At 58.1% G+C, this 55,458-nt stretch carries 57 protein-coding genes and 3 tRNA genes (2 of these 60 running past the window's edge); 40 read left to right on the forward strand and 20 right to left on the reverse strand.

The features are described from left to right. The 16 genes from VJ698_RS16325 to VJ698_RS16400 all read left to right on the forward strand — a co-directional run. Window positions 1-167: the final stretch of a DegQ family serine endoprotease gene (locus tag VJ698_RS16325; protein ID WP_324103845.1), read on the forward strand. 1,318 nt of this gene lie to the left of the window's left edge; the window shows 167 of its 1,485 coding nt (coding positions 1,319-1,485); its start codon lies beyond the left edge, outside the window; it ends in the stop codon at window positions 165-167. Window positions 168-311: 144 nt separating this feature from the next. Further along, on the forward strand, window positions 312-566 hold the full coding sequence (locus tag VJ698_RS16330; protein WP_324103846.1) for a glutaredoxin family protein: 255 nt from the start codon (window positions 312-314) through the stop codon (window positions 564-566). A gap of 220 nt (window positions 567-786) precedes the next feature. After that, window positions 787-2,580, forward strand: coding sequence for a translation elongation factor 4 (gene lepA / locus VJ698_RS16335; RefSeq protein WP_324103847.1), 1,794 nt, complete (start codon window positions 787-789; stop codon window positions 2,578-2,580). Continuing rightward, window positions 2,577-3,488 carry a signal peptidase I gene (lepB, locus tag VJ698_RS16340; RefSeq protein WP_324103848.1) on the forward strand — a complete coding sequence of 304 codons (912 nt, stop codon included), beginning with the start codon at window positions 2,577-2,579 and terminating at the stop codon, window positions 3,486-3,488. The genes lepA and lepB overlap by 4 nt, the downstream gene beginning before the upstream one ends. Before the next feature lie 22 nt (window positions 3,489-3,510). Then, window positions 3,511-3,900, forward strand: coding sequence for a DUF4845 domain-containing protein (locus tag VJ698_RS16345; RefSeq protein ID WP_324103849.1), 390 nt, complete (start codon window positions 3,511-3,513; stop codon window positions 3,898-3,900). Between the two features lie 28 nt (window positions 3,901-3,928). Further along, a complete protein-coding gene (gene rnc, locus VJ698_RS16350) occupies window positions 3,929-4,927 on the forward strand; it encodes a ribonuclease III (protein ID WP_324103850.1) in 999 nt (332 codons plus the stop codon). Further along, window positions 4,924-5,826: a GTPase Era gene (gene era / locus VJ698_RS16355; protein ID WP_324103851.1), complete on the forward strand. Its 903-nt coding sequence runs from the start codon at window positions 4,924-4,926 to the stop codon at window positions 5,824-5,826. The genes rnc and era overlap by 4 nt, the downstream gene beginning before the upstream one ends. 55 nt (window positions 5,827-5,881) lie before the next feature. Continuing rightward, entirely contained in the window at window positions 5,882-6,736 is an 855-nt protein-coding gene (recO, locus tag VJ698_RS16360) for a DNA repair protein RecO (RefSeq protein ID WP_324103852.1), read from the forward strand. A 16-nt stretch (window positions 6,737-6,752) separates the two neighbouring features. Continuing rightward, the gene (gene pdxJ, locus VJ698_RS16365) at window positions 6,753-7,520 is read left to right on the forward strand and encodes a pyridoxine 5'-phosphate synthase (protein ID WP_324103853.1); all 768 of its coding nucleotides are present in this window, start codon (window positions 6,753-6,755) and stop codon (window positions 7,518-7,520) included. Beyond that, entirely contained in the window at window positions 7,517-7,909 is a 393-nt protein-coding gene (gene acpS, locus VJ698_RS16370; protein ID WP_324103854.1) for a holo-ACP synthase, read from the forward strand. The genes pdxJ and acpS overlap by 4 nt, the downstream gene beginning before the upstream one ends. Beyond that, complete coding sequence (nagZ, locus tag VJ698_RS16375) at window positions 7,906-8,958, forward strand: beta-N-acetylhexosaminidase (RefSeq protein ID WP_324103855.1); 1,053 nt, start codon at window positions 7,906-7,908, stop codon at window positions 8,956-8,958. The genes acpS and nagZ overlap by 4 nt, the downstream gene beginning before the upstream one ends. 15 nt (window positions 8,959-8,973) lie before the next feature. After that, window positions 8,974-10,830 carry an excinuclease ABC subunit UvrC gene (gene uvrC, locus VJ698_RS16380; protein ID WP_324103856.1) on the forward strand — a complete coding sequence of 619 codons (1,857 nt, stop codon included), beginning with the start codon at window positions 8,974-8,976 and terminating at the stop codon, window positions 10,828-10,830. Between the two features lie 84 nt (window positions 10,831-10,914). Beyond that, the gene (pgsA, locus tag VJ698_RS16385) at window positions 10,915-11,496 is read left to right on the forward strand and encodes a CDP-diacylglycerol--glycerol-3-phosphate 3-phosphatidyltransferase (protein ID WP_324103962.1); all 582 of its coding nucleotides are present in this window, start codon (window positions 10,915-10,917) and stop codon (window positions 11,494-11,496) included. Between the two features lie 61 nt (window positions 11,497-11,557). Further along, window positions 11,558-11,633: transfer RNA gene (locus tag VJ698_RS16390), tRNA-Gly, on the forward strand. 89 nt (window positions 11,634-11,722) lie between these two features. Beyond that, window positions 11,723-11,796, forward strand: a tRNA-Cys gene (locus tag VJ698_RS16395). Between the two features lie 62 nt (window positions 11,797-11,858). Next, window positions 11,859-11,951: transfer RNA gene (locus VJ698_RS16400), tRNA-Leu, on the forward strand. Between the two features lie 543 nt (window positions 11,952-12,494). On the opposite strand, the gene VJ698_RS16405 is transcribed toward VJ698_RS16400, so the two are convergent. Further along, on the reverse strand, window positions 12,495-12,974 hold the full coding sequence (locus tag VJ698_RS16405; protein ID WP_324103857.1) for a hypothetical protein: 480 nt from the start codon (window positions 12,972-12,974) through the stop codon (window positions 12,495-12,497). Between the two features lie 406 nt (window positions 12,975-13,380). Then, window positions 13,381-13,746, reverse strand: coding sequence for a hypothetical protein (locus VJ698_RS16410; RefSeq protein ID WP_324103858.1), 366 nt, complete (start codon window positions 13,744-13,746; stop codon window positions 13,381-13,383). Window positions 13,747-13,964: 218 nt separating this feature from the next. Here VJ698_RS16410 and gcvH point away from each other — a divergent pair, with 218 nt between their 5' ends. The 10 genes from gcvH (at window position 13,965) to VJ698_RS16460 (ending at window position 24,952) form a co-directional block, all read left to right on the forward strand. Then, window positions 13,965-14,345 carry a glycine cleavage system protein GcvH gene (gene gcvH / locus VJ698_RS16415; RefSeq protein ID WP_324103859.1) on the forward strand — a complete coding sequence of 127 codons (381 nt, stop codon included), beginning with the start codon at window positions 13,965-13,967 and terminating at the stop codon, window positions 14,343-14,345. Between the two features lie 79 nt (window positions 14,346-14,424). Further along, complete coding sequence (gene gcvP, locus VJ698_RS16420; protein ID WP_324103860.1) at window positions 14,425-17,286, forward strand: aminomethyl-transferring glycine dehydrogenase; 2,862 nt, start codon at window positions 14,425-14,427, stop codon at window positions 17,284-17,286. Window positions 17,287-17,392: 106 nt separating this feature from the next. Beyond that, window positions 17,393-18,772 carry an L-serine ammonia-lyase gene (locus tag VJ698_RS16425; RefSeq protein WP_324103861.1) on the forward strand — a complete coding sequence of 460 codons (1,380 nt, stop codon included), beginning with the start codon at window positions 17,393-17,395 and terminating at the stop codon, window positions 18,770-18,772. 70 nt (window positions 18,773-18,842) lie between these two features. Continuing rightward, a complete protein-coding gene (gcvT, locus tag VJ698_RS16430) occupies window positions 18,843-19,967 on the forward strand; it encodes a glycine cleavage system aminomethyltransferase GcvT (RefSeq protein WP_324103862.1) in 1,125 nt (374 codons plus the stop codon). A 509-nt stretch (window positions 19,968-20,476) separates the two neighbouring features. Then, the gene (locus tag VJ698_RS16435) at window positions 20,477-20,761 is read left to right on the forward strand and encodes a hypothetical protein (protein WP_324103863.1); all 285 of its coding nucleotides are present in this window, start codon (window positions 20,477-20,479) and stop codon (window positions 20,759-20,761) included. Window positions 20,762-21,010: 249 nt separating this feature from the next. Continuing rightward, window positions 21,011-21,433 carry a DUF1178 family protein gene (locus VJ698_RS16440; RefSeq protein WP_324103864.1) on the forward strand — a complete coding sequence of 141 codons (423 nt, stop codon included), beginning with the start codon at window positions 21,011-21,013 and terminating at the stop codon, window positions 21,431-21,433. Between the two features lie 202 nt (window positions 21,434-21,635). Further along, window positions 21,636-22,832 (forward strand): acyl-CoA dehydrogenase family protein, encoded by a 1,197-nt coding sequence (locus tag VJ698_RS16445; protein WP_324103865.1) that lies wholly within the window; start codon window positions 21,636-21,638, stop codon window positions 22,830-22,832. 7 nt (window positions 22,833-22,839) lie between these two features. Next, complete coding sequence (locus VJ698_RS16450; RefSeq protein WP_324103866.1) at window positions 22,840-23,979, forward strand: acyl-CoA dehydrogenase; 1,140 nt, start codon at window positions 22,840-22,842, stop codon at window positions 23,977-23,979. Between the two features lie 26 nt (window positions 23,980-24,005). After that, window positions 24,006-24,464, forward strand: coding sequence for a MaoC family dehydratase (locus VJ698_RS16455; RefSeq protein ID WP_324103867.1), 459 nt, complete (start codon window positions 24,006-24,008; stop codon window positions 24,462-24,464). Window positions 24,465-24,496: 32 nt separating this feature from the next. Beyond that, window positions 24,497-24,952, forward strand: a complete 456-nt coding sequence (locus VJ698_RS16460) for a MaoC family dehydratase (RefSeq protein WP_324103868.1) — start codon at window positions 24,497-24,499, stop codon at window positions 24,950-24,952. Between the two features lie 78 nt (window positions 24,953-25,030). Here the strand turns inward: VJ698_RS16460 and VJ698_RS16465 are convergent, their stop codons facing one another. From VJ698_RS16465 to VJ698_RS16480, 4 genes are all read right to left on the reverse strand, one after another. Then, window positions 25,031-25,723, reverse strand: a complete 693-nt coding sequence (locus VJ698_RS16465; protein WP_324103869.1) for a glutathione binding-like protein — start codon at window positions 25,721-25,723, stop codon at window positions 25,031-25,033. 99 nt (window positions 25,724-25,822) lie between these two features. Next, the gene (locus VJ698_RS16470) at window positions 25,823-26,881 is read right to left on the reverse strand and encodes a phosphotransferase family protein (protein ID WP_324103870.1); all 1,059 of its coding nucleotides are present in this window, start codon (window positions 26,879-26,881) and stop codon (window positions 25,823-25,825) included. Between the two features lie 182 nt (window positions 26,882-27,063). Further along, window positions 27,064-27,768, reverse strand: coding sequence for a histidine phosphatase family protein (locus VJ698_RS16475; RefSeq protein WP_324103871.1), 705 nt, complete (start codon window positions 27,766-27,768; stop codon window positions 27,064-27,066). Continuing rightward, a complete protein-coding gene (locus VJ698_RS16480) occupies window positions 27,765-28,544 on the reverse strand; it encodes an oxepin-CoA hydrolase, alternative type (RefSeq protein WP_324103872.1) in 780 nt (259 codons plus the stop codon). Before VJ698_RS16480 ends, VJ698_RS16475 begins: the two co-directional genes overlap by 4 nt. A 153-nt stretch (window positions 28,545-28,697) precedes the next feature. Here VJ698_RS16480 and VJ698_RS16485 point away from each other — a divergent pair, with 153 nt between their 5' ends. Continuing rightward, the gene (locus VJ698_RS16485; protein WP_324103873.1) at window positions 28,698-29,351 is read left to right on the forward strand and encodes a glutathione S-transferase; all 654 of its coding nucleotides are present in this window, start codon (window positions 28,698-28,700) and stop codon (window positions 29,349-29,351) included. 33 nt (window positions 29,352-29,384) lie between these two features. Here the strand turns inward: VJ698_RS16485 and VJ698_RS16490 are convergent, their stop codons facing one another. The 3 genes from VJ698_RS16490 to VJ698_RS16500 form a co-directional block, all read right to left on the reverse strand. Next, a complete protein-coding gene (locus VJ698_RS16490) occupies window positions 29,385-30,482 on the reverse strand; it encodes an HD-GYP domain-containing protein (protein WP_324103874.1) in 1,098 nt (365 codons plus the stop codon). 235 nt (window positions 30,483-30,717) lie between these two features. After that, window positions 30,718-31,905 carry a pyridoxal phosphate-dependent aminotransferase gene (locus tag VJ698_RS16495; RefSeq protein WP_324103875.1) on the reverse strand — a complete coding sequence of 396 codons (1,188 nt, stop codon included), beginning with the start codon at window positions 31,903-31,905 and terminating at the stop codon, window positions 30,718-30,720. 51 nt (window positions 31,906-31,956) lie between these two features. Continuing rightward, window positions 31,957-32,397 (reverse strand): putative toxin-antitoxin system toxin component, PIN family, encoded by a 441-nt coding sequence (locus tag VJ698_RS16500; protein WP_324103876.1) that lies wholly within the window; start codon window positions 32,395-32,397, stop codon window positions 31,957-31,959. A gap of 33 nt (window positions 32,398-32,430) precedes the next feature. Here VJ698_RS16500 and yaaA point away from each other — a divergent pair, with 33 nt between their 5' ends. Beyond that, window positions 32,431-33,207: a peroxide stress protein YaaA gene (yaaA, locus tag VJ698_RS16505; protein WP_324103877.1), complete on the forward strand. Its 777-nt coding sequence runs from the start codon at window positions 32,431-32,433 to the stop codon at window positions 33,205-33,207. An 82-nt stretch (window positions 33,208-33,289) separates the two neighbouring features. Here the strand turns inward: yaaA and VJ698_RS16510 are convergent, their stop codons facing one another. Continuing rightward, window positions 33,290-34,087, reverse strand: a complete 798-nt coding sequence (locus tag VJ698_RS16510) for an outer membrane protein assembly factor BamD (RefSeq protein WP_324103878.1) — start codon at window positions 34,085-34,087, stop codon at window positions 33,290-33,292. Between VJ698_RS16510 and VJ698_RS16515 the strand changes: the two genes are divergently transcribed. Both VJ698_RS16515 and pgeF read left to right on the forward strand, forming a co-directional pair. After that, window positions 34,086-35,168 (forward strand): RluA family pseudouridine synthase, encoded by a 1,083-nt coding sequence (locus tag VJ698_RS16515; RefSeq protein WP_414691178.1) that lies wholly within the window; start codon window positions 34,086-34,088, stop codon window positions 35,166-35,168. The genes VJ698_RS16510 and VJ698_RS16515 overlap by 2 nt on opposite strands. Window positions 35,169-35,184: 16 nt before the next feature. Continuing rightward, a complete protein-coding gene (gene pgeF, locus VJ698_RS16520; RefSeq protein WP_324103880.1) occupies window positions 35,185-35,973 on the forward strand; it encodes a peptidoglycan editing factor PgeF in 789 nt (262 codons plus the stop codon). Window positions 35,974-35,996: 23 nt separating this feature from the next. Here pgeF and VJ698_RS16525 read toward each other — a convergent pair whose 3' ends face one another. Beyond that, window positions 35,997-36,248 carry a hypothetical protein gene (locus VJ698_RS16525; RefSeq protein ID WP_324103881.1) on the reverse strand — a complete coding sequence of 84 codons (252 nt, stop codon included), beginning with the start codon at window positions 36,246-36,248 and terminating at the stop codon, window positions 35,997-35,999. Between the two features lie 68 nt (window positions 36,249-36,316). On the opposite strand from VJ698_RS16525, the gene phaC reads away from it, so the two are divergent. From phaC to VJ698_RS16550, 5 genes are all read left to right on the forward strand, one after another. After that, on the forward strand, window positions 36,317-38,032 hold the full coding sequence (gene phaC / locus VJ698_RS16530; protein WP_324103882.1) for a class I poly(R)-hydroxyalkanoic acid synthase: 1,716 nt from the start codon (window positions 36,317-36,319) through the stop codon (window positions 38,030-38,032). 283 nt (window positions 38,033-38,315) lie between these two features. Next, window positions 38,316-38,873: a polyhydroxyalkanoate synthesis repressor PhaR gene (gene phaR, locus VJ698_RS16535; RefSeq protein WP_324103883.1), complete on the forward strand. Its 558-nt coding sequence runs from the start codon at window positions 38,316-38,318 to the stop codon at window positions 38,871-38,873. Between the two features lie 106 nt (window positions 38,874-38,979). Continuing rightward, complete coding sequence (gene rimO, locus VJ698_RS16540) at window positions 38,980-40,362, forward strand: 30S ribosomal protein S12 methylthiotransferase RimO (protein WP_324103884.1); 1,383 nt, start codon at window positions 38,980-38,982, stop codon at window positions 40,360-40,362. Further along, window positions 40,363-40,836, forward strand: coding sequence for a hypothetical protein (locus VJ698_RS16545; RefSeq protein WP_324103885.1), 474 nt, complete (start codon window positions 40,363-40,365; stop codon window positions 40,834-40,836). Window positions 40,837-40,855: 19 nt separating this feature from the next. After that, a complete protein-coding gene (locus VJ698_RS16550; protein WP_324103886.1) occupies window positions 40,856-42,037 on the forward strand; it encodes a cystathionine beta-lyase in 1,182 nt (393 codons plus the stop codon). A 213-nt stretch (window positions 42,038-42,250) separates the two neighbouring features. On the opposite strand, the gene VJ698_RS16555 is transcribed toward VJ698_RS16550, so the two are convergent. From VJ698_RS16555 to mfd, 3 genes are all read right to left on the reverse strand, one after another. Continuing rightward, window positions 42,251-42,613, reverse strand: coding sequence for a hypothetical protein (locus VJ698_RS16555; protein WP_324103887.1), 363 nt, complete (start codon window positions 42,611-42,613; stop codon window positions 42,251-42,253). Window positions 42,614-42,645: 32 nt separating this feature from the next. After that, complete coding sequence (gene serB / locus VJ698_RS16560; protein WP_324103888.1) at window positions 42,646-43,488, reverse strand: phosphoserine phosphatase SerB; 843 nt, start codon at window positions 43,486-43,488, stop codon at window positions 42,646-42,648. Between the two features lie 61 nt (window positions 43,489-43,549). Beyond that, complete coding sequence (mfd, locus tag VJ698_RS16565) at window positions 43,550-46,996, reverse strand: transcription-repair coupling factor (protein ID WP_324103889.1); 3,447 nt, start codon at window positions 46,994-46,996, stop codon at window positions 43,550-43,552. A gap of 161 nt (window positions 46,997-47,157) precedes the next feature. Between mfd and ispD the strand changes: the two genes are divergently transcribed. Both ispD and ispF read left to right on the forward strand, forming a co-directional pair. Then, window positions 47,158-47,856: a 2-C-methyl-D-erythritol 4-phosphate cytidylyltransferase gene (gene ispD / locus VJ698_RS16570; protein ID WP_324103890.1), complete on the forward strand. Its 699-nt coding sequence runs from the start codon at window positions 47,158-47,160 to the stop codon at window positions 47,854-47,856. Further along, window positions 47,853-48,350, forward strand: coding sequence for a 2-C-methyl-D-erythritol 2,4-cyclodiphosphate synthase (gene ispF, locus VJ698_RS16575; RefSeq protein WP_324103891.1), 498 nt, complete (start codon window positions 47,853-47,855; stop codon window positions 48,348-48,350). The genes ispD and ispF overlap by 4 nt, the downstream gene beginning before the upstream one ends. An 18-nt stretch (window positions 48,351-48,368) precedes the next feature. Here the strand turns inward: ispF and VJ698_RS16580 are convergent, their stop codons facing one another. Next, window positions 48,369-48,569 carry a hypothetical protein gene (locus VJ698_RS16580; protein ID WP_324103892.1) on the reverse strand — a complete coding sequence of 67 codons (201 nt, stop codon included), beginning with the start codon at window positions 48,567-48,569 and terminating at the stop codon, window positions 48,369-48,371. Window positions 48,570-48,709: 140 nt separating this feature from the next. Next, a complete protein-coding gene (locus VJ698_RS16585; RefSeq protein ID WP_324103893.1) occupies window positions 48,710-49,867 on the reverse strand; it encodes an iron-containing alcohol dehydrogenase in 1,158 nt (385 codons plus the stop codon). Between the two features lie 270 nt (window positions 49,868-50,137). On the opposite strand from VJ698_RS16585, the gene VJ698_RS16590 reads away from it, so the two are divergent. Then, window positions 50,138-50,437, forward strand: coding sequence for an encapsulin-associated ferritin-like protein (locus VJ698_RS16590; protein ID WP_324103894.1), 300 nt, complete (start codon window positions 50,138-50,140; stop codon window positions 50,435-50,437). Window positions 50,438-50,510: 73 nt separating this feature from the next. Continuing rightward, entirely contained in the window at window positions 50,511-50,894 is a 384-nt protein-coding gene (locus tag VJ698_RS16595) for a DUF488 domain-containing protein (protein ID WP_324103895.1), read from the forward strand. Window positions 50,895-50,938: 44 nt separating this feature from the next. Here VJ698_RS16595 and VJ698_RS16600 read toward each other — a convergent pair whose 3' ends face one another. The 3 genes from VJ698_RS16600 to ompR all read right to left on the reverse strand — a co-directional run bounded on the left by VJ698_RS16600 (window position 50,939) and on the right by ompR (window position 54,406). After that, a complete protein-coding gene (locus VJ698_RS16600; protein ID WP_324103896.1) occupies window positions 50,939-52,105 on the reverse strand; it encodes a DUF4382 domain-containing protein in 1,167 nt (388 codons plus the stop codon). A gap of 170 nt (window positions 52,106-52,275) precedes the next feature. Beyond that, on the reverse strand, window positions 52,276-53,628 hold the full coding sequence (locus VJ698_RS16605; protein ID WP_324103897.1) for an ATP-binding protein: 1,353 nt from the start codon (window positions 53,626-53,628) through the stop codon (window positions 52,276-52,278). A 10-nt stretch (window positions 53,629-53,638) separates the two neighbouring features. Then, window positions 53,639-54,406: a two-component system response regulator OmpR gene (gene ompR / locus VJ698_RS16610; protein WP_324103898.1), complete on the reverse strand. Its 768-nt coding sequence runs from the start codon at window positions 54,404-54,406 to the stop codon at window positions 53,639-53,641. A 201-nt stretch (window positions 54,407-54,607) separates the two neighbouring features. On the opposite strand from ompR, the gene VJ698_RS16615 reads away from it, so the two are divergent. Next, window positions 54,608-54,973: a hypothetical protein gene (locus VJ698_RS16615; RefSeq protein WP_324103899.1), complete on the forward strand. Its 366-nt coding sequence runs from the start codon at window positions 54,608-54,610 to the stop codon at window positions 54,971-54,973. 153 nt (window positions 54,974-55,126) lie between these two features. Here VJ698_RS16615 and VJ698_RS16620 read toward each other — a convergent pair whose 3' ends face one another. Continuing rightward, window positions 55,127-55,458, reverse strand: the 3' end of a protein-coding gene (locus VJ698_RS16620; protein WP_324103900.1) for a Rossmann-like and DUF2520 domain-containing protein. Its footprint extends 514 nt past the window's final position; 332 of the gene's 846 nt are visible here — the last part of the coding sequence; its start codon lies off the right edge, out of view; the stop codon is at window positions 55,127-55,129.

Below are 55,458 nucleotides of genomic sequence, written 5' to 3' on the forward strand. Positions count from 1 at the left end.
GCCTGCGCGCCGGCGATGTCATCCTGCGCCTGAACAACAATGATGTGAAGGATGCGAAGCAGTTCAATTCACTTGTTTCCAAACTGGATCACAAGAAAATGGCGGTACTGCTCGTGCGTCGCGGCGATGCATCCCAATTCGTGCCGATCCGGCCGAACGGACAGTAAGCCGACGCCCCGGGAAGCCGCAATCTCCCATGATTGTGGCTTCGCGAACGATTATGTTCCGTCGGGAGCAAAATCTTTATCTGCATCGTTCGCGATACTATACTGATTGATTGACCTTGGATCCCGTCCGACCAGCAGCTAGTCATGGTGCATTTCACTCTCTACTCTCGTACCTACTGTCACCTTTGCGACGACATGCTTGAAGCCCTGCAGGCCTTGAGCGGCGAATACCCCTTTACCGTTGAAGTGATGGATGTGGACTCGGATGAGACGCTGGTCGCGCAATTCGACGAGCAGGTGCCGGTATTGTTTGGCCGAAAAGGAAATGCGGAATCGGTGCAGATTTGCAATTACTTCCTGGACGAAGGAAAAACCAGGGCGTTCCTGGCGAGCGCATAGGGCGAAGGAGGCAGTCTGCGAACCATGCTTTCGCCCCTCTGGAGATCGGCGACCAGGCTTGCGGCGATGCATTCCCCGTGTCAGGTGTAGACCGATTTATGGGCTTTCCCCCCTGAAATCCGGTAAAATGCCGGCTATCGAACAACCTTCAATCATAAGGCGCTCGCTTGGGGTAACTTTCCCCGCTCAGAGCGCCTTTTTTGTAGTCGCATCTTAGTTAATGGACAACATTCGCAATTTTTCCATCATCGCCCACATTGACCATGGGAAATCGACGCTCGCGGATCGCATCATCCAGCTGTGCGGCGGTTTGTCCGACCGCGAGATGGAAGCTCAAGTACTTGATTCCATGGATCTGGAGCGTGAGCGCGGCATCACTATCAAGGCACAGACGGCAGCGTTGTCGTACAAGGCTCGCGACGGTAAAACCTATAACCTCAATCTGATTGATACGCCCGGGCATGTGGACTTCAGCTACGAGGTCAGCCGTTCGCTCTCCGCGTGTGAAGGCGCATTGCTGGTTGTCGACGCATCTCAAGGCGTCGAGGCGCAAACTGTTGCCAACTGCTACACGGCGCTTGACCTCAACGTCGAGGTGGTGCCAGTCCTGAACAAGATCGACTTGCCTTCAGCCGATCCGGAAAATGCAATCGAGGAAATCGAGGACGTAATCGGCATTGACGCAAGCGATGCCGTACGCTGCTCCGCGAAGACTGGCATGGGTGTAGAAGATGTGCTCGAGGCACTGATCGCCAAGGTGCCAGCGCCGAAGGGGGAGCCCGATGCGCCGTTGCAAGCGTTGATTATCGACTCCTGGTTCGACAATTATGTCGGTGTCGTCATGCTGGTGCGGATCGTCAATGGGACACTGCGCCCCAAGGACAAGATCTCTCTCATGGCGACCGGTGCGCAATACCTGACGGAAAACATCGGTGTCTTTACACCCAAGTCCGAATCGCGTGAAATGCTTTCGGCCGGGCAGGTGGGATTCGTCATTGCCGGCATCAAGGAACTGAAAGCTGCGCGCGTGGGTGACACGATCACGCTCGCCAGTAAACCCGCGGCGCATCCGCTTCCTGGCTTCAAGGAAGTGCAGCCTCAGGTGTTTGCAGGTCTGTTCCCGGTCGAGGCCAACCAGTACGACGCGTTGCGTGACTCGCTGGAAAAACTCAAGCTCAACGATGCAGCACTTCAGTACGAACCGGAAGTGTCACAGGCACTCGGTTTTGGATTCCGTTGCGGTTTCCTGGGCTTGTTGCACATGGAAATCGTGCAGGAGCGGTTGGAACGCGAATTCGACATGGATCTCATTACGACCGCTCCGACGGTGGTCTATGAGGTCGTGCAGCGCGACGGAACGGTCATCATGGTCGATAACCCGTCCAAGATGCCCGACCCGTCCAAGATCGAGGAAATCCGCGAGCCGATCGTCACGGTCAATTTGTATATGCCGCAAGAGTATGTCGGCTCAGTCATCACGCTGTGTACGCAGAAACGCGGCGTCCAGATCAACATGGCATACCACGGCAAGCAGGTCATGCTTACCTATGAAATGCCGATGGCCGAGATCGTGCTCGACTTCTTTGACAAGCTCAAGTCAACATCGCGCGGCTATGCGTCGATGGATTACGAATTCAAGGAATACCGCGCGGCAGATGTCGTGAAGGTCGACATGCTGATCAACAGCGAGAAGGTCGACGCACTGGCGATCATTGTGCACCGTTCCACCAGTCAGTACCGCGGACGCGCCGTTGCCGCCAAAATGCGGGAACTGATTCCGCGGCAGATGTTCGACGTCGCGATCCAGGCAGCGATCGGCTCGAACATCATCGCACGTGAGAACGTGAAGGCCATGCGCAAGAATGTGCTTGCCAAGTGTTACGGTGGCGACATCACTCGCAAGCGCAAGCTGCTGGAAAAGCAGAAGGCGGGTAAGAAGCGCATGAAGCAGGTCGGTTCTGTTGAAGTGCCCCAAGAGGCATTCCTGGCAATTTTACAAGTGGAAGATAAATGAGTTTCCAAGCGATCCTCGGCAACTTTGCATTAATCCTGTTCATTTTGACGATTGGCACCGGCATCGTCTGGTTCCTCGATGTCTTCCACTTCGCCAAACAGCGGCGTGCAAGGGCAGATGCGGCCTTAGCCGAGTTCGACACGCGTCACGCGAAATTGCGTGCGGAAGGTATCAAGGCCGATGACAGCGGACGCGCCAAGCTGGAGGCGGAGATCCTCAAGCAACCTACATGGATTGAGTATTCGGGAAGCTTTTTTCCGGTCATCGCGCTCGTATTTTTCCTGCGGTCCTTTCTCTATGAGCCGTTCAAGATCCCGTCGAGTTCGATGGTTCCCACGCTCGTGATTGGCGACCTGATCCTGGTCAACAAATTTACCTACGGCATTCGCCTCCCGATCATCAACAAGAAGATCATCGAGGTCAACACTCCGCAGCGTGGCGATGTCATGGTTTTCAAATACCCGAAAGATCCGTCACTCGATTACATCAAGCGCGTCGTCGGTGTTCCGGGTGATAGAATAGTGTATAAAAACAAGCGTTTAACGATAAATGGTAAAGAACTTTCTTACCAGCCGTTACCAGATTATCTGGATGAAGAGCACCTGAGCTATTCGAAGCAGTATCTGGAAGACCTGACGGGGGTAAAGCATCGGATACTGAACGATGAGCGTGCTCCGGCCTATGTGCAGAACCCGGATCCGTTCCCCGGGCGCGAATTATGTACATATAACCTGGAAGGATTTGCCTGCACTGTCCCCTCTGGACATTACTTCATGATGGGGGATAATCGGGATAACAGTCTGGACAGCAGGTACTGGGGTTTCGTTCCGGATGAAAATATTGTCGGAAAAGCATTTTTTGTCTGGATGAATCTCGGCAATTTCCGGCGAATTGGCAGTTTTCAATAAATAACGATCAGGGAGATGAGGAATGGAGTTACGGGCGTTCGGTAAGCGCGGGCAGCATGGTCTTTCCTTGGTTGGGTTTTTGTTTGTCATCGTTATCGTGGCACTGCTTGCCGTCCTGGGATTGAAGGTCGTCCCTGCCGCTGTCGAATTCGTGGCGGTCAAAAAGGCGATTGTCAATGCCAAGGCCAACGGAACGACACCGCGGGAGATCCAGGAATCATTTGATAAACAGGCAACGACGGCTTACATTGATTCGATTACGAGCAAGGATCTGGACATCGTCAAGACGGCGGAGGGTTATGAAGTGAGCGTCGCATATCAGAAGAAGATCCCGCTTGTTGGCCCGGCGAGCCTGGTTCTTGATTTTGCTGCGAGCACTAGCAAGAACCCCGTAACCAAACCCGCTCAATGAATAGAGATTAGGCAAGCGACAGATCGAGATGGATTTCAAGATATTGCAAACAAGGCTGGGACACACGTTCAAGGATGCCGCTCTCCTGCAGCAGGCCTTGACGCATAGGAGTCATAGCAGTTTGCATAATGAACGGCTTGAATTCCTCGGCGATTCCGTGCTGAACTGCGTCGTGGCTTCGCTCCTGTTCGAGCGTTTCAGCAAGATTGATGAGGGTGATTTGTCGCGCCTGCGCGCCAACCTGGTCAAGCAGCAGTCGCTTTATGAGATTGCGCAGCGGCTCGAATTGTCGCAATTCCTGCGCCTAGGGGAAGGCGAGTTGAAGTCAGGTGGATTCCGGCGGCCTTCGATTCTTGCTGATACGCTGGAAGCACTGTTTGGCGCCATTTTCTTGGATGCCGGTTTTAATGCGGCACGCGATGTCATTCGTGCCTTGTACATTCCCATTCTCGAAACCGTTGACCCCAAGACGCTGGGCAAGGATGCCAAAACCCTGCTGCAAGAGTACTTGCAGGGGAAGAAGATAGCGTTGCCGCAATATAATGTCGTCGCGACACACGGCGCAGCTCATAACCAGGAGTTTGAGGTTGAATGCCTGGTACCCAAACTGGATATTCAGGTATTCGGAACCGGCGGAAGCCGGCGCGCCGGTGAGCAGGCCGCGGCGAAACTGGCGTTGGAAGCGGTGCAAAGCGCCTTGGCGAAGACTGCTTCGTCCGGCCGAAAAACGCGTCCCCGCGCATCGCAGCTGAAGCTTGCAGGTATCGCGACGATCCAACCGGATGCCCCGGTTGACAACCAGCCCGCCAAACCTTCCCGGCCTGCCGCCAGGACTGAGGGCAAGTCAGAGGCCAAGGTCGAAGCGCGACAGGATGCCAAGCAGAACAGACTGGACCTGAAAGACGATACCGGGGCTGAAGCTGGTGCGGATGACTTGTCCGATGGAATAGCGGCCGCAACAACAACAGAGCAACCGGCAAAACCGGATTCAACCACCGCCGCCTCTTCACATTCAAAGACAGCATGACATCGACTGATGCCTCTCCCGACTTCCGATGTGGTTATATCGCCATCGTCGGTCGGCCCAACGTCGGTAAATCGACATTGATGAACGCCTTGATTGGGGCGAAAGTCAGCATTACTTCGCGCAAGGCGCAGACCACGCGCCATCGTATTACCGGAATTCAAACTACCGGAACGGTGCAGTTCGTCTATGTGGACACGCCCGGTTTCCAGACGCGCCATTCGAACGCCTTGAACAAGACACTGAACCGGACAGTGACCAATACACTGACCGCCGCCGATGTCATCCTTTTCATCGTTGAAGCGGGCACCTTCGGGCCGGCCGACAAGCAGGTACTGGATGTGATTCCGGAGAACGTGCCATGCATTCTGGTCATCAACAAGTCCGACCGCATCAAGGACAAAGCGGTCATGATGCCCTTTGCACAGAAGATAGCGGCCGAACACGACTTTTCTTCTGTCGTTCCTGTGTCGGCCAAGCAGCATTTTCAGCTCGACATCCTTGAAGGCGAAATCGAAAAACATCTGCCAGTGAATTCTCCGATGTTCGATGAGGATGACATCACCGACCGGAGCGAAAAATTCCTCGCTGCCGAAATCGTGCGTGAAAAAGTGTTTCGCTTTGTCGGGGACGAACTTCCGTACACGAGTACGGTCGTCATCGAAAAGTTCGAGGAAGAGGGGAAGCTGCGCCGGATTTTTGCCGCCATTCTTGTCGACCGGAATAGCCACAAGGCAATGGTGATCGGCCAGAAGGGCGCCAAGCTCAAGGAAATCTCAACGCAGGCGCGCCTCGACATGGAAAAACTTTTCGGCGGCCCCGTCTATCTTGAGATCTGGGTCAAGGTCAAATCAGGCTGGGCGGACAACGAAGCCGGGCTGCGCGCATACGGTTACGAATAGCCTGCCTGTCGCTTGTGTTGCTGGCAGCGTGGTTTGAATGAAACCAGGTTCATACATGTCTCTTCCCACCACGCGAGAAAGCGATCCGCCGAAAGCAACGTCGGTTGGGACGCTTGCGCCGGACGTGCAAACTCTGCCATCGCCCGACATCGGTACAAAGGCGGTGCGTCCGGCATCGCGCAGTCGCGCCCCTGAAAAGGAGAATCGCGTGGCTAACCAGCCGGCATTCGTCCTGCACAGCTACCCTTACAAGGAAACCAGCCTGATCGTCGAAGTGTTTTCCCGCGACTATGGACGAGTAGCACTGATTGCGAAAGGCGCGAAGCGTCCGCACTCCAGGTTGCGTGGCGTGCTGCAGACGTTTCAGCCCCTATCCGTGAGCTGGAGCGGCAAGGCGGAAGTCCGGACGCTGACATCGGCCGAGTGGATCGGGGGACTTTTGCCCCTGGAAAAATCCGCATTGCTGTGCGGCTTTTATCTGAATGAGCTACTCGTGAAATTGCTGGCACGAGATGATCCGCATTCCGCCCTGTTTGATCACTATGTGGCCACGCTGAATCAGCTCGCGCATGACGAACCCGCGCCAATCGTGCTGCGCAAATTCGAGCGCGCATTACTGAAGGAAACTGGCGTAGGCGGCGACTTCACACAGTGTACGACAACGGGGCTCCCGGTTTCCGCGGAACAGATCTATGTCGTGGATCCGGAGCGAGGGCCGCGCCTGGCACATCCGGCAGATAATTCCCCTCGCGTCTCGGGCAAGACCTTGCTCGACATGGAACATGAAGATTATTCCGATAGCGCGACGCAACTGCAAAGCAAGTTCCTGATGCGCTTTTTGCTGTCGCACCATTTGGGCGGAGCGCCGCTCAATACGCGCCAGATTCTGATAGATTTGATGCAGTTATAAGCCAACATTTCCTGCCATGAGCCTCTTACATCCACATACCCCTGTCATTGATCTTGGCGTCAATATTGATCATGTTGCGACCCTCCGCAATGCGCGTGGAACGACGTATCCCGATCCTGTCCAGGCAGCGCTGCTGGCCGAGGAAGCCGGTGCCGATTGCATCACGTTGCACCTGCGCGAGGATCGGCGCCACATCAAGGATGCGGATGTCGAGGCGATCCGTCCTCAACTGCATACGCGGATGAATCTCGAATCCGCCGTCACCAGCGAGATGATTGAGTTTGCCTGCCGTATCAAACCGCAGGATGTTTGCCTCGTGCCGGAGCGGCGCAATGAAGTGACGACCGAGGGTGGCCTGGATGTCGTCAAGTATTTTTCCGAAGTACAGTCTGCCGTAAAACAACTGCAAGCGACGGGCATACGCGTGAGCCTGTTCATCGACCCTGATCCTGCGCAGATTCACGCTGCATCGGAAGCGGGCGCTCCTGTCATTGAAATACATACCGGGCGTTATGCCGATGCAAAGACCGAAGCCGAAGCTCGGCAGGAACTGGAGCGTGTGCAGGAAGGCGTGCTGGAAGGCATCAAGCACGGGCTGCAAGTCAATGCGGGGCATGGCCTGCATTACACCAATGTGCAGGCAATCGCGGCGATTCCTGAGATTGCGGAACTGAATATCGGCCATGCCATCGTCGCCCAGGCCATCTTTGTTGGATGGCAGAATGCCGTCAAGGAAATGAAGGCAATTATGACCGCGGCGCGGCTCGGTATTCACAAGAAATGATTTACGGCATAGGCACCGATATCATTCAGATCTCGCGGGTGGAGGCGGCACTCGCGCGCAACGGCGAACGCTTTGCTGAAAAGATCCTGGGGCCTGAAGAGCTGGACAAGTACCGGCGTCGCAAGGCCAAGGTCGAGGCGCGCGGCATTCGTTTCCTCGCGACGCGATTTGCTGCAAAGGAGGCATTTTCAAAGGCAATCGGCCTTGGCATGCGCATGCCAATGACGTGGCGGGCGATGCAGACACTGAATGCGCCGAGCGGAAAGCCGATCGCCGTCATGAGTGGTGCCTTGAAAGAATTTATGGAAAAGAACGGGCTGACCGCGCAGGTGTCGATTACGGATGAAGCCGAATACGCGGTCGCCTTCGTCATCGTGGAGAAGAAATGAATGCAATAGCAGCAAACGCCAACCTTGGCCCGGTCATGCTCGATGTCGTCGGCGCGACCTTGAGCAATGACGACATCCGGCGGATCCAGCATCCGCTGACGGGAGGGGTGATCCTGTTTGCTCGGAATTATCAGAGCCGGAAGCAATTGACAGCGCTGACCGATGCCATCCACGGCGCGCGGCCGGGTGTGCTCATCGCGGTCGATCATGAAGGTGGGCGCGTGCAGCGCTTCAAGACGGACGGCTTCACGAAACTGCCCGCCATGCGCAAGCTGGGGGAATTATGGGACCGGAACGTCCTGGAGGCGATCAAGGCTGCAACCGACGTTGGCTTTGTGCTCGCGGCCGAGTTGCGCGCCTGCGGCATCGATTTGTCATTTACCCCGGTGCTCGACCTGGACTACGGCGAATCGAGTGTAATCGGCGACCGTGCATTCCATCGCGACCCGCGCGTAGTCACAGTATTGGCGAAGAGCCTGAACCATGGACTCGCGTTGGCCGGCATGGCGAACTGCGGGAAGCATTTCCCGGGTCATGGCTTTGTGAAGGCAGATTCGCACATCGCCATTCCCGTGGATGAACGCGGTCTGACGGATATTCTCACCGAGGATGCCGCGCCCTATGACTGGTTCGGCATCGGATTATCGGCGGTGATGCCGGCACATGTGATTTACCCTAAGGTGGACAAAAACCCCGCAGGTTTTTCCAAAAAATGGCTGTCAATCCTGCGTCGCGACATGGGGTTCCAGGGAGTGATTTTCAGCGATGACCTGAGCATGGAGGGCGCGAGCGTTGCCGGAAGTGTCGTTGACGGCGCCAAGGCCGCGCTCGCAGCCGGATGCGATATGGTCCTGATCTGCAATTCGCCGGACAAGGCTGACGAACTCCTGGCAGGCTTGAAAATGAAGGCGAGTGCAGCATCAAAGGAATCGCAGGCTCGTATCGCGGCGCTGCTTCCGCAAACGCCGGTGCTTGACTGGGATGCATTGCAGGAAGATCTTCGATACCGCGCTGCAAAGCAGGGCGTGCAGTCATTGGCGGAAGCGTAAGGAAATCGTGATCCGATGTCCGACGATCTAACCTCCGATCCGCGCGCAGCCGTTTTGGAGACGGTCGCCAAATTGCCGCATCTTCCTGGCGTATATCGCTATTTCGATGCGGACAACAATCTGCTATATGTCGGCAAGGCGCGCGACCTCAAGAAGCGTGTCTCGAGCTACTTCCAGAAGACGCTGACCAGCCCGCGCACCGCGATGATGGTCGAGCGCATCGCGCGGATGGAAACGACGGTCACCCGCAGCGAGGCGGAGGCGCTGCTGCTGGAAAACAACCTCATCAAGACCCTGCAGCCGCGCTTCAACATCCTGTTCCGTGATGACAAATCGTATCCCTACCTGAAAATCACGGCGCAGGAAACGCCGCGCATGGCGTATTACCGCGGCGCGGTAGACAAGAAGAACCAGTACTTCGGTCCGTTCCCCAGTGCCTGGGCCGTCAAGGAGTCCATGCAGATCCTGCAGAAGGTGTTTCGCCTGCGGACCTGCGAAGACTCGGTTTTCGCAAACCGGACGCGCCCCTGCCTGCTGTACCAGATCCAGCGCTGCAGCGCGCCCTGCGTAAACGCAATCAGCAAGGAAGATTACGAACACGATGTGGAGAATGCCGCCAAGTTTCTGCGTGGACGGCAGACAGAAGTCCTTGAAGCGCTGGAAAAGAAAATGCAAGGCTTTGCCGCAGAGCTGAAATTCGAGCAGGCCGCCGCGGTGCGGAATCAAATCACTGCCTTGTCGCGCGTACTGCATCAGCAGAGCATGGAGACGGTTGGCGATGCCGACATCGACATCATTGCGGTGATCGTGCAAGGCGGGAGGGCGTGCGTCAACCTCGCCATGGTGCGGGGTGGCCGCCACCTAGGGGATCGCGCCTACTTTCCGACCCACGTCGACGATGCGATAGCGACGGCCGAAGGCCCGGTCGAAGTCGAGGTGCTGAAGGCATTCCTCGCGCAGCATTACATCGAGAAGTTCATTCCCGGCACCATCATTCTTAACATAGAGTTCGACGAGCCGGAACTCATGACGGCTCTGATGGAGCAGTGCGGCCATCGCGTCACGCTGGTGTTCCAGCCGCAGGGCCAGCGCCGCCAGTGGCTTGAGATGGCGCAGAAAGGTGCGGAAATTGCGCTCGCACGGCTGCTGTCCGAACAGGGCTCGCAGCAGGCGCGCACACGGGCACTGGTTGATGTGCTTGGACTGGACGTTGCCGATATCGACAGCCTACGCATCGAGTGCTTCGACATCAGTCATACGCAAGGTGAAGCGACCCAGGCGTCCTGTGTCGTGTTCCATCATCACGCCATGCAGAACGGCGAATACCGACGCTTCAATATCCATGACATTACGCCAGGCGATGATTACGCGGCGATGCGACAGGTGCTGACTCGGCGCTATGAGAAGGTTGCCAATGGCGAAGGCATGATGCCGGATATCGTACTGATCGACGGCGGCAAGGGGCAGGTCGAGATCGCCAGGCAGGTCTTCAGCGAGCTCGGCCTGGATATCGGCTTGCTTGTCGGCGTTGCCAAGGGCGAGGGGCGGAAGGTTGGTCTGGAGACATTGATATTTGCCGACGACAGGCCAGCGCTCGAACTCGGCAAGGAGTCGGCGGCCTTGATGCTGATTGCGCAAATCCGCGATGAAGCACATCGTTTTGCCATTACCGGCATGCGTGCAAAACGTGCCAAGGCACGGCAGACCTCGCGGCTGGAAGAGATCGAGGGCATTGGCGCGAAGCGGCGCCAGAAACTGCTCGCAAGGTTTGGTGGATTGCGAGGGGTTGCTGACGCCAGTGTGGAAGAGCTGGCATCGGTTGAAGGAATATCACGACAGCTCGCCGAGGAGATTTACAGGCAGTTGCATTGATCGCAGCAGTCGGGTGCGGTGAATTCGCAATTGCAGCGAAGGCAATTTCCACGCGATAATCAGGCTAATTCAAAGGCGCTGACTATGCCACTCAACATACCGATTCTGCTTACCTGGCTGCGCGTCGCACTCATCCCGCTGGTGGTGGGCGTGTTCTATCTTCCTGATGTCTGGCTGTCGCCCTATGCCAAAGGCGTCGCGGCAACCGTTGTTTTCATCGTTGCCGCTATTACCGACTGGTTCGACGGATTTCTGGCGCGCCGCTGGAATGAAACGTCCGCGTTTGGCGCCTTCCTCGATCCGGTTGCCGACAAGCTGATGGTGGCCGGCGCTCTCTTGGTACTCGTAGAGTTTTACGGCGTGAATGCCGTCCTTGCCTTCATTATCATCGGGCGCGAGATTGCAATCTCTGCCTTGCGCGAATGGATGGCGCAAATCGGTGCATCCAAGTCGGTCGCGGTGAGTTCCATTGGCAAGATCAAGACCACGGCGCAAATGATTGCGATCCCGATGCTGTTGTACCGGGAGGCTCTGTTCGGCATCGATACGAGGTTCTGGGGTGCGCGCCTGCTGGAGATTGCTGCAGTTTTGACGGTGTGGTCGATGTTTTATTATTTGCGCAAGGCGTGGCCGCTCATTAAGGAGAAGGCCGGTCGGACGGACTAGCGGGTATTCCCGAGGCTTGACAAAAAAACGCAGATCTCTATAATGCTTGTCTGTTGCCGATGCGGGAATAGCTCAGTTGGTAGAGCGCAACCTTGCCAAGGTTGAGGTCGAGGGTTCGAGACCCTTTTCCCGCTCCAGGTTCACCGAAGTGCCTTACTTTCGAGTTGAATCGTTGTGAGACCACGCACAGCATGGTTTCGAGTTTGTGGTTACAATACATGCCCATGGCGGGGTAGCAAAGTGGTTATGCAGCGGCCTGCAAAGCCGTCTACGCCGGTTCGATTCCGACCCCCGCCTCCAGTTTTCCAAAAAAGCGCCGCGTGCGCTTTTTTTGCTTGTGCGGTAGATTTATTCCGTACTGCGCCCGAGTGGTGAAATTGGTAGACACAGCGGACTTAAAATCCGCCGCTTACCCGAGAGGGGGCGTACCGGTTCGATTCCGGTCTCGGGCACCACGAACTTTTCTCCAATCTCCCTGATCTTGTCGCCGTTTCTCAAGAGTGCATAGCCTTCCGGGTATTCCGCGACCTACTACTGTTATATCACCCGAGTGTCTGGTCGGGACATCGCGATGCTGATCAGCGTTACCGAAGATGTAAGCGTGTCGGCCAGCCACCTCGATCAGTAACCCATTGCTTCCATCTCGAACGCGCCTTCCTCAATAGCGTTAAGAACGATGTCTTGGCGCGAAGCCCGCCGCTTACTGATCACGCGCTTCAGCGCACATTGAATGCGGCTGCCAAAACAAAGTAAATCCGGACACATGCTTTGCGGCCTCAAGTCGATGGGGAGTCTGCCGGCGAATTCAAAGTGGCCGAGACGATATTGGCGATGTGCTTGCCTGGACGGGGTTCTCGATCTGTTCATTTAGAAGCCGCGACAAGCCTGCTTGCGAGACCAGTTCATGCCAGTGGAACCAGGCAACGCAAGCTCGTACTATGGCCGGAAGAGGGGAGGCAGAAAACTGGTGCCTTCACTTAATGCAGGTGATACGAGATCTATGCCTTAAAAAATCGCCGCTCACGTCTCGATCCCGAGTCCTGGATTTTTTTTGACTCAAGAAGCGACTGCAGTGCGGGGGGTAGCCGTTGGCGCAGCTTCTTCACCTGGACGGGAGTTGGATCGAATCCCAGGGAGCCAATCGCCGATTTGAGAATTTCAGCTGCGGACCGCGGTGTGTCCGTGATAAGACCCAACCAATAATCGCTTGGCGTAGGCGGCAGCTCCGGAGCGGTGCTTGAGGTGCCTACTGTAGGCTTTCGCGGCCTTCCGCGCTTGGCGGGCGTGCGAGAGGAAGTTGTTTGTCCATATTTGCGTCGTCCCCGCGCAGGCGGTGTCGTTTCGAGATCAATAATGCTGTCCAGTTGCGCAAGTGTTTGCTCGAGAACTTCGATGCGCGACTGGTAGTAGGCTAATCCTTGCCTTGCGTGCGAGATTTCGGCTTCAATGGCCGATTTTGCGGATTCCAGCTTTGACATGGGAGCGCCATCATTGATTAACAGAGACAGGATGTTTTATTCATATTCATGCACTGATGCATCACCGCTACATGATTGTTTAAAAGTATGTCTGGTACTTTGATAATTCACAATTCGAGCATTTATAAGTTCTTGATATGGTTCGACGCGTGTGACACGGCGAGCATTATTCAGCAATATTGATGAGTTTTACCGGCTTGCCAGCACTGGCACCCATTCAATCTGATACGTCAATTTCAATTCATTCAAATTCTCGGTGTCGAGAAATGCGTCACATTTCCGACGAGTTGAAAATGAATGGGGCCGTCATATGTACACATAAAGGACGGACAGGCGGAATCCGCGGGCATCTGCAGGAGCAAGAATGGTGGCGAGAAGCTCGGTCCTGCTCCGGACCATGGACAATTCACCCTTGAATAACAATATCATCATTAATCGTTTTGAGGCGCACCATGAGTCTGGTCGTGGTCTTGGTGAGAGCACTGCGGATAGCTAAGCGCAGCGGCAGTAAGCCCATCAATGCCGCCGCTTGTGGCAACGAAACCGGATGTTTCGCGTCTATGTCGCCTAGACCTGCACGACTGTGGACATCTCGTCTTGCCGGCTCGTTACAGGAGTTTATGCAAGGCAATGCCAGACGTTTTCTGGCCGAAATGTCGTCATTTTCACGTTCGAAAGATAAATGACAACTTTTTTCAATCAAGAACAGGGGTTCCAGAAAATTTTTTTCAAATCGATGTTTTTGAGGAGCTATTGAATACATTAAAAACATAGAACCCTCTAAAATTTCGCCGAATGAACAGGGGGATTTCCCAGTCCTTGACGACACTTGTTTGGCGGATATACGAGAGGGAAACCTCTTTCAGCGACAGGAAGCAGCATGTGCGTGATGACGCTATCAAGACCGGCAACTGCTTCGCAAGTGCAATCAACAGTTCCACGCTTTTGCCAAAACGGCAGTTCGATTAATAACCTTCAGGAGATAAGAAAATGAGCAAGACCGTATTTACCCAAGACCATGAATGGTTGCGCATAGAAGACGACGGCTCCATCGTCGCCGGGATCACGGACTACGCGCAGGATCAGCTCGGCGACCTGGTGTACGTTCAGCTGCCGGAAGTCAACAAGGAATACGCAAAGGGCGACGAAGCAGCAGTGATCGAATCGGTCAAGACGGCTGGCGAAATCCTGATGCCGACCGCGGGCATCGTCAGCGAAATCAATAGTGCATTGGCAGATGAGCCGGGCAAGGTTAACGAAGATCCGATGGGTGCAGGCTGGTTCTTCAAGTTCAAGGCCAACAATCCTGGCGACCTGGACGGTCTGCTCGATGAAGCCGGCTACAAGGCCTATCTCGCCACGCTTGGCTGATTAATATCCGGCGCCAGCCGGGCATCAGGCCAAGCGGCACAACACCCAACACACATTAACTCAGTTTTGAGAGGTAACCATGATTCAGAAACGGGCTGCATTCGAGGATCTGCAGCAGCGCACAGACTTCATCGACAGGCATATCGGTCCGGGCGAAGACGACCGGAAAGCCATGCTGGCCGCGCTCGGCTTTGAATCCATGGATGCCTTTATCAGCAAGGTGGTGCCCGGCTCCATCCTGATGAACGAAGAGTTGAACCTTGGCGACGCGCGCACTGAAGCGGAAGTGCTGGATGAATTGCAGAAGATCGCGTCGAAAAACAAGGTGTTCAAGTCGTTTATTGGCATGGGCTATTACAACACGCACACGCCAACGGTCATCCTGCGCAACCTTCTGGAAAACCCTGCCTGGTACACCGCATATACGCCGTATCAGCCCGAGATTTCGCAAGGACGCCTGGAAGCCTTGCTGAACTTCCAGACCATGATCTCGGACCTGACCGGCCTGGAGATTGCCAATGCATCGCTCCTCGATGAGGCGACGGCGGCGGCGGAGGCAATGACTTTCTGCCAGCGTGTGTCGAAGAGCAAAAGCAAGGTCTTTTTCGTGTCGAAGGACTGCCTTCCGCAAACCATCGACGTCGTCCGCACACGCGCCGAGCCGATCGGTATCGAAGTGGTGGTGGGCGATCCTCGCACTGGTCTGGATCAACAGGACTGCTTTGGCGTTCTGCTGCAGTATCCGACCCTTGATGGCGAGATCAATGATTACGCGGAAACGGTCGCGAAGGTGCATGCAAAGAACGCACTCGTCGTTGTCGCAGCCGATTTGCTCGCGCTGACCGTGCTGACGCCTCCCGGCGAGTTCGGGGCGGATGTGGCGATCGGTTCCGCACAGCGCTTCGGTGTGCCGCTCGGTTATGGCGGCCCGCATGCTGCTTATTTCGCTACGCGCGACGCGAACAAGCGCCTGATGCCAGGGCGCGTGGTCGGTGTGTCCATCGACAGCCACGGCAACAAGGCGTATCGCCTGGCGCTGCAGACGCGCGAACAACATATCCGTCGCGAAAAGGCGACCAGCAACGTGTGTACAGCACAAGTCCTGCTTGCAAATATCGCCAGCATGTTCGCCGTGTACCACGGCCCGAAAGGGCTCAAGACGATCGCGCAGCGTGTGCATCGTCTGATGACGACGTTCGCAGAAGGCCTGCGCAAGATGGACTTCGACGTTCGTACACAGTCATTCTTTGACACCATCACGGTTCGCACTGGCGGTCGTACGCAGGAAATCCATACAGCTGCTCGCATGCACGCGATGAATCTGCGCGTGGTGGACAATGAAACCGTGGGCGTTTCCCTCGACGAGACGACCACGCGCGAAGACGTGGAAACTTTGTGGGCCGTCTTTGGCGGCGGCAAGGCGCTTCCGTCATTTGCTGCTTGCGAAGCAGAAGCCGCTGATCGCATTCCGCAGTCGCTCGCTCGCAGTAGCTCCTTCCTCACGCATCCGGTATTCAATAGCCATCATTCCGAGACACAGATGCTGCGCTACCTGCGCGCGCTCTCGGACAAGGACCTCGCGCTGGACCGTACCATGATCCCGCTCGGTTCCTGCACGATGAAGCTCAATGCGACGACAGAGATGATTCCGATCACCTGGAAGGAGTTCGGCAATATCCATCCGTTCGCGCCGATTGACCAGGCACAGGGCTATCAGCAGCTCACCACAGACCTCGAGCAGATGCTGGTGGCGTGCACAGGCTATGATGCCGTCTCGTTGCAGCCGAATGCCGGCTCGCAAGGCGAATATTCCGGCCTGCTGGCGATTCGCGGGTACCATAAGAGCCGCGGCGAAGGACACCGCAACATCTGCCTGATCCCCAGCTCTGCTCACGGCACTAACCCGGCAACCGCGCACATGGCGGGCATGCAGGTGGTGGTGGTGCAATGCGACGAGCGCGGCAATGTGGACGTGGCTGATCTCAAGGCGAAGGCAGATCAGCACGCGGCCAACCTGGCGGCAATGATGATCACTTATCCGTCGACACACGGTGTCTTTGAAGAGGCTGTCCGCGAAATCTGCGACATCGTGCATTCGCATGGCGGCCAGGTGTACATCGATGGCGCCAACATGAACGCGATGGTGGGGTTGTGCGCGCCAGGCAAGTTTGGCGGCGACGTATCACACCTAAATTTGCACAAGACCTTCTGCATTCCGCACGGCGGCGGCGGACCAGGCGTTGGCCCGATCGGCGTGAAGTCGCACCTGGCGCCGTTCATGCCTGGTCACCGCATGCTCGAAAATCATACCGGTGCGGTCTGCGCGGCCCCGTGGGGAAGCGCCAGCATTCTGCCGATCAGCTGGACCTATATCAAGCTGATGGGGCGGATCGGGCTGAAGCAGGCGAGCGAGTACGCCATCCTCAACGCCAACTACATCGCCACGCGTCTCGCGCCACACTTCCCTATCCTGTACGCGGGCGAGGGCGGACTCGTTGCGCACGAGTGCATCGTTGACCTGCGTCCGCTTAAAGAGACGGGTGTAACAGTGGACGACGTGGCGAAGCGCCTGATGGACTTCGGATTCCATGCACCGACCATGTCCTTCCCGGTTCCGGGCACCTTGATGATCGAGCCGACCGAAAGTGAGGCCAAGGACGAACTTGACCGCTTCTGCGAGGCGATGATCACAATCCGCGAGGAAATCCGTGCCATCGAGAACGGCAGCATCACGGCGGAGGAAAGTCCGCTGCATTTTGCGCCGCACACGGCCATGGATATTACTGGGGAGTGGAACCGCAAGTATTCGCGCGAGCAGGCAGTGTTCCCGGTCAGCTCCTTGCGCAGCAACAAATACTGGCCGCCCGTTGGACGTGTCGATAATGTCTACGGTGACCGTAACCTGGTTTGCTCCTGCCCGCCGGTTTCCGATTACGAATAAGGGTTGATTGCACCGCGTCGGCGTGTATGCGCCGGCGCGGTTTTTTCCCTGTCGGGGCAATTGTCAGGTTGCGGCGGCAGGGAACAGAAATGGCAGACGGAGATTTATGGCCATCAGCGTTTTTGAGTTGTTCAAGATTGGCATCGGGCCGTCGAGCTCCCATACGGTTGGGCCGATGCGCGCGGCACTGCAATTCGCCAGCGGCCTGAAGGATTCTGGAAAGCTCGCGCAGACTGCAACGATCAAGTCGGAGTTATTCGGTTCTCTCGGTGCAACCGGGAAAGGGCACGGCAGCGACAAGGCCGTGCTACTCGGCTTGCAGGGGGAGGCGCCGGATCTTGTGGATACCAATTCGGTGGATGCAAAGCTCGCTCGGATCCGGGGAACGGGCCGTATTATGCTGCTCGGCGAAAAAGAAATACCGTTCGTCGAAGGCGAGCACCTGTTGCTTCACAAGCGGCAGTCCTTGCCCTATCACCCTAACGGCATGCGGTTTACCGCATGCGACGCGAATGGCGCCGAGATCGCGAGCAAGGTGTATTACTCGGTCGGCGGTGGTTTCGTCGTGAACGAGGAAGCGGCGGGAGCGGGACGCATCGTACCTGACACCACCCCGCTGCACTATCCGTTCAGAAGCGCCGAGCAGTTGCTAGGTTTGTGCCGGCAGAACAATCTCTCAGTCAGTCAGCTGATGCTGGAAAACGAGAAAGCGTGGCGTCCGGAAGACGAAACGCGGCGCGGCCTGCTGAGGATCTGGCAGGTGATGCAGGAGTGCGTCAGGCGCGGATGCGAACGGGAAGGCACGCTGCCCGGCGGGCTGAAAGTACAACGACGCGCGGCCCAGCTTTTCCGCAAGCTGTCCAGCCAGCCGGAAGCGAACCTGCGCGATCCGCTTACCACAATGGATTGGGTCAACCTCTATGCGCTCGCCGTGAACGAGGAGAACGCCGCCGGCGGGCGAGTAGTGACGGCACCGACCAATGGTGCAGCGGGCATCATCCCGGCAGTGCTGCACTACTACTACCGTTTCATCACTGGTGCGAATGACGACGGCGTGATCCGCTTCCTGCTGACCGCTGCGGCGATCGGCATTCTCTACAAGGAAAACGCTTCGATTTCCGGTGCGGAAGTTGGCTGCCAGGGCGAGGTTGGCGTTGCATGTTCCATGGCGGCGGGCGCATTGACCGAAGTAATGGGCGGCTCGCCCGAGCAGGTGGAAAATGCGGCCGAAATTGGCATGGAGCATAACCTCGGCCTCACCTGCGATCCGATCGGCGGCCTGGTCCAGGTGCCGTGCATCGAGCGCAATGCCATGGGCTCGATCAAGGCGATCAACGCTGCGCGCATGGCGTTGCGCGGCAACGGGCATCATTTTGTTTCCCTCGACAAGGTGATCAAGACCATGCGCGAAACCGGCGCCGACATGAAGATCAAGTACAAGGAGACTGCGCGAGGAGGGCTCGCAGTCAATGTGATCGAGTGCTGAACGGAAATCGGGAAGCCGCCCTCTTTGCACGGAACGTTTTGCATTCAACATATAACAAGGACGAAATTCTATGGACACCACATCGCAAGCCCTGGCTCGCACACCGTTGTACAACCTGCACCTTGAACTCGGCGCACGGATGGTGCCTTTCGCGGGTTATGAAATGCCGGTGCAGTATCCGGCCGGCGTGCTCAAGGAACACAACCATACGCGGGCGCAGGCGGGCCTGTTCGATGTTTCGCACATGGGGCAGGTGAGGCTGTCCGGCGTGGGTGCGGCCGCTGCGCTCGAATCGCTGGTGCCGGTCGATGTCGTCGATCTGCCCCTGAATTTCCAGCGCTATGCGATGTTCACCAATGAGCAGGGCGGCATCCTGGATGATCTGATGATATCCAATGGCGGCGACCATTTGTTCCTCGTGGTGAATGCAGCGTGCAAGCAGCAGGATGTGGCGCACATGAAAAAGCATCTTGCCGGCCGCTGCCAGGTCGAGGAGCTTACGGATCGTGCGTTGCTTGCGCTGCAGGGACCGGCGGCCGGTGCAGTGATGGCGCGCCTTGCGCCGGAAACGGCGAAGATGATTTTCATGAACACGGCGAAGGTGACGCTGGTTGGTCTCGAGTGTTACATCAGCCGCTCGGGCTATACCGGTGAAGATGGTTTCGAGATCTCCGTGCCCGAAACCAAGGCCGAGGAACTCGCGCGCCTCTTGCTGGCTCAGCCTGAAGTGGCGCCGATCGGCTTGGGCGCGCGCGATTCGTTGCGCCTGGAAGCGGGCCTGTGCCTGTACGGGCACGACATGGATACCAATACCACCCCGGTCGAAGCCAGCCTCGCATGGGCCTTGTCGAAGGCGCGGAGGGCCGATGGCGCACGCGCCGGAGGGTATCCGGGTGCGGATGTCATCCTGGGCCAATTGGCGGGAGGCGTTTCCCGCAAGCGCGTCGGGCTCGCGGTCAGGGACCGCATGCCGGTTCGTGAAGGCGCGGAACTGGTGAATGCCGAGGGCCAAACGATCGGCAAAGTGACCAGCGGCGGCTTTGGCCCGACGGTGGGAGCGCCTGTTGCCATGGGCTATGTCGAGACCGGATTTTCGAAGATCGGGACGGTGTTGAATGCCATCGTCCGCGGCAAGCCGGTGCCGGTCGAAGTGGTGAAAACACCTTTCACACCGCAGCGCTACTATCGCGGCTGAAGGCGATTGATACCGGCAGGCTTGGCTGAGCGCAGCCTAAGGAGGCGCGCTCGACCTTCTGCGACCCTTTATCGATCTTCATCCGGAAATCCCGGCGTAATCCGGGCTGCTCGTGGATGCCAGCGACGGATGTGCTGCCTGTTTTTCGTTATTGTGAGGAAAATATCTTCCAATCAATGACTTACGTACTAATCAACATGGTTATCAACAGACATGATAACAGTTGCTGTGATTAACTTTTGCGTTTTCTCAAGTCCGGGAGCTTCCTTGCGGTAACGCAAACACGGCGTTCCCTGTCCCACTTATGATGGGGTCGGTCCCTTAAGCCTCCCAGGAAGTGTTTGCCCGTACAGCGTGCTGACGGGCATTTTTTTTGCCCCGCACCAGGCACCTTTCTTCAGTCTAATATTTACCCGCAGCACGATTGAGAATTCTCAATCATCGCCCTCCGGAATTTGACATACTTGCTGGTCAGAAAATTCCCTTTACCAACTTGCTTGCTCGATGTCATGAAAAAGAAGCTTGAGACTGACGCGGTCATTGAGAACTTGATTGCTGCGACGCTGGGCGAAAGTCCGACTGCCCGTCAGCGGCACATTTATCGGGAAAATCTTCGAGCGTTGGTGCGGCTGGCCAAGTCCGAGCAAGTCGTCGAGATCAAGGACAACGTGCAGAGGCTGGCTGGTGCGATCGAGGCTCACACGGCGCGCCGGCGCGCGAAAGCAATACTGTTGGCGCAGCGCTTGCCCGACCTCCTCGAACAGGCGCAACAACAGTTCGAATTCAAACAGTAAGCTTTCCTTCGGCGGCGTGCGCTTCCGGCGCCGGAATCGAGCTGGCGCAGCATGATTGCGGACACTGCGCACGTTGCGCACGCGTCAAAGCGGGGGCTGGTGGAAACAATGTAGAATATGTTCAGCTTGACTGACGGCAAACCAGTCAGCGGGCTGGCACTGCCAGACAAAAAAGCGCCGTGCGGGAGCAGACTGTCAAGTATCTTCTGCTTTCAGGCTGGTTCCGTTCCCCGTTGCTCGTCTCGTTTCATGAAAGTCTACAACCTCTGCTGTGAACGCGATCATCGTTTCGAAGGATGGTTTTCTTCGGAAGAGGATTTCAGCGCGCAATCCTGCAAGGAACTGATTGAGTGCCCGATCTGCGAAAGCCGCAGTGTCCGCAAGCTGCCGTCTGCGCCGCGGCTGAACCTGTCGTCTGCACAACCGCCACAGAATGATGTAAGCCAGCAGATCCAGGCGGAAGTGATCGAGGTGATGCGCAAGATCGTCGCCAGCACCGAGGATGTCGGCGAGCGTTTTGCGGAAGAAGCGAGGCGCATCCATTACAACGAGGCGCCGGAGCGCGCCATCCGCGGTACTGCCAGCCAATCCGAGCGCGCAGCTTTGGCAGAAGAGGGTATCGAAGTCATGTCGCTTCCGATGCCGCCCGCACTGAAACAGCCCCTCCAGTAAGCTCTTCCGGCCGTCGCCGGTCAGTCTCCTCCTTGTTTCAAGACCACCCTAACGTGCTCGCGCCTGGCTGCACATCACGCCCTTATTGCCTGAAAGGCAATGCCTCTAAATGCAGATATAAATTCACAACACATCGTAAAAATCCACTGTATAATCGTTTCCGAACGGTCGTGCTATTTAGCCGGGACTACAAGGAGACAGCATGGATTTGAACTATTCAGCGGAAGATTTGGCCTTCCGCGACACAGTTCGCGCCTTCCTGGATGCGAATCTGCCGAAAGATCTGCAGCAAAAAGTCCTCAATCACAAGCGCCTCTCCAAGGATGATCTGGTCCGCTGGCACAAGATTGTTGCCAAGCAGGGCTGGGTCGGAACGGGCTGGCCGGTCGAATATGGCGGCACGGGGTGGACGCCGGTGCAGCGTCATATCTGGGAAGAAGAATGTGCGCACGCTGGCACACCGCCGATCCTGCCGTTCGGCGTCAATATGGTGGCGCCCGTTATCATGGCCTTCGGCAATGAAGCGCAAAAGCGTTATTACCTGCCTCGTATCCTGAATTGCGACGACTGGTGGTGCCAAGGCTACTCCGAACCCGGCTCCGGCTCCGACCTCGCCTCCCTCAAGACGCGCGCGGAGCGCGAGGGCGACCACTACATCGTGAACGGCCAGAAGACGTGGACCACACTCGGACAGCATGCGGACATGATTTTCTGCCTCGTACGCACCGATCCGAGCGCGCGCAAGCAGGAGGGTATCTCCTTCCTACTGATCGACATGCATACGCCAGGCATCACCGTCCGCCCGATCATCATGCTCGACGAAGAACACGAAGTGAACGAGGTGTTCTTCGATAACGTGAAAGTCCCGGTTGAGAATCTGATCGGCGAAGAGAACAAGGGCTGGACCTACGCGAAGTACCTGCTCGGTCATGAACGCACAAATATTGCCGCTGTTGGCCGCGCCAAGCGCGAGCTGCAGTTCCTGAAGCGTCTCGCCGGTAAGCAGATGAAGAACGGCATGCCGCTGATCGAGGATCCGGTCTTTTCGGCAAAGGTGGCTAGCCTGGAAATCGAGATCATGGCGCTGGAAGTGACAGTGCTGCGCGTCCTGTCGCAGGATCATGCGAAACGCGGCCCGGGGCCGGAAGCGTCGATGCTGAAGGTCAAGGGGACCGAAGTGCAGCAGGCGCTGACCGAGCTGATGGTGGAAGCCGCCGGACCCTATGCGATGCCGTTCGATCCTGAATACCTGGAAGGGAAGGAGGAGCACAGCGTTACACAGCAGGACGATGCAGCTCCCCTCGCACCGTATTACTTCAACTACCGGAAGACATCGATTTACGGCGGATCCAACGAAATTCAGAGAAACATCATCTCCCAGATGATCCTGGGACTGTGAGGCGAGCATGGACTTCAATTTCACTCCGGAGCAACAACAATTCAAGGATGCCCTGCGGCGCTTCATCGACAAGGACTACACCTTCGAGGATCGCAAGAAGATTGTGTATTCCTCCAAAGGTGTATCGGATGATGCGTGGGCCACGCTCGTCGAACTGGGCATGACGGCATTGCCGATTCCTGAAGAGCAGGGCGGCTTCAATGGTTCTGCGGTCGACATGCTGGTGGTGATGCAGGAACTGGGGCGCGGACTGGTCGTCGAACCCTACTTCGCGACCGTGCTCGGCGCGCAATTCCTGAAGCTGGCAGGCGGCCAGGAAGCATTGCTTGAACAGATCGCGAGCGGTGAACTGAAACTGGCTGCAGCACTCGGCGAAAAGCAGTCGCGCCATGAATTGCTCGATGTGGCAACGGCAGTCAGGCCAGATGGAGATGGCTATGTGATCAACGGGACGAAGACGGTTGTGATCCATGGCGCGCAGGCGGACAAGCTGATCGTATCAGCGCGCACCGGCGGAGGCGAGCGCGACACCAATGGCATCTCGCTCTTCATCGTGGCTGCGGATGCTGCAGGCATTGAACGCCGTGATTACCGCACAATCGACTGCCAGCGCGCGGCCGACATCAGCTTTACCAACGTACATGTGCCAGCTTCAGCCTTGCTCGGCAAGGCAGGGGCGGGTTGGGATATCCTTGATGCTGCGGTCGACTACGGCAGGGCCTTGCTGTGTGCCGAAGCTATCGGCGCAATGGATGCGCTCAATGCCGCCACGCTGGAGTACCTAAAGACGCGTCAGCAGTTCGGTGTACCGATCGGCAAGTTCCAGGTCTTGCAGCACAGGATGGCCGACATGTTCATGCAGACCGAACAGGCACGTTCGATGGCTACGCTGGCAGCGGTGAAGGTGTCGTCTGCCGATGTGCAGGAACGCCGTCGCGCCGTCTCCGGGGCGAAGGCTCGCGTCGGGCAGGCGTTGAAATTTGTCGGCCAGCAGGCGGTACAACTGCATGGCGGCATGGGCGTTACGAACGAGCTTCCGGCGGCGCATCATTTCAAGCGCCTGAGCATGATCGAGTTGACCCTGGGGGATACCGATCATCACTTGGCCCGCTTCGCAGCACAGCCGGGATTCAAGGACGCTGCCTGATTCAACACGAAAACGAGGGGACGAACATGCCGCAACTGAAGTGGTACTTTGAGGATTTCGAAATCGGAAAGACGATCCATGTCGGGTCTCGCGCCGTCACGGAAGAAGAAATCATCGATTTTGCAACTAAGTTCGATCCGCAGCCCTTTCACGTCGACAAGGAGGCTGCGAAACACTCGATATACGGCGACATCATTGCCAGTGGCTGGCACACCTGCAGCATGATGATGCGGCTGATGGTCGACGGATTCCTGAGCGAGGCATCAAGCCTTGGTTCGCCGGGGGTGGATGAAATCCGCTGGATCAAACCGGTACGCGGCGGCGACACCTTGACCGTGACGACGACCGCGCAGGAAATACGGCCTTCCACCAGCAAGCCCGACCGCGGCGTTGTGGTCACCTTGTGGGAGGCGAAGAACCAGCATGGCGAACTGGTGGCCACAATCAAGGGCATGGGCATGTTCAAGCGCCGCTCCCACGCTTAGCACACTGACTCAACAATAATCATGGAGACAGCATGCGCGTCATCGCATCGGTAGAAGAACTGAAGAGCCTTGTCGGCAAGGAAGTTGCGGTCACCGACTGGACCACCATCACCCAGGAGAGAATCAACCTGTTCGCTCAGGCGACCGGTGACCATCAATGGATTCATGTGGATCCGGACCGCGCCCGCAAGGAATCACCCTACGGCACCACCATTGCACATGGCTTTCTCACGCTGTCGCTGCTGCCCATGATCATGGAAAGCGCGGTGAGCATGTCAATGGCAAAAATGGGCGTGAACTACGGCTTGAACAAGGTGCGCTTTCCCGCGCCGGTACCGGTGGGCAGCAGGATCCGCGGGCGCCTGACGCTGAAGGAAGTGGAAGATATCGAAGGCGGTGCCCAGATGACCTGGGGCGTGACGCTGGAGCGTGAAGGCAGCGACAAGCCGGTGTGCGTCGCAGAGTCGATCTCGCGGCGCTACTGGTAATCGATTCAGCAAGGTGTCAACGCAAAGGGCGCGAAGAAATCCATCTTCGCGCCCTTTGTCCATGTGACGCGACGTTCTTCAGTGCCGCTGGTACTGCGTGGCGCCGAACAGCATTTCCTTCGACTTTTCGTCAAGCAGCGGCTTGCGCGCATTGGCCAGCACCTCGACGCCGCGCTTCACGGCGGGGCGCTCGCTGATTTCGTCGAACCAGCGCTTTGCATGCGGATAGTCGGCCCAATCGATTCCCTGGTTCTTCCATGAGCGCAACCACGGGAAGGTCGCGATGTCGGCGATAGTGTACTCATCTCCGGCCAGGAAAGCGTGTGTCGACAGTTGCTTGTCGATGACGCTGTACAGGCGTTTGGCCTCATTGGTATAGCGGTTGACGGCGTACTCGATTTTTTCCGGCGCATAGATACGGAAATGGTGCGCCTGCCCGAGCATCGGGCCGACGCCGCCCATCTGGAACATCAGCCACTGCAGCGTCGTGAATTTTTGCCGATCGCTTTCACCGAGGAACCTGCCAGACTTGCTCGCGAGGTAAACCAGGATCGCACCGGATTCGAATAGGGAAAACGGCTTGCCGTCCGAGCCGTCTGCATCGACGATGGCGGGGATCTTGTTGTTGGGGGAAATCGCCAGGAATTCGGGCTTGAACTGGTCGCCCTGGCCGATGTTGATGTGGTGGACGCGATAGGGCAGGCCGCACTCTTCCAGCATGATGTGGACCTTGTGGCCGTTCGGCGTGGCGTCGGAATAAACGTCGATCATGTTTTCTCCTGCTTTGTTGGTCTTGTCCGGAATCTCAAACGCCACATGATTATGCAGGCGTTTAAGATTCTTCGCTTCGCGCAGGTGCTTAAGCCGCAATCAACGATTGGATGCGTAGCGCCAGCCCATCTCCGCCATCGGCCGCGCGGCTTGGCCATTCTTCAGCGCAGCTTCGCTCGCAGCGGTGCCGTCGACATAGCGCTTCATGATGCCCTGGAGGATGCCCGCCATGCGGAACATGTTGTAGGCCAGGTAGAAATTGAAATCTTCCTTGCGGATGGTCTTGCCGGTGCGCTCGCAGTACTTTGCGATGTATTCCTCTTCGCTCGGGATGCCCAGTGCTTTCAGGTCGAGACCGCCGATGCCGCGGAACTGGTCGTGGCCGATGTGCCAGCTCATGCAATGGTAGGAGAAGTCGGCCAGCGGATGGCCGAGCGTCGACAGTTCCCAGTCCAGCACTGCCAGCACGCGTGGTTCGGTCGGGTGGAAGATCATGTTGTCGAGACGATAGTCGCCATGGACAATACTGGTCTCATCACCCGGCGGGATGTTGTCCGGAAGCCATTCGATCAGCTTGTCCATCGCCTCGATCTTTTCGGTCTCCGAGGCGCGATACTGCTTGGTCCAGCGATCGATCTGGCGCGCGAAATAATTTCCCGGCTTGCCGAAGTCGGACAGGCCGATTGCTGCATAGTCGATGGTGTGCAGTTGCGCGATCACGCGGTTCATTTCATCGTAATGCGCGGCACGCTCCGTCGGCGTCATGCCGGGCATGGCCTGGTCCCAAAGCACCCGGCCGTCGACGAATTCCATGATGTAGAAGGCGCGGCCGATGATGGATTCGTCCGTGCATAGCGCGTATTGCTTCGCTGCCGGGAAGCCAACCTTGTTGAGCGCATCCATGACGCGGAATTCGCGGTCGATGGCATGAGCGGAGGCGAGCAGTTTCGCCGCGGGGCCGGGCTTGGTGCGCAGCACGTAGCTCTTGCCGCCGGCGGTCAGTTTGAAGGTCGGGTTGGACTGACCGCCCTTGAACTGCTCGACGGAAAGCTCACCGGAAAAACCCTCGACGTGCTCCCGCATGTAGTTCTGCATGGCAGCGAGATCGAACTTCTGGCGCTCTGAAACCGGCCGTGTGCCCATGAATTCTTCGAACATCTTGTCTCCTTTGTCATCGAGGCGAAACGGGTGTTGGAGCTGATTCAGCCTGACTGGCTCGACAATACCGGGCGGCGCGCCTGATCCAGCCAGGCTGAATCTGCTCCAGCGCATTTTACCGCATAAAAACGTACGATCGTACTATTTCGTCGAGCGCCATACGGCGCGAGGAAGCGGGCATCCTATATGCCGCGGGACCGCTTGTACTGTTCCAGCAAGATTTCCATGGTGGTGTGGCGCGTGTCCCCCTGCAGCTCCGACAGCGGCGAATAATTAATGATGCGCACCACCCAGTCGGCATGATGCGAGCCGACGTCGATGGCGTTGATGCAGCCAGCTGTCTGCGCCAGGTTGCCGAGGAACAGGCGCTGGTTGGTGAGCGCATAGGACAGGATCGCGCGGTTGACGCCGCCGTGCAGCACGAGCAGCACCGTGTCCCAGGAGGTGTCGGCGCGAAGGCGGTCGATGCAGGGATGAACGCGATCCATCAACTGGCCGATGGTTTCGCCGCCGAGGAATTGCTTGTGTTCCGGCACCAGGCCGTCGAACGCGCCGACAAAGGCTTCTTTCAGGCTTTCGTCGGGAATGGCCGACAGCTTCCCGCCGCGCAGCTCCTCAAGGTCGGGCCAGTGCTCAAGCGCGATTTCCTGCCCGGTTTCGGCAAGAACCCGCGTCGCCGTCTCGACCGTGCGGGGCAGGCCGGAGACGATCACGCGATCAAAATACAGTCCCTCCTGTGCGAACACCTGGCCGGCGGCGCTTGCCTGTTCGCGTCCCAACTCGTTCAACGGGACGAGTCCGGGCTCGAACGGCCTGCCATTGTCATCAAAGTAGGTAACGCTGCCATGACGCATCAGGTAGATGCGCCTTCTCTTTTGGGAAGTCATTTGTAGTGGGGCTTTCTTTTCTCGAGAAATGCCGTGATGCCTTCGTGGGCATCGCGATGATACAGGCTCTCGACAAAGTGCAGTTTTTCGGATTCGAGCTGCTGCGCAAGGGAATTGTCCATCGCGTAATGCGTGAGCGACTTGATGCGCTCGACGGCGTTCGGCGAACGCTTGGCCAGTTCGTCGGCCAGGGCGAGCGCTGCGTCGAGGGCCGTGCCATCGGCGACCAGTTTGTTGACAAGACCCAGCTCATGCAGTCTCGGGGCGAGGATGGGTTTGCCTTCGAGCAGGATTTCCGCTGCGAGCTGGCGCGGCAATGCGCGCGTCAGGAACCATGAACCGCCGCCGTCGGGAGTCAATCCGACATTGACGTAAGCCATCACGAATTTTGCCGATTCGCTTGATACGATCAGGTCGCATGCAAGCGCCAGCGAGAAGCCGGCGCCAGCGGCGACGCCTTCGACTGCGGCAATGACCGGCTTGGGGCAATCGCGGATTGCTTCGATCCAGCCGTGCAGGTTATCGATCGACTCCGCTTGCACGGACTTGTCCTTGCTGCGATTTTCCAGCAGGCGATTGAGATTGCCGCCGGAACAGAAACACTGGTCGGCGCCCGTCAGCACGACGGCGCGGATTGAATCGTCGCGCTCGGCTGTGGACAGGGTTTCGATGGCGGCGGCGTACATGTCAGGATGGAGCGCGTTTTTCGCACCCGGATTGGACATGGTCAGGATCAGGGTGGCATCCTGGCGTGAAGCTTGGAGTTCGGCGGACATGGCAACGTCTCGTAGTGGGTGATGGCTACTATTATTGCTGATATGCGCTCAATCGGCTTGTCCGCAGGTCAAAGCTTGCGTGCCCGACTGCAAGCACGCGCCGCATGAGTTAAGCTTTGCTTTCTCAACAAGATCAACCCAAGGGAGACAGACATGCTGAAACTGTGCGGCTTCGCCGTGAGCAATTATTACAACAAGGTCAAATTTGCGCTGCTGGAAAAAGGCGTCGCGTTCGAGGAGGAACTGGTCTGGACCGATCGCTCGCCGGAATTGCTGGCGCGTTCGCCGCTTGGCAAGGTGCCGTTCTTTGAGACCGACCAAGGCATCATCTGCGAATCGCAGGTGATGATGGAGTATCTCGAAGATGCCTATCCGGAAAAGCCCTTGCTGCCGGACGATCCCTTCGCCGCGGCGAAGGTGCGCGAACTGGTTACCTTCATGGAGCTGCACCTGGAACTGGTGGCGCGCGAACTGTATCCAGAAGCCTTCTTCGGCGGCAAGGTGTCCGATGAGGTCAAGGAACGCACTCAGAAACTGCTGAAGCGCCATGTCAGGGGATTCGCGAACCTCGCAAAGTTTTCGCCGTATGTGGCTGGCGCGGAGTTCACCATGGCGGACTGTGCCGGCCTGGTGCACCTGCCTCTGGTCAGCATGGCCTCCAGGGCGATTTATGGCGAAGATGTCCTGGCGGATCTGCCGGTGCGCGAATACGCGAAGATGCTTGGAGAGCGCCCGACGGCGCAGCGCGTCAATGCCGATCGCAAGGTGAATCAGGAATTGATGATGAAGCGCACAAAAGGCGCATAAGAGGCTGCGCGATGGGGGAATGCCGATGGCGGATCACAGCGCCGCTTCGCTTCCCCAGAGTTGCTGCATGCTGAAGCGTAGCGATACCTCTGCCCCCGATAGTGTGTCGCGGATTTCGTAGAGCTGCTTGCTCGTATCGCGCTGGATCGGGAAGGACAAGGGAGCGCCGCGCGGTCCGATGAATGCATGAACAATTGGTGTGTTGGAGGCTTTCCCCCTACGGGTGACGACGCCGATTTCGCCGTTCTGCAGACGTACAAAGCTTCCTGGCGGCTGCGGTCCCAGCTCCTTGATGAAGTAGGCGGCCAGCATCGGATCACTCGGCTTGCCGTCGGGGAGCAGCACATCGCGCAGCGCCGCACTCGGTAACAGGGTCTTGCGGTATTTTCTGACCGAGATGGATGCGCAGTAGCGATCCGCCAGCGACAGCAGTTTCGCGTCTTGGGGAATTGCCTTGACGGCTGCACCGAGCGGATAGCCAGAACCGTCTTCATTTTCATGATGCACTTCGACGTATGACAGCCACGCAGGGCTGCTGATGCCGACCTGCTTCAGGATTTCCGCGCCTTTCTCCGCATGCGTCTTGATGATTTCGCTTTCCGCCTGCGTCAGCGGTTCCTGCTTGTTCTCCAGTTGGTCCTGCTGGCGCAGCATCGCGATATTCATGGTCAGCGCGGCCGCCATGATCGCCTGGATGTCGTCTGACGACTTCTTCATTGCACGGGCGATCAATAGCGCTACCAGTGCGGTGTCGATGCAATGCCGAACGGCATAGCGGGCGGCCGCCTGATTGAGGAAAACGCTGGCGATAGCGACATCGGCGTTAATGTCAAAAGCGTAGGTAAGTGCCTTGACGACTTCGAGGAGCTTGCCCTGCGCATTTTCCTCATTGCTCAGGTTATAGAGCAGTTTTTCGAGCCGCTTGTTGGAGAGATTGATGAAGCGCAGCGCTGACGGAAGCTCCAGCTTTTGTGGGTGCGCTTCATTCTTTGCCTGTGCCAGCCGTTCTGCCTGGCCGGCATCGATGAACACGCCGCGCTGGACCAGTTCTTCCGCAAAACGGGTATTTTCGACAACATGCCCCCTGCGGAGCAGCAGCTTGTTGCCCGCGCCATAAACGTCGAATGGCAAAGGCTCTCCGACGACAAGATCCGCTATGCTGAGCCGCCGCTGGTCCATCGTGCTCCCCTTCCGATTGAAACGGGTTGCAGGCGCTGCCGCCGCAGCAGTGCTGCCGCGCAGCAGGGTTTCGCGCTTTGGGCGCCCGCGATGCCTCTTGGAGGGATCGTGGGGTTTTCTAGTTACGCGCGCTACTGATGTTTACGGTTGTATTTCTGCACTATTGAGGTGCAGCATAAGAAACTTCTTACAATGTTGCAAGCCGATCCAGCGCCGCATTCAAGGTTTCGTCTTTCTTCGCAAAGCAGAAGCGAACAATGCCGGACTCCTGCGGCTGATTGTAGAAGGCAGACACAGGGATGGCGGCAACACCAATCTCTGCTGTCAGCCACTTGGCAAACTCTGCCTCGGGTAGCGGCGAAACGGCGGAATAGTCGACACACTGGAAGTAGGTGCCGTCCGAGGGGAGCATCCGGAATCGGGTTTTTTTCAGGCCTTCGCGGAAGAGATCGCGCTTGCGCTGGTAGAAGTCTGGCAAGTCGAGGTAGGGTGCCGGGTTTTCCATGTAACGCGCAAGGCCGTGCTGCACAGGCGTATTCACTGTGAAGACATTGAACTGGTGGACCTTGCGGAATTCCGCAGTGAGTGCCGCGGGCGCTGCAACGTAACCGACCTTCCAGCCAGTGACATGGTACGTCTTGCCGAAGCTCGATATGACGAAGGAGCGCGCCGCAAGGTCTGGATGGCGGCACACTGATTCATGTCGCGCGCCGTCATAGACCATGTGCTCGTAGACTTCATCCGACACGATCAGGATGTTCGTTCCACGCACGATGTCGGACAACTGTCGCAAATCTGGTTCGCGCAGCACTGACCCGGTCGGGTTGTGCGGCGAATTGATCATGATCAGGCGGGTCCGGTCATTGACCGCCGCCGCGACTTTGGCCCACGGCACCGAGTAGCCCTGCGGGCCGACTTCCATCTGCACGAAAACAGGCTTGCCGCCGGCCAGTTCGATTGAAGGGACGTAGCTGTCGTACACCGGTTCAATAATGACAACTTCATCGCCAGGATGCACGCTGCACAGGATGGCCGTCAGGATTGCCTGCGTCGCGCCTGCGGTGACCGTGATTTCGGTCGCCGGATCATAACTGTGTCCGTAGAGCCTGGCGATTTTCGATGCGATCGCTTCCCTCAACGCTGGCACACCGGTCATGGGCGGGTATTGGTTCAGGCCGCCTTTCATCGCGCTCGTGACGGCATCAACCAGCGCCGGATCGCAATCGAAATCGGGGAAGCCCTGTCCAAGATTGACTGCGCCTTTTTCCACCGCGAGTGCGGACATGACAGTGAAGATCGTAGTGCCCACATTGGGCAGCCTGGACTGGAGAGCGGGCAGTTCGGCGTTCGGGGCGGATGCGGTTGATGTTTTCATGCGAAGTGCGAACAGGAAGGCGAATATGGCATTTTATACAGAGCGCGGACGCTACGCATCCGGTGACCATTTCTCGGGCGGGACGATTCCGAACAGGCCTGCGCGTGCGGTCCGCCTGGCAAGCTTCAGCAAGGCCTTGTCCTTGGTAATCAGCGTCTGCGCACACGCATCGCGTGCCAGTTCGAGGAATTTCTGGTCGTCCGGATCGGAGCAGACCGGCAGCAGCACCTCAGCCCGTGCGGTCAGGACTTCATCGCTCATGCAGATGATCAGTGCATCGAACTCCGCTGCAGCCTTCAGGCGGGATTCGGGATCGAGTGGCAGATGCCTGTATTCGAGCACATTTAACCATTCGGTCCGGCAGTCGACGTGTGTGACGGCTTCGACAGTGCCATCCTGCAGCGCGGCCAACAGTGCTGCCCAGCGCGGATCACGGAAGACGAACAGATCCAGGCAGACGTTGGTGTCGAGGACGATGCGTTTCGGTATCATTGCGGCCATTCCTGATTGATTAAAATTTCTGACATGCTCATCGTTCTGTCGCCTGCCAAAACCCTCGACTATGACACACCGGCGACCACCGACAAATATACTTTGCCGGATTTCATCGATCACGCTTCCGAACTAATTGAAATATTGAAGCCGCTTTCGCCCGCGCAGGTCGGGAGCCTGATGCGCATTTCCGATGCGCTTGCGGTCCTGAACGTCACCCGCTACGCCGCGTGGTCCCGGAAATTCACCCGACGTAATGCAAAACAGGCAATCCTGGCATTCAACGGCGACGTGTACGAAGGGTTGCAGGCATCGACGTTGACAACGAAGCAACTCGACTACGTTCAAGCGCATGTGCGCATTTTATCCGGCCTGTACGGCATGCTTCGCCCTCTTGACCTCATGCAGCCGTATCGGCTGGAAATGGGCACGCGGCTTGCGAATCCGCGGGGCAAGGACTTGTATGCGTTCTGGGATGGAACGGTAACGGAAACGCTCAATGAAACCCTGCGAACGAAAAAATTGGATTTGCTGGTCAACCTCGCGTCGGAAGAATATTTCAAGGTGGTGAAGCCGAAGCTGCTGCGCGCCCGCGTGGTTACGCCCGTCTTCGAGGATTGGAAGGATGGTCGTTTCAAGGTGATCTCGTTCTACGCAAAGCGGGCGCGCGGACTGATGGCACGCTATGCCGCGTCAAACGGCATCAGTGATGTGGAGCAGTTGAAGGCGTTCGATGCGGAAGGGTATGGGTTCGACGCAAAGGCTTCCACCGAGAACAACTGGGTATTCCGCAGGCGAGTCGCCAGTTGATCCTGCCGGAAAAGAAAAAACCCGTGGACTTGCGTGGCAAGTCAACACGGGGTTGCATGAAGCATGGGGAGGCAGGCGACGCTTACCAGATCTTCCACCACGGGCCGCTACGATCCGGGCCGCCCCTGAAGAACACGCTGTTCGGGAAGTTCTTCCTCATGACGCGCTCGGCGTCGTCACGCAGTTCCGTCAGACCGAGGGCGTCGTAGGCGCGCACCATCACGAATAGGGCTTCCTCGACCGCCGGCGCATCGCGATATTCATTGATCGCAATCTGGGCACGGTTTGCAGCCGCAAGATAGGCGCCACGGCGGTAGTAGTAGTCTGCGACATGCACCTCGTGCTGCGCCATTGCATTGACCAGGTATTTCATCCGTGCGAGGGCATCCGGCGTGTATTTGCTGTCGGGGAAGCGTTCTGCCAGTTGCTTGAACGAGTCGAATGCGTCGCGGGCTGCTTTCGGATCGCGTTCGCTTGGATCCTGCTTCGACAGGAAATCGAGGAAGCTGACCTTGTCGTTGAAGTTGATCAGGCCGCGCAGGTAGTACATGTAGTCGACGTTCGGATGATTCGGATGCAGCTTGATGAAGCGTTCCACCGCAGCCAGCGCTTCCGGTTGCTCACCCTGACGGTAGTGCGCATAGGCGATTTCCATCTGTGCCTGCTGCGCGTAGGTGCCGAACGGATAGCGCGATTCCAGCTTTTCGAAGTACTGGACGGCTTTTTCGAAATTGCCGCTCGATAATTCGTCACGCGCCTCCGAGTATAATTTGGACGCCGACCAATCCTTGGTTTCGTCGATTTTCTCCGGGAACAGACCGCATCCGGACAAGGACAAAGCAAGGGCAATGGCAGCGAACTTCAACGATCTTTTTTGCATGACGTTTGCAAGAGCACATCTGGACAAGGCAACGATTATAGCCGATGCCGCTTGCAGCGATATATCAATAGAAACTCCGATTTTGAACCAGACCCTCCCTGAAACCGATATTGACGATGGCGATGAAGACAGCGCCGCCTCCGCGGCGTCCGCCATCGAACTGAAACTGACGCCGGAATTTTGCGGCGTGCGCCTTGACAAGGTGATTTCGCAGCTTGTCCCTGAATATTCTCGCAGCCGCCTGCAGCAATGGATCGATGCCGGATTCGTGAAGGTGGACGGCCAGCCTGCGCGTGCAAAGATGCAGGTGCTGGGCGATGAAACCATCGTCATCGAGCCGCAGGCAGCGCCGGAAGAGCAGGCATTCAAGCCGGAGCCGATGGACTTGAGTATCGTCCATGAAGATGCGGCGATCCTGGTGCTAAACAAACCGGCCGGTCTGGTGGTGCATCCGGCCGCAGGCAACTGGTCGGGAACCCTGCTTAACGGCCTGCTGCACCATTGTCCCGCGCTGGCCGGCGTTCCGCGTGCAGGCATCGTGCATCGCCTGGACAAGGACACCAGCGGCCTGATGGTGGTGGCAAAGACGCTCCAGGCGCAAACCGACCTGGTGCGGCAGTTGCAGGCCAGGACCGTCAGACGCGAATATCTCGCGCTGGTGTGGGGGACGCCTCGCCTGAGCGGCACGGTGGATGCCGCGATCAGCCGACATCCCCGGGACAGGATCAAGATGGCGGTGTCGGAGCATGAAAGTGCCAAGCCTGCGGTTACGCATTACCAGCGTATCGCCACGGGAAAGGTCGATGGGCGCGAGGCAAGCCTCGTGCGGTGTCAGCTGGAAACCGGGCGTACCCACCAGATCCGTGTACACATGCAGTCGATCGGTTTTCCGCTCGTTGGCGATCCCTTGTACGGCAAGCCTCACCTGGCTGCAGTATTTGGCCGGCAGGCCTTGCATGCCTATCGCCTCGGATTGATCCACCCGTCATCCGGCACGCTTCTCGAATGGACAGCTGGTTTGCCGGCAGATTTCAGTGAACTGCTGCAGCGCGCCGGCATGGATGGCGTCGTGATTGAATGAATGCAAGGTGCCCGGCATGGATATCCTGATCCCCGACTGGGCCGGCGCTCCTGCTAGTGTGGGTGCGCTGTCGACAACGCGAACAGGCGGATTCAGCCGCGTTCCGTATGACGATGGTGCGGACGGCGGCGGGCTGAACCTGGGAATCCACGTGGGCGACGATCCAGTTGCGGTAGCACGCAACCGTGCATTGCTGCGAAACCTGCTGCCTTCGGAGCCGGCATGGCTGACACAGGTGCACGGCACCACGGTGCTCGATGCCGCCGATGTCATGAGCGCAATGCAGACCGAGGCTCCGGGCGCCGCCGCTCCGCAAGCCGACGCCAGTATTGCGACGCGACCCGGCGTGGTGTGCGTCGTGCAGACGGCGGACTGTCTCCCGGTCCTGTTTTGCGATGTGAACGGACGTGTCGTCGGGGCAGCACACGCGGGTTGGCGTGGCTTGGTTTCCGGCGTGCTGGAGCAAACGGTATCCCGGATGCGCGATGCGGGTGCGGGAGAAATTCTCGCATGGCTCGGCCCGGCGATCGGCCCCGACTCGTTTGAAGTAGGGCAGGATGTCTTCGATGCATTCGCTGGTAGCGATGCGACGTTGATATCGGCATTCAAGCCCATTGCGGGGCAAGAAAAATACCTGGCGGACATCTACACTCTTGCCCGAATGAGACTGGCCGGCTCAGGAGTGACACAGGTCCATGGCGGCGGGCTTTGCACCGTCAAAGAGGCACGCCGCTTTTACTCTTATCGGCGTGACAGGTTCACTGGACGAATGGCATCGTTGATTTGGCTCAAGCAGCCTGTCTGAAGAATCGGCGAATATGCCGATCGTCAATCCGACGCCCCTGGATTAGTTTCCTTTTCTTCGTGCGCAGGCGTTTCGTTCGAACGCCCGGATTCACGCAAGGATTTCCGTGCTTTAGCACGGTCGTGCTTGCGTCGCGGACTTCCCATCACGTATAAAATGGTCGCCAGAGGCAACAAGCCATACAGCAGGAAGGTCATGAGCCCGGCAATCAGCGATTGCTCGGTAAGTGACATCATCAATACAACATAAATCCATGCAATGGCGACGATATACATAACTCCTTTAGTACTCCTGATTACGTACTCTTGATCCCGTTACCTTACGCCAAATTAGAGAAAGAAGCATGAACATGTTCCAGCCTCAAGCCGGTGCGAATGCATGGATGTCGCAGTTCGTCGACCCGAATGCGTGGCAGGCCTGGCTCAAAATGCCCCCTGTCGATACCAGGCCGATCACTGCGACCATCAAGGAATTCGGCGCAACGATCGATCCCTCGGTCATGGCGAAACTGCAAAACGACTACATGCAGAAAATGTCCGCCTTGTGGCAGGACATGCTGAGCTCGAAGGCTCCCGCCATTTCCGACAAGCGCTTCACTGGCCAGGAATGGCAGTCGAATCCCGTGTTTGCCTTCAATGCCGCAGCCTATCTGCTGAACGCGCGCTTCCTGATGTCGATGGCTGAATCAGTAGAGGCGACGCCCAAGGCGAAGCAGAAGATCCGCTTTGCCGTCCAGCAAATGGTCGACGCGATGTCACCTGCGAACTTCCTGGCCACAAATCCTGAAGCGCAAAAGAAGCTGATCGAAACCAAGGGCGAGAGCTTGACCAAGGGTATCTCGCATATGCTGGAAGACCTGCAGAAAGGTCATATCTCACACTCGGACGAATCGGCCTTCGAGGTCGGCAAGAATGTTGCGAATACCGAGGGCGCGGTCGTTTTCGAGAATGCGATTTTCCAGCTGATCCAGTACAAGCCACTGACGAAGAAGGTGTATGAACGGCCGCTTCTTCTTATTCCGCCGTGCATCAACAAGTACTATATCCTCGACCTGCAGCCGGAAAATTCGCTGGTGCGCTATGCGGTCCAGGAAGGTCATACTGTGTTCCTCCTCTCCTGGGTGAACCCCGACGCTGCGCTGGGGCATCTGGCCTGGGACGACTACATTGTCGACGGCGCGATTCGCGCGATCAATGTGGTTCAAGAGATCAGCGGGCAGGAACAGATCAATGCGCTCGGTTTCTGCGTGGGTGGAACGATCCTGGCCACCGCGCTTGCCCTGCTGTACGGCCAGCGTGAGAATCCTGTCTCCAGCATGACGCTGCTCACGTCCTTGCTCGATTTTTCAAACACCGGCGTGATCGATGTCTTCATCGACGAGGCACAAGTGGCAATGCGCGAACAGTCCATCGGTCAGGGCGGCCTCATGCCCGGACGCGATTTCACCTCGGCCTTTTCCAGCCTGCGACCGAATGACCTGGTCTGGAATTACGTCAGTTCGAATTACCTGAAAGGGGAAGACCCGCCGCCTTTCGACCTGCTGTACTGGAACGCGGATGCCACGAACCTGCCGGGTCCGATGTTCTGCTGGTACCTGCGCAACCTTTACCTCGAGAACAGCCTCCGGGCACCCGGAAAACTCAGTGTCGCCGGCGAAAAGATCGACCTGTCACGCATCGACGCGCCGGCGTTCATCTACGGCTCGCGCGAGGACCACATCGTGCCATGGACGGCAGCATACGAGTCAACCGTGCTGGTCAATCCGAAGAAGCGCAGTCGCAACCGCTTCATTCTCGGCGCATCCGGCCATATCGCCGGCGTGATCAATCCGCCCGCGAAGAAGAAGCGCAGCTACTGGAGCAACGACCAGGTCATCGATGATGCGCAGCAGTGGCTGAACGAGGCGACGGAGCATCCGGGCAGCTGGTGGCCGGAATGGTCGGCCTTCCTCGCGAAGCATGCCGGAAAGCAGATCAATGCGCCGCGCAAATACGGCAACGCGAAGCACAAGGAGATCGAGCCTGCGCCTGGCCGTTATGTGAAGGTCAAAGCCGGATAAGTTAGCTGACCGGGCGGGGTTAAACGACGCACTTTTGTCTAGAACTTCGCCCGTGGCCGATATTCGGCATTGATGTGCTGTCAATATGGCAAGAAATCCGCATTGCGCTGTACCGGGATCGAAGATTTCCACAATTGCATTGCAATATGTACAGAAAATCAGGGCAAGAATTGCGTAAATATTTGTTTTCTCGCACTATAATAAAACTGGCCCAGGCGAACATCTGTTCGCTTTTTTTACGAAACGGCATAAGAGCGTTGCGACGCAATAACTGGAATTTTCGATGAATAGTGCAAAAAAGATTTCCGAGCGCTTGATCAAGAAGTATCCGAACCGCCGCCTTTACGACACCCAGACCAGTTCCTACATTACCTTGTCGGATGTGAAACAGCTGGTCCTCGACAATGAAGAATTTACCGTCGTCGATGCCAAGACCGATGAGGACCTGACGCGCAGCATCCTGTTGCAGATCATCCTGGAAGAAGAGGCAAATGGCACGCCGATGTTTTCCAGCAGCGCCTTGTCGCAGATCATCCGCTACTACGGCCATGCGATGCAGGGGATGATGGGTTCCTACCTGGAGAAGAACATCCAGGCGTTCATCGATATCCAGAACAAGCTCGCCGAGAGCTCCAAGGGTTTCTATGAAGGCAAGCCTTTCAGCCAGGAGATGTGGACCCAGTTCATGAATGTGCAAGGCCCGATGATGCAAGGGATGATGAGCAATTACATCGAGCAGAGCAAAAACCTGTTCATGCAGATGCAGGAACAGATGCAGAACCAGACCAAGAACATGTTCGGCAGCTTCCCGTTCGCACCGACTGACAAAAACAAGAAATAATTCAAGCCCTTAGGGCTGTTACGGAAGATAAGGTATTTCCCGCGCCGGACTGGAAATGCGACATGAAAGGGTACAATAGCGGATTCGCTTTGTACCCTTTTTTGTTATGTCTTCTCAATCCCCTAAAGCCGACCTTTCCAAGCTGGATTCCCCCAAGGTCGGATTCGTTTCTCTCGGTTGTCCCAAGGCACTCGTCGATTCCGAACGGATCATTACCCAGTTGCGCATTGAAGGCTACGAAACCGCCAATTCCTACAGTGGCGCGGACCTGGTCATCGTCAATACCTGTGGCTTTATTGACGCAGCCGTGCAGGAGTCGCTCGATGCCATCGGCGAGGCCTTGCATGAAAACGGCAAGGTAATTGTCACTGGTTGCCTCGGCGCAAAGAAAGATGCGGCGGGCAACGACATCATTCACAGTGTTCATCCCAAGGTGCTTGAAGTGACCGGGCCACAAGCGCTGCCCGAGGTGATGGCCGCCGTGCACAAGCATCTTCCCAAGCCACATGACCCCTTCCTCGATCTCGTGCCGGCACAAGGCATCAAGCTCACGCCGAAACACTATGCCTACCTGAAGATTTCCGAGGGCTGCAACCATCGCTGCAGCTTCTGCATCATTCCCTCGATGCGCGGTGATCTTGTTTCGCGGCCGATCGCGGACGTCATGCTGGAAGCCGAGAATCTGTTCAAAGCCGGCGTGAAGGAGTTGCTCGTCATCTCGCAGGACACCAGCGCCTACGGCGCCGACGTGAAGTTCCGCACCGGTTTCTGGAACGGCAAGCCGGTCAAGACGCACATGACGCAGCTCGCAACCGCGCTCAGCGAAGTGGCTGCGCAATATGGCGCATGGATACGTCTGCATTATGTGTACCCGTATCCGCATGTCGATGAAGTGATTCCGCTGATGGCCGAGGGTAAGGTGCTGCCTTACCTCGACGTGCCCTTGCAGCATGCCCACCCGGATGTACTCAAACGCATGAAGCGTCCCGCCAACGGCGAGAAGAACATCGAACGCATCCAGGCCTGGCGCAAGATGTGCCCGGACATCACGATCCGTTCGACCTTCATCACCGGCTTCCCGGGCGAGACCGAGCAGGAATTCGACTACCTGCTGGACTTCTTGAAGGAAGCAGAGATCGATCGTCTCGGCTGCTTCGCCTATTCGCCGGTCGAGGGCGCGACTGCCAACGAACTGCCCAACCCGGTTCCTGAAGAAGTGCGCGAAGAACGTCGCGCGCGCGTCATGGAACTGCAGGAGGGGATCTCCCGCAAGCGCATGCAGGCCAAGGTCGGCAAGACCATGCGCGTGCTGCTCGACGAAGTGACGGCAAGCGGTGGTACGGCGCGTTCGGCGGCCGATGCGCCGGAAATCGATGGCGTGGTCTATGTGAAACCGCCATACGAGCCGCACCGGAAATTGAAGGTCGGGGAGTTTGTGGATGTGAAGATCACCGCGGCAGATGCACATGATTTGTGGGCGGAAGCATAAATGAAACGTGCTTTGATGCAATCTCTTTTGGGGCTGGTGATCACGATTTCCACCGGCGCCGCGTTTTCCACCGTGCCGCCAACCCAGGATACGCTGGCGGCTGCCGGCAAGATGCTGTCCAGTGCGCCGGTGACCATGCAAGGCATGCTGGGTCAGGCGCAGATCCAGGGAACACTGCGCAACAAGGCCGAGAAGGATGAGGGAATTGAAGGCGAGTACTTCGTTTCCGGCCAGCCGCAACGGGTACTGCTCGCAGGCGAAATTGAGGGCGATGACTTCTTCCTGGAAGAGTCCGAGAACGGCAAGGATGTGTCAGGCCAGTGGACCGGCAAGCTGGCCGGCGACACGATCAGCGGCGAATGGCAGTCGCCCGACGGCAAGGTGACCAAGCCGTTCATCCTCAGGATCCGGCGCAACGACGATACGATGCAGGGCGCAACGGCGGGTACGCCATCGAACAATCAGCAACAATGATGTCCAGCAGGAGGCGTGAGTGGCAGACCGCAAATCGTTTCAGACCGCGCTGATTCATTCGGATTACGCAGCACCGGGAGGCTTCGCGGCATTCCCGACGCCGATCCACCATGCGTCGACCGTTCTGTTCGAGAATGTGGCGGCGCTGCGCTCACGCAACTGGCAGGAGAAGACCGGTTACACCTACGGGCTGCATGGAACGCCCACTACCTTCACACTGGAAGCGCGGTTGGCGGAGATCGAAGGCGGCGAGCATTGCGTGCTTGCTCCGAGCGGACTGGCGGCGATCGCGATGGTGGATTTCGCACTGCTCAAAACGGGTGACGACGTGCTGATCCCGGACAACGTGTACAACCCGAACCGCGAACTCGGGCGCTGGCTATCACAGGATTTCGGCATCACTGCGCGCTTCTACGATCCGATGATCGGCGCCGGCATCGCCAGCATGCTCCAGCCGAACACCCGCCTGATCTGGACGGAGGCGCCTGGGTCGGTATCGATGGAAGTCCCCGATATCCCGGCCATCTGCAAGGTCGTCAGAGAGAAGCGTGACGCCGGGCAGGACATCCATGTGGCGATCGACAACACCTGGTCGGCAGGCATTGCGTTCCGTGCCTTCGAGCACGGCGTCGACATCGTGATGCAGGCACTGACCAAGTACCAGTCCGGCGGCTCGGATGTGCTGATGGGTGCCGTCATCACGCGCGATCGGGAACTGATCCATCGCATTGAACTGGCGCACATGCGCATCGGTTATGGCGTTGGCGCCGACGATGCGTACTTGGTGCTGCGCGGCCTGCCGACCATGAAGCTGCGTTTCGAAGCGCATGACGCCGGTGCGCGCAAGGTCGCAGCATGGCTGAAGGCGCGGCCCGAGATCGCGCGTGTGCTGCACCCGGCCTTCGAAGACTGCCCGGGCCATGAAACATGGAAGCGTGACTTCACCGGCGCCGGCGGCCTGTTCTCGGTCGTGTTCGACGAACAGTACACCGAGGAGCAAACCGATCGCTTCATCGATAGCCTTACGCTGTTCAAGATCGGGTATAGCTGGGGCGGGGCCGCCAGCCTGTGCGTGCCTTACCGCATCCAGTCGATGCGCAGGCAGTGGAACGGGAACGGACAACTGGTTCGCTTCAACGTCGGACTGGAAGATCCGGCCGACCTGATCGCGGATATCGAACAGGCGCTGTCGGCACTTTAGCGTTGGTGATCGTCGTTGGACTGTCCCTGAACGCCAACGTGGCGAATGCCGTGATCAAGGTTCGCGACGAATCCAGCGCAGGAAGAGCCGGGAGCCATGGTCCGCTTCCTGTCCGGGTTACGCCAAGAAAAACGTGATTTCTAACACTTGTTCAGGGTGTGCCGCGGCTTCTCGACATCTCGGTCAACGCTGCGGCACGAACGGGCTTTCGCCTCAAGCAGGCATTGCCTTGTTGTCATTCAAATCAAGCAAGCCCTTCAGCAGACGATAGGCCTTCCAGATCCATGCGGCTGACCAGACCAGCCAGGCGAACGGAATGCCGACGACCGTGACAAACAGGGTCGCGCCAATGAACATCCAGAAGAAATACCACCAGAACGAGCGGATTTGCCAGGAATGGTGGCTGTAGACAAACGTGCCCGCCGTGTCCGGGCGCTTGATGTAGTTGATGATCAGTGGAATCCAGGAAAAGATCCCCAGCGAGAAAAGAAAGCTCGCTGCGTGGGCAAGGTAAAGCCACCAGGCGAGGTTTTTGGCGGACTGCAACTTGGGATCGAACACGAGTTCCTGGACCATTGCGTCTCCTTGCGAATGTTTGCCTGAGAAGATTACTCGAACAGGGGTAAGATCCCGTCAAGGCCGACAAAATTCAAGGCAACGTCCGCCTGCGCCCTGACGACTGGCTTGGCGCGGAACGCAACGGATATCCCCGCGATGCCCATCATTTTCAGGTCATTGGCGCCGTCACCCATCACGATCGCTTGTTTCGTGGAAACGCCGAGCTCGGCGCAAACCTGTTCGACCATCTTTTTCTTTTCGTCCGCATCCACAATGCCGCCCGCCACGCGTCCGGTCAGCTTGCCGTCGACGATTTCCAGCTCGTTGGAGTGTGTGTAATCCATACCGAGCCGGGTCTTGATGCGATCGGTGAAGAAGGTGAATCCGCCGGACACCAGCAAGGTCTTGAGTCCCGCCGCCTTCACTGCGGCGAGCATCTTCTCCGCACCCGGGGATAGCTGCAAGCGCTCGTCATACACGCGCTGCAGGGCCGAGGCATCCAGCCCCTTGAGCAGCGCGACGCGCCGTGTCAGGCTCTCGCGGAATTCGATCTCGCCGCGCATGGCCGCTTCCGTAATCTCGGCCACCTGCGGTTTGAGGCCCTGCATGTCGGCGATCTCGTCGATGCACTCGATAGTGATCAGCGTCGAATCCATGTCCATCGTCACAAGCCTGAAATCGGACAGCCTGCGGCCCGGTTCGACGAATGCATAATCCAGTTTTGCGGCAAGGCATTGCGTGTCAATGTCCGATTTGAGCGTGTCGTTGTTGCGGACCCCTTCGCAACGCCAGGCGTGCGGGGCAACGGGAACGATGCGTTGCGCATCGGCGATGCTGGCAATGCGTTCAATGGTCGGGCGGTCAGTATTCAGGCCTTGCAGGATCAGGTTCATGTCGGGCTGCTTGTCAGTGCTGCGGGAGCTGCGTTTTTACAGGGTTTGGTTAAAAGAGTGATCAGGCTACCAGCGAGCGGATGGTTGACTTCACTTGCGTCACCCGCGCCGCCAGGTCCGGCATGTTCGCCGTGATGCGCAGCTTGTCCTGGCCGTGCAGCTTGATATGGCGGTTTTTCTGGATCAGCTCGATGATGCGCATGGCGTCGATCGGCGGATTCGGCTGGAACTGCAGGACGGCCGATTCCGCATGGGCGTCGATTTTAACAATTCCTACCGGAACTGCGGCAATGCGCAGGCGATGTGTCTCGATCAATGCCCGGGTGGCGTCCGGCATCTTGCCGAAGCGGTCGATCAATTCTTCCTGCAGGTCGTCGATGGCAGTCTGCGTTTCGCAATTGGCAAGACGCTTGTAGATCGACAGACGTTCGTGCACGTCGCCGCAATAATCTTGTGGCAACAGGGCGGGAACGTGCAGGTTGATCTCGGTGGTGGTCGACAGGGGGGCCGCGAGGTCGGGCTCCTTGCCGTTCTTGAGCGAGCGCACGGCTTCGTTGAGCATGTCGGAATACAGTTGGAAGCCGATTTCCTGCATCTCGCCGGACTGGTTTTCGCCGAGCACTTCGCCCGCGCCGCGGATTTCCAGGTCGTGCATCGCGAGGTAGAAACCGCTGCCGAGTTCTTCCATCTGCTGGATTGCTTCCAGCCGGCGCTGTGCCTGCTTGGTGAGGCCGTGCACGTCAGTCACCAGCAGATACGCATAGGCTTGGTGATGCGAACGGCCGACGCGGCCGCGCAGCTGGTGCAATTGCGCGAGGCCGAACTTGTCGGCGCGGTGCATGATGATGGTGTTCGCGGTCGGCACGTCAATGCCGGTTTCGATGATGGTCGTGCACAGCAGGATGTTGAAGCGCTGCGCCACGAAGTCGCGCATCACCTTCTCCAGTTCGCGCTCATGCATCTGCCCGTGCGCGACGGCGATGCGTGCTTCCGGCAGGAGCTCTTCGAGCATCGCCTTGCGGTTCAGGATCGTCTCGACTTCATTGTGCAGGAAATACACCTGGCCGCCACGCTTAAGCTCGCGCAGACAGGCTTCGCGGACGACCGAGTCGTCCTCGCTGCGAACGAAGGTCTTGATCGCCAGCCGCTTCTGCGGCGCGGTCGCAATGACGGAGAAATCACGCAGGCCTTCGAGTGCCATGCCGAGCGTACGTGGAATGGGCGTTGCGGTGAGCGTCAGCACGTCGACCTCGGCACGCAGTGCTTTCAAAGCTTCTTTCTGCCGCACGCCGAAACGATGTTCCTCGTCGATGATGACGAGCCCGAGGCGGGAAAACTTCACTTCATTCGACAGCAGCTTGTGCGTACCGATGACGATATCGATCGTGCCGTCGCTCAGGCCCTTGATCGCCTGCGTAACTTCCTTGCCGGTGCGGAAGCGCGACAGTTCGGCGATCTTCACTGGCCAATCCGCAAAGCGGTCGGCGAAGGTCTGCGCATGCTGTTCCGCGAGCAGCGTGGTGGGCGCGAGGATGGCGACCTGCTTGCCGCCCATGACCGCGACGAAGGCGGCGCGAAGCGCAACCTCCGTCTTGCCGAAACCGACGTCGCCACAGATCAGGCGGTCCATCGGCTTGCCGCTGGTCATGTCCTTGATGACGGCATTGATTGCCGCGCTCTGGTCAGGCGTTTCCTCGAAGCCGAAGCTTTCCGCAAAGGTCTCGTAGTCGCGCGCCGAGTACTGGAATGCGTGTCCCTGGCGCGCTGCACGGCGGGCATACAGGTTCAGCAGCTCGGCGGCCGTGTCGCGAATCTGCTGTGCGGCCTTGCGCTTGGCCTTTTCCCATTGGCCGGAGCCGAGTGCGTGCAGAGGGGCATCCTCGGGCGACGTGCCGGAATAGCGCGAGATTACGTGCAGCTGCGAGACGGGCACGTAGAGCTTGGTGTCCTTCGCATATTCGAGGTGCAGGAATTCGGTTTCACCTTCGCCCATGTCCATGCTGACCAGGCCCATGTAGCGGCCGATGCCATGGTTCACATGCACGACCGGGTCGCCTACCTTCAGCTCCGACAGGTCGCGCACCATGGAATCGACCTGCGTCACGCCTTCCTGTTTGCGCCGCCCCGCGCGGCGGCCGCTGCCGGCGTACAGCTCGGTTTCGGTGATGAAGGCAAGATTGCCCAGGTCCGCACCGAGCTCGAACCCGGCGTAGAGTGGCGCGACGCCGAGCATCACCTTGGCGGAAGCGGTGGCGAAATCCTGGAAACCTTCGCACGGCGCAAGCGCGAGGTCGTATTCATTGAAATACTGCTGCAGCGTTTCGCGCCGGCCGCTCGATTCCGCGCAGACCAGCACGCGCTTGTCCGTCTGCAGGAGATAGGCGCGCAGGTTGGTCAGCGGATCGTCAGTGCGGCGGTTGACGGCGATGTTCGGAATCGGCGCCGACAGTTCGGAGGCGACGTCGCCCTGCTGAATCACCCAGCGTGGATGCGGTTTGGCGAGGGTGAAAAAATCCTCGTCGGTCAGGAACAGGCGTTGCGGCTCCAGCAGTGGACGCTCGCGGTCCGCACGCAGGAATTTGTAGCGTGATTGCGTGTCGTTCCAGAAGCGCCTGATCGCCGCTTCGACGTCGCCGACCAGCGCGAACATGGTCTCGTCCGGGACGTACTGGAACAGCGTGGCCGTCTCTTCGAAAAAGAGCGGCAGATAGTATTCGATGCCGGCAGAGGCAATGCCGTTGCCGATATCCTTGTAGATTGGCGACCTTGATGGATCGCCCTCGAACTCCTCGCGCCAGCGGCTGCGAAAGGCCGTGCGCGATGCCTCATCCATCGGGAATTCACGTCCCGGCAGCAGGCGCACTTCGCGCACCGGATACAGCGAACGCTGCGTATCTGCGTCGAAGGTGCGGATGGTTTCAATCGTGTCGCCGAAGAGGTCGAGGCGATAGGGCAGGGCCGAGCCCATCGGGAACAGATCGATCAGGCCGCCGCGCACCGAATACTCGCCCGGCGACATGACCTGGCTGACGTGCGTGTAGCCGGCCAGGGTGAGCTGTGACTTGAGCTGTGCTTCATCCAGCTTTTCGCCCTGTTTGAAAAAGAACGTGTAGGCGGCAAGGAAGGACGGCGGCGCCATGCGCAGCAACGCCGTGGTGGCCGGCACGATGAGCACGTCGCATTGACCTGAGCGGACTTCATGCAGCGTCGCCAGGCGTTCGGAAACCAGGTCCTGGTGCGGCGAAAACGCATCATAGGGAAGGGTTTCCCAGTCGGGCAGAAGATGGCAGCGCAGCTCGGCGCCTTCCTTGTTGCCAAACCAGGGGATTTCCGCCAGCAAGCGCTGCGCGTCCGTCGCGTTGGCGACAACCACCGCGAGCATGCGTTGCTGCGCCTTGAGTTCCGTTGCGGCCTGTGCCAGTGCGAACGCGTCGGCGGAGCCGTGCGCGGCTGGCAAGGCGAAGCGGTTTCCGGGTTTGGGAAGGGATTTTTTTAGATCGAATGACATCACGTTACGACATCTGAAATGTCATAGGGTCGGAAGTTGCCGGGGCGACTGCATTTCGGCTGGCTTCGTCTGTGAGAAAATATGCCGAGATTATAAACTATCGCACTTGGCCGCCCTCGTTGCCGTCGGAATGCCACCTTGTGCGATTTTGTCGAAACAACATGACCCCTCCACGTTTCTTTGCGCTGATTCCCGCCGCCGGGGCCGGTGCCCGCATGGGCGCCGAATGCCCGAAGCAGTATATGCCTCTCGCCGGCAAGCTGATGCTGATGCATGTGCTCGATACCTTCGCCTTCTCGCCAAAGATTGCGCATACTTTCGTCGTGGTCAGCGCCGAAGACGGCTACATCGAAGAAGCCTTGTCCGGTGCAAAGCATCTCGACGACCGCGTGACGGTGATTTTCGAGGGTGGGGCAACGCGCCACCAGTCGGTGCTGAACGGATTGATGGCCATGCGCGACCAGGTCGCCGATGGGGATTGGGTATTGGTGCACGATGCGGCGCGACCAGGGTTGACCGACGGCCTGATCGACCGTCTCATCGAGGCGGTGCAATCGGACGAGGTGGGCGGCCTGCTGGCATTGCCGGTCGTGGATACGCTCAAGCGCGGCGACGCCGAAGGCCGGGTGCAGGCCACGGTGGCGCGTGACAGCCTGTGGGCAGCGCAGACACCGCAGATGTTTCGCTACGCGCTTCTGCGCCGTGCCCTGGAGCAGGCCCGCGAGGTCACCGACGAAGCGAGTGCTATCGAAGCGCTCGGCCTCAGGCCGAAGTTGGTGGAAGGCAGCCCGCGCAACTTCAAGGTCACTTTGCCGCACGACGTTGCGCTGGCTGAATTGCATTTGAAAGGAGACGCATGAGCACATCGCTTTCCATCTCCATCCGGGTCGGCCAGGGCTACGACTGCCACGCCCTGGTGCCGGGGCGCCGGCTCGTCATCGGCGGTGTCACCATACCCCATAAAACTGGCCTGCTTGGCCATTCCGATGCCGATGTCCTACTGCACGCTATCACTGACGCGATTCTGGGCGCGGCTGGCCTTGGCGATATCGGCCGCCATTTTCCGGACACGGACGAACGTTTTGCAGGCGCCGACTCGCGGGCCTTGCTGCGCGAAGCGTGCAACCGGGTGGCCGCCGCCGGCTACGCCGTAGGAAACGTTGACGCCACGATCATCGCGCAGGCGCCGAAGATGGCGCCGCATATCGCGCAGATGCAAGCCAACGTAGCGGCTGATCTTGATGTTCCGGTTGGTCAGGTCAACATCAAGGCGAAGACGAACGAAAAGCTCGGCTTTCTTGGGCGCGAAGAGGGGATCGCCGCCGAAGCGGTGGCATTGATCTGCCGGAAGTGATGCTGGCCAGGGAGGCGTTCAGCCGCCCCCGATTCCGTGTATCACGCGTCCCGTTCCTTCGCAGTTGGCGCATTGGCTGCCGTCTTTCCTGACGCCGGTGCCGCCGCATACCTCGCAAAGATCTTCACCGCTTCCCGGCGTGCCGGGTTTGGCTTCATCGCCCGGCTTCAGGTGGGGAATGGGCTTGTCCGGCGGGCTGGTTGAGGGTGTCGTGGGCATGGTGCCTCCTGAAGTGCGAACGGCATGGAACGACACAGGTTCCATGCCGCTGTTGCCTTGTCTACCTGTCGGCATGTCAGACAGGTAGATTGGCCGCCTTGTGGGAAGTTCAAGCGCGTCGCGGCACGCCTGTTTCTGTCTTATGCGCTTGTTTCGAGCACTTTCCGGCTGACATCCAGCGTGACGTCGCGCTGCTCGCCGAGTGACACCATGCCGTGTTCGCCCAGTTGCTTGAGGATGGCATCGATGTTCTGCTGGCCGAGCTTGTAGTCGGACAGGCGGGTCTTCACACCCATTTGTTCGAAGAAATCCTGCGTGCGCTGGATTGCTTCTTCAATGCGTGCGTCCTCATCGCCCTGCGTGATGTGCCAGACGCGTGCCGCGTACTGCAGCAGTTTGGCGCGCTTGCTGTCCTTGCGCACGCGCAGCATGCCGGGCAGCACGATGGCCAGTGTCTGTGCATGGTCGAGGCCATACAGTGCAGTCAGTTCATGGCCGATCATGTGTGTTGACCAATCCTGCGGCACACCGACGCCAATCAGGCCGTTCAGGGCCAGCGTGGCGCACCACATCACGTTGGCGCGCACGTCATAGTCGTCGGGCTTCGCGAGCGCTTTCGGGCCCTCTTCGATCAGCGTCTGCAGCAGACCTTCGGCAAACCGGTCCTGCACGGGCGCGTTGACGGGGTAGGTCAGGTATTGCTCCATCACGTGTGCGTACGCATCGACGACGCCGTTGCCGACCTGCTTCGCCGGCAAGGTGAAGGTCTTGCTCGGATCGAGGATGGCAAATGCGGGGAACAGCAGCCTGCTGGAAAAAGGAATCTTGGCGTGCAATGACTTGCGCGTGATCACCGAGCCGTTGTTCATTTCCGAACCTGTCGCCGGCAGGGTAAGGATCGCGCCGAAGGGCAGCGCCTGTTTGATATTGCGGCCACGATTTTCCAGGATGTTCCAGGGATCGCCTTCAAAATGGACTGCCGCCGCAACGAACTTGGTGCCATCAATCACGGAACCGCCGCCGACAGCCAGCAGGAAATCGAGTTTTTCCTTGCGCACAAGTTCGACTGCCTGCATCAGTGTTTCATAGCTGGGGTTCGGCTCGATGCCGGAAAACTCCTGGACGGTATGCCCGGCCAGTGCAGCCATCACCTCGCCATACACGCCATTGCTCTTGATGCTGCCGCCGCCATACAACATCAGCACGCGTGCATTGGCAGGAATGACCTTTGCGAGATCGGCGATACGCCCCTTTCCGAAAAGGATGTGCGTGGGGTTATAGAAATCAAAGTTAAGCATGGGAATCTCTCTCAGCAGGATGCGGTGTCTCGGATTATTCTGATTTCTTCCGCAGCAGCCGCTTCGACGCGCAGGCTGCTTCGATCCCCATTATGACAGTTCGACTTTTATCGTGCAGGCAAGCCGGATGGCATTCCGGCGCACCGAAGTTTGGATCGGGAAACACCGATTGTTTGAGACGAAATCAGGCATTGAATTTGCCAATTTGAGCTTTTGCGGACGGCACCTGACAATGCCTGAGCCCGGGATTGACGAAACCAAGGAGCTGCTATGGCAAGTGAAGGCTATCATGAATCGATGGATAAACTGACGCCCGCGACGATGGACATGCATCGCGCGATCGTCTCGCTGATGGAAGAACTGGAAGCGGTCGACTGGTACAACCAGCGCGTGGACGCGACATCCGATCTGGAGCTGAAGCGCATCCTCATGCATAACCGCGACGAGGAAAAAGAACATGCGGCAATGGTTCTCGAATGGATACGCCGGCATGATCCGAAGATGGACGAAGAACTGCGCGAGGTCCTGTTCAAGGAAGGCGATATCGCAAGCCACGACGACAAGGACTGACAACGCTGCGCAGGGAGCGGACGCGCTTCGTGATACATTTTCAGTCACCACGGTAACCACGCAGAGTGCCACCATGACTGTCACGATCAAACTGAAGTCAGCCTATGAACCGGCCGCGGAAGACGACGGCCTGCGCATCCTTGTTGACCGCCTGTGGCCGCGCGGGATATCGAAGGAAAGGCTTGGGGCTGAGTATTGGGCCAAGGATATTGCACCGTCCAATGAGCTGCGCAAATGGTATGCCCATGATCCCGAGAAATGGGATGAATTCCGCGAGCGTTATTCAGCGGAACTCGATGCTAATCCGGATGGGGTTCAGGCCTTGCGGAGCCACTTGAAAGCGCCCGTTGTCACTTTCGTCTACAGCAGCAAGGAACATCATCTCAATAACGCTGTCGCGTTGCGCGACTATCTGAAGACCTCACGGAGCAAGGCGCAAAAAAAGCCCCGCGATTGATTTCGCGGGGCTTCTTCATGCAACCTGCTGCGACGCGAAGCCAATCACGGAGCCAGCGTAAAGTCCTTCGTCACGTCTGCCGTACCCACGTCGGCGTTGAAGATCTGTGTCGTATAGCCGGTTGCCGATGCCTCCAGCGTGTACTTGCCCGCAATGGTGGAATCGGCTGTCAGCGCAATCGGCAACGTACCGAACTTGCCGAGCAGCGGTGCTGCGGTCGGCACCGACAGGGAATAGGCACCTGTGGTCAGATCAGCTTGCTTGAAGGCGACTTCCACTTTCGGTCCGCCAGATGCATAGGTCTGGGTCGCGCGTACTGTCGCTTGCGCAGCTACCGGATTCGCGATGCCGCTGATGGTGCGCATGGTGGATCCCGCAAGCGAGACAGGTGTGCTGCTCGTGCTGACGGGAGTGGTCGTGCCCGTCGTTACCGGAACACCGGTGATGGCTGCCGTGGTGCGGCCGTCCGCCGTGATGACAACGACATATCCCGTCGAGCTGGCCGGCAAGGGTGAGAGGTTGAATGCGCCGGTTGCATCCGGCACCGTCGATTTCACGACGACGCCATTTTGTTGTGCTGTGACCACCGGCCTGGTGAGCCCTGTTGGCAGATAGCCGCTGATGCCGCCGCTGACGAGTGTAGGTATCACACTGATGACTGGCTTCAGCGAGAAGCTGCCGTTGCCGCGGCTCACAATCGACTTGCAGGCATCGAAGTCGAGCACAAGATCAACCTGCTGGTTCGCCGCGACGTCGAATTCATTGATCAGCTTGATTCCAGTCTGCATTCCGCTCGGCGTTACCAAGGGGATTTCCGTCGAGCTGCCTTCCGGGACGACAGAATTGGGCGTCGAGCCACTGGTATCAAGAACCAGGCGTACTTGCGTGTAATGGCCGGCTGGAAGCGTGGTCTTGCCGAGGTCCTGCAAGATGCCGTTGGTCAGGGTAAGGAGATTGATCTTGCGTGCGGGGCTGAGCGAGATATCGTGCCAGCCGCTATCCGTATCACTCGCGCTCGCGCTTTGATGGACGCGCACTTTCGAAACGGTCACATTCATCTGATCGAAACCGCACGAAGGGGCATCGGTCAATGAAACCTGCAGGGTTCCGGTTCCCACACCCGAGCCACCGCCGCCGCATGCGGAAAGCAAGGTGGCGAGCCCGATTGCCGAAGGGAGGGCGAGGGTGCGAACAAATTTCTGGGCGTACATGGTTTCTCCTTGGTCAAGACAGGCCGTCGGAATTCCCAGGATGAAAAGTGGCCTGACCAACATGAACTTTAATCAAGGGAACAGGCGCCACAAAGAAATTCAATGTAATAAAGTGTTAGTCACAGGGAAGATTGCCTTCCTGCAACGTGCAGCAAAGGCACGCCGCGATTTCAGGCAATGGTGCCGGTGATCGGGAGCTGGATCCGAATGCGCAGCCCGCCCTGGGGCCGGTTGGAGAGTTTCAGGATGCCGTGATGCCGCTTGATGATGCGTTCCACGATCGCCAGGCCGAGACCGGCGCCGTTGGCCTGGCCGCGCGCGGTGTCGAGGCGGGTGAACGGCCGAAGCAGGCGTTCGATTTCTGCGTCCGGCACACCCGCCCCATGGTCACTGAATTCGATGACCGCATGATCGCCTTCCGTGCGGCAGGCGATATCGATTTCGGTCAGGTTCTTTTCAGCAGTCTTGCCATAGCGGCGCGCATTTTCGATCACATTGTTGAAAACGCGCTTGAGGTCGGTTGCATTGCCGAAGACGTTGACGTTGCGTGCGATGTCACTGCTGATGCTGACGTCGCTCAGCCGGCCGGCTTCCCGTGCGCAATCGTTGAGCAGGTCGGTCAGGTTGACGCTGGCAAGTTGCGCCTTCTCGGTGGGTTTTGCGAATTCGAGGAACTGCCCGATGATGGCGTCCATTTGCGCAAGGTCGGATTGCATGCCATCGCGCGCGTCGTCTGGCAGGTGCGCCATTTCCACTTCCAGCTGCATGCGCGCCAGCGGCGTACGCAGGTCGTGCGAGATGCCGGCAAGGATAACGGCGCGATCGGATTCGACGCGATGCAGATCGGCCACCATCTGGTTGAAACTGCGGTTGGCTTCCTTGATTTCGGTCGGCCCTTTTTCCGGCAGCGGATCCGGCTTGAGGCCCTTGGCAATCGCCCTGGTCGCGGCCGTGATGCGCGCCAGCGGCTGGTTGATGAGGCGTGAAATGAATACTGCGCCGAGCAGCGACAGCACCAGTGTGGTCGTGCCAAGACCGAGCCATTGAATGCTGGAGACGCCCTCAATCCGCTCACGGTCCAGCCGCAGCCAGTATTCGTCATCATCGATCTTGAAGCTGACCCAGAAACCGGCAACGTCATTGACCTTGCCCGCGAACTTGGTGTCATCTCCCAGTCGGGCCTTCACGTTGCTCTCAAGCACCGGCATCCAGCCGCTTTCCGGCGGAGGCTCGACCACATCGGTTTTTTCCAAGGGATAGATGCGGATGCCTTCATTGCTCGCCAGGTCGAACAGCAGTTCGCGCCGGAGGTCGGGCGCGGAGTGGGTGAGCGCAGCACGCGTGATGGTGACGATCGAGATCACCTGCGCGGCCATCTGCTGTGCGCGGGGCGTACGTTCGACGATGCGAAAGCTCGCGACCCAGGCAAGGATGCTTGCCGCGATCAGGAACGCAAGCAGAAAGAAGGTTCGCCAGAACAGGCCACTCTTGAGCCAGTTCAGGCGTTTTCCGAGAAGCGGCATCGGTTGTTCTTCAGCGCGGTTGGCCTTCCGGGATGAATACGTAACCCAGGCCCCAGACGGTCTGGATGTAGATCGGATTGGATGGATCCGGTTCGATCAGCTTGCGCAGGCGAGAGATTTGCACGTCCAGGCTGCGGTCAAACACTTCGTACTCGCGGCCGCGCGCAAGCTCCATGAGCTTTTCGCGCGACAGTGGCTGGCGCGAATGGCGAGCGAACACCTTGAGGACCGAGAATTCGCCGGTGGTGAGGGAAATGGTTTCACCGCTCTTTTTCAGCGTGCGTGTCCCGAGGTCGAGGATGAAGTCGCCGAACTGGAAGGTTTGCGGCGTTTCAGACGGCGCACCCGGGATTTCGTCTGGGCCTTTGCGCCGCAGGACGGCGTTGATGCGGGCCACCAGTTCGCGCGGATTGAAGGGCTTGGGCAAGTAATCGTCTGCGCCCATTTCCAGGCCGACGATGCGGTCCACGTCTTCGCCTTTCGCCGTCAGCATGATGATGGGCGTCTGATCACCGGCGCCGCGCAGGCGGCGGCAGATGGACAGGCCATCCTCGCCGGGAAGCATCAGGTCGAGCACCAGCAGGTCATAGCGCTCGCGGATCCACAGCTTGTTCATCGCCTGGGCATTTTCTGCCGTCACGACATTGAATCCCTGTTCGGCAAGGTAACGGCGCAGCAGATCCCGTAGGCGCAAATCGTCGTCGACAACCAGAATCTTTGCCTGATGGCCGGATGCGGACTGGGACTGCGTGTTTGTGGTCGGATTTGTAGTATTCATGGCGCTATGGTAACGTCAGAAAAACAGGGAGCAACATCTGTAGCGGAAGGCATTACAAAGAGTTACAAACTTTACCTTAATCATGTTACCGCGTCGCATAACGGGGCATACACTTCACTCATCGTTCAGACCCTTCCGTATGCTAAGTTTATCGCAATAAAAACAATGCGTTACGGCAATTGTGAATAAGATTCAAGAACCATGAGACTGAGAGACATCGGTGTTTATTTCCTGCTGATGCTAGGCACCGCCGAGGCATTTGCGGACCCTGGCGGCTTCCTTCGCGACGGGCGGGAAACGGTGCGTGCATTTTTCACGCAAAACACAGTGATAGAACATCTCGACCAGCGCGCCGACTCGCAGCCGCAACCGGATCATCGCCAGACTCGTGGAGCGACCTTGCAGGACAGCAGTGGCTACAGCGCGCAGAACGAACCGAATGCCGGTGCCAATTCTTCTTTGGACAGCGGTCGCCGCCAAGCGGCACGGCTTACACCCGAAGAGCGGCGCGCACTGCGTCGCCAGATCGACGAGGCTGGTCACGATATCTACTCGCCGAAGCGCTGAGAGGCTGTTCATCTGCTGAGCATGCACTGGCTTCCAGCACAGCACTTTCATCCAGCCCGACCTTCTCCACATCACTGCAACAGCTTCTGTCGACGCGAGGTCGGATTCTCTCCGACGAACTCTCCATACAATCTTACCCTATCGGGCGCAGCCTTAAGGCTTGGGTTTGCCTGCGGATCGACGACGCGCTGCGATGTCTGATGTCAGCTTGGCCAATTCCTTGTACAGTTCGCCAAAGCCCTCATCCCATGCATGCACGGCGCGATATTGCCTGACGGCCGTCGCAATGTCGCCGCGGGCGATCGGACCTGTGAGCGCGTCGGTCGTTCCTAACCGGAATACGTTGTCGACGGCTCCCCGCGTCAGAGGTTCCATCAGCCGCAGCGCCACATTGCCGGGTATGCCGGCCTTTTCATATGCCTGCAAGGCGACGTCCAGGACGGTGACCAGATAGTTCGAAGCGAATACAGCAGCGGCGTGGTAGA

The sequence above is a fragment of the Noviherbaspirillum sp. genome, assembly GCF_035254685.1.
In the GTDB taxonomy this organism is placed as follows: domain Bacteria; phylum Pseudomonadota; class Gammaproteobacteria; order Burkholderiales; family Burkholderiaceae_D; genus Noviherbaspirillum.

Bases quoted from the DNA above. Each gene is read 5' to 3' on its own strand.
- pgsA (WP_324103962.1), top strand. From the start codon at position 10,915: ATGCCACTCAACATACCGATTCTGCTTACCTGGCTGCGCGTCGCACTC.
- VJ698_RS16605 (WP_324103897.1), bottom strand. From the start codon at position 53,628: ATGCCGCTTCTCGGAAAACGCCTGAACTGGCTCAAGAGTGGCCTGTTC.
- VJ698_RS16545 (WP_324103885.1), top strand. From the start codon at position 40,363: ATGAAACGTGCTTTGATGCAATCTCTTTTGGGGCTGGTGATCACGATT.
- VJ698_RS16510 (WP_324103878.1), bottom strand. From the start codon at position 34,087: ATGCAAAAAAGATCGTTGAAGTTCGCTGCCATTGCCCTTGCTTTGTCC.
- VJ698_RS16405 (WP_324103857.1), bottom strand. From the start codon at position 12,974: ATGTCAAAGCTGGAATCCGCAAAATCGGCCATTGAAGCCGAAATCTCG.
- VJ698_RS16600 (WP_324103896.1), bottom strand. From the start codon at position 52,105: ATGTACGCCCAGAAATTTGTTCGCACCCTCGCCCTCCCTTCGGCAATC.
- VJ698_RS16445 (WP_324103865.1), top strand. From the start codon at position 21,636: ATGGATTTGAACTATTCAGCGGAAGATTTGGCCTTCCGCGACACAGTT.
- VJ698_RS16480 (WP_324103872.1), bottom strand. From the start codon at position 28,544: ATGTCCGCCGAACTCCAAGCTTCACGCCAGGATGCCACCCTGATCCTG.
- VJ698_RS16515 (WP_414691178.1), top strand. From the start codon at position 34,086: ATGACGTTTGCAAGAGCACATCTGGACAAGGCAACGATTATAGCCGAT.
- ompR (WP_324103898.1), bottom strand. From the start codon at position 54,406: ATGAATACTACAAATCCGACCACAAACACGCAGTCCCAGTCCGCATCC.
- VJ698_RS16450 (WP_324103866.1), top strand. From the start codon at position 22,840: ATGGACTTCAATTTCACTCCGGAGCAACAACAATTCAAGGATGCCCTG.
- rimO (WP_324103884.1), top strand. From the start codon at position 38,980: ATGTCTTCTCAATCCCCTAAAGCCGACCTTTCCAAGCTGGATTCCCCC.
- ispF (WP_324103891.1), top strand. From the start codon at position 47,853: ATGAGCACATCGCTTTCCATCTCCATCCGGGTCGGCCAGGGCTACGAC.
- gcvT (WP_324103862.1), top strand. From the start codon at position 18,843: ATGGACACCACATCGCAAGCCCTGGCTCGCACACCGTTGTACAACCTG.
- nagZ (WP_324103855.1), top strand. From the start codon at position 7,906: ATGAATGCAATAGCAGCAAACGCCAACCTTGGCCCGGTCATGCTCGAT.
- phaC (WP_324103882.1), top strand. From the start codon at position 36,317: ATGAACATGTTCCAGCCTCAAGCCGGTGCGAATGCATGGATGTCGCAG.
- VJ698_RS16615 (WP_324103899.1), top strand. From the start codon at position 54,608: ATGAGACTGAGAGACATCGGTGTTTATTTCCTGCTGATGCTAGGCACC.
- mfd (WP_324103889.1), bottom strand. From the start codon at position 46,996: ATGTCATTCGATCTAAAAAAATCCCTTCCCAAACCCGGAAACCGCTTC.
- VJ698_RS16440 (WP_324103864.1), top strand. From the start codon at position 21,011: ATGAAAGTCTACAACCTCTGCTGTGAACGCGATCATCGTTTCGAAGGA.
- VJ698_RS16455 (WP_324103867.1), top strand. From the start codon at position 24,006: ATGCCGCAACTGAAGTGGTACTTTGAGGATTTCGAAATCGGAAAGACG.
- gcvH (WP_324103859.1), top strand. From the start codon at position 13,965: ATGAGCAAGACCGTATTTACCCAAGACCATGAATGGTTGCGCATAGAA.
- gcvP (WP_324103860.1), top strand. From the start codon at position 14,425: ATGATTCAGAAACGGGCTGCATTCGAGGATCTGCAGCAGCGCACAGAC.
- VJ698_RS16465 (WP_324103869.1), bottom strand. From the start codon at position 25,723: ATGATCGACGTTTATTCCGACGCCACGCCGAACGGCCACAAGGTCCAC.
- VJ698_RS16595 (WP_324103895.1), top strand. From the start codon at position 50,511: ATGACTGTCACGATCAAACTGAAGTCAGCCTATGAACCGGCCGCGGAA.
- VJ698_RS16475 (WP_324103871.1), bottom strand. From the start codon at position 27,768: ATGACTTCCCAAAAGAGAAGGCGCATCTACCTGATGCGTCATGGCAGC.
- recO (WP_324103852.1), top strand. From the start codon at position 5,882: ATGTCTCTTCCCACCACGCGAGAAAGCGATCCGCCGAAAGCAACGTCG.
- pgeF (WP_324103880.1), top strand. From the start codon at position 35,185: ATGGATATCCTGATCCCCGACTGGGCCGGCGCTCCTGCTAGTGTGGGT.
- pdxJ (WP_324103853.1), top strand. From the start codon at position 6,753: ATGAGCCTCTTACATCCACATACCCCTGTCATTGATCTTGGCGTCAAT.
- ispD (WP_324103890.1), top strand. From the start codon at position 47,158: ATGACCCCTCCACGTTTCTTTGCGCTGATTCCCGCCGCCGGGGCCGGT.
- era (WP_324103851.1), top strand. From the start codon at position 4,924: ATGACATCGACTGATGCCTCTCCCGACTTCCGATGTGGTTATATCGCC.
- VJ698_RS16330 (WP_324103846.1), top strand. From the start codon at position 312: ATGGTGCATTTCACTCTCTACTCTCGTACCTACTGTCACCTTTGCGAC.
- lepB (WP_324103848.1), top strand. From the start codon at position 2,577: ATGAGTTTCCAAGCGATCCTCGGCAACTTTGCATTAATCCTGTTCATT.
- VJ698_RS16485 (WP_324103873.1), top strand. From the start codon at position 28,698: ATGCTGAAACTGTGCGGCTTCGCCGTGAGCAATTATTACAACAAGGTC.
- VJ698_RS16585 (WP_324103893.1), bottom strand. From the start codon at position 49,867: ATGCTTAACTTTGATTTCTATAACCCCACGCACATCCTTTTCGGAAAG.
- VJ698_RS16410 (WP_324103858.1), bottom strand. From the start codon at position 13,746: ATGTTTTTAATGTATTCAATAGCTCCTCAAAAACATCGATTTGAAAAA.
- VJ698_RS16460 (WP_324103868.1), top strand. From the start codon at position 24,497: ATGCGCGTCATCGCATCGGTAGAAGAACTGAAGAGCCTTGTCGGCAAG.
- VJ698_RS16495 (WP_324103875.1), bottom strand. From the start codon at position 31,905: ATGAAAACATCAACCGCATCCGCCCCGAACGCCGAACTGCCCGCTCTC.
- VJ698_RS16470 (WP_324103870.1), bottom strand. From the start codon at position 26,881: ATGTTCGAAGAATTCATGGGCACACGGCCGGTTTCAGAGCGCCAGAAG.
- VJ698_RS16500 (WP_324103876.1), bottom strand. From the start codon at position 32,397: ATGATACCGAAACGCATCGTCCTCGACACCAACGTCTGCCTGGATCTG.
- VJ698_RS16525 (WP_324103881.1), bottom strand. From the start codon at position 36,248: ATGTATATCGTCGCCATTGCATGGATTTATGTTGTATTGATGATGTCA.
- VJ698_RS16435 (WP_324103863.1), top strand. From the start codon at position 20,477: ATGAAAAAGAAGCTTGAGACTGACGCGGTCATTGAGAACTTGATTGCT.
- yaaA (WP_324103877.1), top strand. From the start codon at position 32,431: ATGCTCATCGTTCTGTCGCCTGCCAAAACCCTCGACTATGACACACCG.
- serB (WP_324103888.1), bottom strand. From the start codon at position 43,488: ATGAACCTGATCCTGCAAGGCCTGAATACTGACCGCCCGACCATTGAA.
- VJ698_RS16345 (WP_324103849.1), top strand. From the start codon at position 3,511: ATGGAGTTACGGGCGTTCGGTAAGCGCGGGCAGCATGGTCTTTCCTTG.
- rnc (WP_324103850.1), top strand. From the start codon at position 3,929: ATGGATTTCAAGATATTGCAAACAAGGCTGGGACACACGTTCAAGGAT.
- lepA (WP_324103847.1), top strand. From the start codon at position 787: ATGGACAACATTCGCAATTTTTCCATCATCGCCCACATTGACCATGGG.
- VJ698_RS16590 (WP_324103894.1), top strand. From the start codon at position 50,138: ATGGCAAGTGAAGGCTATCATGAATCGATGGATAAACTGACGCCCGCG.
- VJ698_RS16425 (WP_324103861.1), top strand. From the start codon at position 17,393: ATGGCCATCAGCGTTTTTGAGTTGTTCAAGATTGGCATCGGGCCGTCG.
- VJ698_RS16555 (WP_324103887.1), bottom strand. From the start codon at position 42,613: ATGGTCCAGGAACTCGTGTTCGATCCCAAGTTGCAGTCCGCCAAAAAC.
- VJ698_RS16580 (WP_324103892.1), bottom strand. From the start codon at position 48,569: ATGCCCACGACACCCTCAACCAGCCCGCCGGACAAGCCCATTCCCCAC.
- acpS (WP_324103854.1), top strand. From the start codon at position 7,517: ATGATTTACGGCATAGGCACCGATATCATTCAGATCTCGCGGGTGGAG.
- phaR (WP_324103883.1), top strand. From the start codon at position 38,316: ATGAATAGTGCAAAAAAGATTTCCGAGCGCTTGATCAAGAAGTATCCG.
- uvrC (WP_324103856.1), top strand. From the start codon at position 8,974: ATGTCCGACGATCTAACCTCCGATCCGCGCGCAGCCGTTTTGGAGACG.